Below are 57,671 nucleotides of genomic sequence, written 5' to 3'. Positions count from 1 at the left end.
CGCCGGGGACGCGCGTCACGGCCAAGGCGTTCGGGCGCGACCGCCGCATGCCCATCACCAACGCGTACCGGGGCTGAGATGCGGGACATCGTGCTCGAATGGCTCGACCCTGCCGACCCACGGATGGCCGAGGTGCACGCACTGCGCCATGAGGTGCTGTTCGCCCCGTTCGGGATCCCGCGTGACGACCGCTGGGACGACGAGGGGGCGGATCGTCTGCATATCGCGGCGTTCCGTGACGGCAAGCTCGTGGGGTACGCGAACATGCTGTTGAAACCCGACGGCACCGGCCATGTTCGGCAGGTGAGCGTGCTGCCCGAGCTCCAGGGGGGCGGCGTCGGGAGCGCGCTGATGACCGGCATCGAGGACGAGGCGCGGCGCCGCGGGATCGCCCTGCTCACACTCAACGCCCGCACGACCGCGGAGGGTTTCTACACGCGTATCGGATGGCGCACGGTGAGCGACGTCTTTCCCTTCGGCCGCACGGGCGTTCCGCACGTGCGGATGGAGAAGCGCATCGGGTGATAGCATCGAGCGCGTTCGTGGCATAACCTATGTGCGGGCGGTGTGCACCGGCACGCCGGATGCGTGCGCCCGCGATCACGTATTCACCCGACCACGAGGAGGACCATATGCCGAGCATCACGCGTGACCAGGTCAGAGTCCCGGTGGACGTGCCCGCCGAGGCGCGCGAGACCTACATCGACAACTACCTGGCGGCTACCCGGGGCACGGGGCGCCTCATGCTGTTCGCCTGCGACCAGAAGGTCGAGCACCTGAACGACGACTTCTACGGTGACGGCATCGCTCCTGAAGACGCGGAGCCCGAGCACCTCTTCCGCATCGGCGACCAGGGCATCTGCGGCGTGCTCGCCGGTCAGCGCGGGCTCATCGCGCAGTATGCCGCCGACTACCCGGACATCAACTACCTCGTGAAGATGAACTCCAAGACGCACCTGGTGAAGACCTCGGCCAAGGATCCCGCCAAGCACCAGGACGACCCGTACAGCCCGCAGCTCTACGACATCCAGACCGTCCTCGACCTGCGAGACAACGGCGTGAATGCGGTGGGTGTGGGTTACACGATCTACCTCGGCAGCGAGTACGAGGCGAACATGATGCAGGAGGCGGGGCAGCTGATCGCCGACGCGCACTCCATGGGGCTGCTCGTCGTGCTGTGGATCTACCCCCGCGGGAAGGCCGTCATCGATGAGAAGGACGCGCACCTGATCGCCGGCGCAGCAGGCGTCGCCGTCAGCCTGGGCGCGGACTTCGTCAAGGTCAACCCGCCCAAGGGCGACGATGAGAAGTCGTCGGCCGAGAAGCTCAAAGAAGCCGCCGCGGCTGCCGGGCGTACCGGCCTTGTGTGCGCGGGCGGATCGACCGTTGACGCCAAGACGTTCCTCACCCAGCTGTGGGAGCAGATCCACGTTGGCGGCGCCAGCGGCAACGCCACTGGCCGCAACATCCACCAGCGCCCGCTCGACGAGGCGGTGCGGCTCACCAAAGCCATCAGCGCTATCACCCTCGGCGATTGGCCGGTGGACGACGCGCTCGCGGTGTTCGAAGGCGAGAAGGAGTTCACCGTCTAGCGCAAAGGTGCCTGCGATCGAGAGCGCGGCATCGCCCCGGTGGCGGTGCCGCGTTATCATTACCACTTGTACGTCGCCGAGGGTCGTGGAGCGATATGCCGATCAACGACTGGTTCAAACAGCGCGAGGGGCGCCGCTACACGGTATCCACCGGTAGCGGAACGGAGAGTCTGCCCGATGGCGTGTGGCGGACCTGCCCCGAGTGCAAACGCACGCTCTATCAGGGAGAGGTCGAGCGCAGCCTGTCGGTCTGTCCCCACTGTGATCACCACTTCGAGTTGATCGCCCGGGACAGGATCGACGCGTTAGTCGATCCGGGGAGCTTCGCGGAGATCGATGCGGGCCTGGTCTCGAGCGACCCCCTGCGTTTCTCGGCCGGCAAGCCGTATGCCTCCAGCCTGGAGCGCGCATGCCAGACCACCGGGATGGACGATGCGGCGCTCACGGGGACGGCCACGATCGACGGTCATCCGGTTGTGGTGGGCGCGCTCGACTTCAGGTTCATCGGAGCGTCCATGGGATCCGTGGTGGGCGAGCGTATCGCCCGTGCCTTCGAGCGCGCGAGAACGGAACAGCGCGGTGTCGTCATGATCGTGGCGTCGGGCGGCGCCCGCATGCAGGAGGGGATGCTGTCGCTCATGCAGATGGCGCAGACGGCCGCCGCCGCCGAACGGTTGTCGCGAGCGGGGCTGCCCTACGTCTCGATGCTTGTGAACCCCACCTACGGTGGCGTCACCGCGAGCTTCGCAGTACTGGCCGACGTCATATTCGCCGAGCCGGGCGCGATGATCGGCTTCGCGGGTCCCCGGCTGGTGGAGCAGACCATACGCCGGTCGCTCCCCAAGGGGTTCCAGACCGCCGCCTCGCTCCAGTCGCACGGGATGATCGACGAGGTCGTGCCTCGCGGGGAGTCGCGTTCCCGAGTGGCCACGGTGCTCGGTTATCTGATGCCCGCCGATCGCGTCGTCCCTGCCGGAGCAGACGATACGCCGGCGCTCCTTCCCGAAGGCGGTGAGGCGTGATGGCGCGCTTCGTGATGGAGTTCGAGCGCCCGCTCGCCGACCTGGAAGAGAAGCTCGCGGCGCTCGCGAACCTCGATATCGCATCGACTCCCGAGCTCGCCGCTGAGATCGCGGACCTGGAGCGCGAGGTCGAGCGGCTCCGGGCCACGCTGTACTCCACGCTGAGCCCGTGGGAGAAGGTACAGGTGAGCCGGCACCCCGACCGGCCCAAGACCGCCGACTACGTGGCATACCTCTTCGACGATGTCGTGGAGCTCAGGGGCGACCGCCGGTACGCAGACGACCAGGCGATGTACACGGCGCTTGCCACCCTCGGTGGCCGTCGCGTGGTGGTCATCGGGCACAACAAGGGGCACACGACCAAGGAGAACGTCGCACGCAACTTCGGCAGCCCGCATCCGGAAGGGTTCCGCAAGGCCGAGCGTGCGATGCGGCTGGCTGACCGTTTCGGTCTGCCCATCGTGACGTTCCTGGATACTGCAGGCGCGTCACCCGGGCTCGAGGACGAGGAGCGGGGCCAGGCGTGGGCGATCGCGGACTGTCTCGCCACGCTGTCGGCCGTGCGGGTGCCTGTGGTGGTCGTGGGTATCGGCGAGGGGGGCAGCGGAGGCGCTCTCGCGATCGGTTTCGGCGATCGTCTGATCATGCTGGAGCACGCATACTACTCCGTCATCAGCCCCGAGATGTGTGCGCTGATCCTGCACAAGGACGCGGCGCGGGCGCCCGAATCGGCGGCCGCGTTGGCGCTCACTGCCGAGGACCTGCTGAGGATGGGTATCGCCGATGAGGTGGTTCCCGAGCCGCTTGGCGGCGCACACCGGGAGCCGGAGATCGTGGCCGGTGAGGTGGGCGTCCGGATCGCCACCGCGCTCGATGCGTTGAGCGAGGAGGACCCCGACGGGCTGCTGGAACGCCGTTACGAGCGGCTCCGCGCCATCGGGGAGTACAACGAGACCGACTGAACGGCCGAAGAAGTCTGGACCGATGGGGGCGTGATCGTGTGAACGGTGAGACCGGCATCAAACGGGTAGGGATGCTCTTCAGCGGAGGTCCTGCTCCGGCCGCCAACGCCGTGATCTCCGCAGCCGCGCTGTCGTTCCTCAACAGCGGCATCGAGGTGCTCGGCTTCTATGACGGGTACGAGAACCTGGAGAACTACTCGGAGGACCGGCCACTCGTGGAGGGGCAGCACTTCATCCGTCTGAGCCGCAACGACGTCTCGGGCATCCGCAACCGCAAGGACATCATCCTGCGCACCTCGCGAGCCAACCCCGGCAAGCCCGTGGGCCAGAAGAACGACCTGGCCGACCACCGGCGCAACCAGAAGCTGCGCAACGTCTACGCTGCGCTTGAGGCATATGACGTGGACGCGCTCGTGTCGATAGGCGGGGACGACACCCTCAAGACGGCCAACTACCTCAAGGAACTGCAGAACGTGGTCGGCGGGCTGCGGCCCATCCGCATCGTTCACCTCCCCAAGACCATCGACAACGACTACTACGGCATCGACTGGACCTTCGGGTTCTTCTCGGCCGCGCACTTCGCCGCCGCTGAGATCCGCAACCTGGGCGCCGACGCCCGTTCCACGCAGGTCTGGTACGTGCTCGAGATCATGGGCCGCAAGGCGGGGTGGCTCACGTACGCCTCCGGTATCGCCGGCGAAGCGACACGGATGATGTCGGTGGAGGACTTCACCGGCACCTTCGACGCCAAGCTGCAGGCCGAGGAGCTTGTTGACCTCATGCTGAAGCGCGAGGCGGACGGCAGGCGGTACGGCATCATCTGCATAGCCGAGGGTCTCGCTTCGCACCTTCCGGACGACCAGCGCCCGCAGATGACCGACGAGCACGGCAATCTCAAGCTCGGCGAGGCGCAGGTGGGCCGGGTGCTCGCCTCGGCCATGGAAGAGGCCTACGAGCGGCGCACCGGCATCAGGATCAAGGTGCGGAGCAAGCAGATCGGCTACGAGGCGCGCTGTGCCGAGCCAAGCGCGTTCGACGTCCTGCTTGGCACGCAGCTGGGCGTGGGCGCGTATCGCGCGCTCGTGGAGAAGGGCCTCAATGGCGTGATGGTCAGCGTGGAGGACCAGCTCTCGCTGAAGTACGTGCCGTTCGGGCTGCTGATCGATGCGGAGACGATGAAGACCAAGGTACGCTTCATCGACACCGACAGCGACTTCTACAGGCTTGCTCGTGCGCTGGAGTACCAGGGCATGCTGGCCGACCGGCCGGACGGGGAGTGATGGCGTGATCGATCGCGAGACGATCCGGCTCTTCCGCGACATCGGACGGGATGTGTTCGTAGCGGGGCTCACGTCGAGCCACGGGGGTAACATGAGCGTTCGCGATGGCGGGCGCATCGTGATCACCCGGCGCGGGTCGATGCTCGGGCGGCTCGGCGATGACGACCTGGTCGAAGTGGGTATGGAGCCCGGTCCCGCCGATGAGCGGTGCAGCCGCGAGCTGGTGGTCCACCGGGCGATCTACGCCGCCACCGATGCCAGCGCGATCGTGCATGCGCATCCCGTGCACACGATCGCACGCAGCTTCGCCTCCGACGCCATCACGCCCGCCGACTCGGAGGGCCTCTATGTGCTCGGCGACGTGCCGGTGGTGTCTTCGGAAGTGACCATCGCGTCTCCAGAGGCGGCGACCGTGCTTGCCGAGGCGCTCCGCGAGGCTCCGGTGGCCGTGCTGCGTACCCACGGGCCGTTCGCGCGCGGCGCATCCCTTGAGGAGGCGTTCATGTACGTGAGCGCACTCGAGGCGAGCGCACAGATCCTCGACCTGCTCGGACGATAGGGCGGTAAGCGACATCGCCTCAGGTGGCGTCAGGCGGGGCCGGGCGTCACTCCCACATGGATCGCATGCTCGCGCGGATCTCCGCGGTGGTCACCGCAACGGCGCCTTCATCTACCGGAGCCTCCGCATGCGGTGACGCCTGTCGCTCAGCGAAGAGGGGGCGAAGCCGGTCGGGGATGAACCGCGTGCGTTGGGCGTAGCCGTAGGCGTCGGAGCGTCCGCGACCGGCCCGGTAGTAGCGGAGCGGGTGCGTCACGTAGAGGGCGTCGCGGGCCCTCGTGCAGGCCACGTAGAACAGGCGACGTTCCTCCTCGATCTCCTCCACCGATCCTGTCGCCATGTCCGACGGGATGTTGCCGTCTGCGGCATGGATCACGTAGACCACATCGAACTCGAGCCCCTTGGCCGAATGCATCGTGGAAAGCACGAGGTAGTCCTCGTCGAGCAGGGGCGGTCCGGCGAAATCACCCGTCCACTGCGGGGCGTCGAGCACCGACTCGGTGAGGAACCGTGACCGGTCGGAGAAGCGTGAGCCCAGCATCTCGAGTTGCTCAAGGTCGGCGAGCCGCGCGGGTGCGGCGTCGTAGCGCTGCTCGCAGAGCGGAGCGTAGAACGCGCGGCATGCGTGGATCTGCGACGCGACATCGCCGGGGGAGGCGCTCAGGAGGGTGCGCATCAGGGAGACGAAGTCCGGCCACAGCGGGCGCGTGGCCTCCGGCACGTTCCTGCCCACCCACGCTTCGCAATCACCGTCGGCCTGTGAGAACTCCCCGGCGAGGAGCGATGCGGTGCGCGGGCCTATGCCGGGCAGCAGGCCCAGTACCCGCAGGGCCGCCACAGAGTCGTGGGGATTCTCGGCCAGGCGGAGGAACGCCACAAGATCCTTCACATGCGCCATCTCGACGAACTTGAGTCCGCCGTACTTCACGAACGGCACGTTGCGCTCCTGGAGCTCCATCTCGAGGTCCATCGAGTGATGCGCCGCACGGAAGAGCACCGCCTGGCGTTTGAGGTCCGTTCCCTCCTCGCGATGGCCGAGGATGCGGTCGATCACATACGACGTCTGCTCTCTCTCGTCGCGACAGGTCACGAGCGCGGGACGGGCGCCGCCCTGTCGTTCGGTCCACAGCGACTTGTCGTAGCGCTCGGTCGCCTCGGCGATGATGGCGTTCGTCGCATCCAGCACCGGTGCCGAACTGCGGTAGTTGCGCTCCAGTGTGAGCACGGTGGTCGCCGGGAACCGGGCGGGGAAGTCGAGGATGTTGCGCACCGTTGCCGCCCTGAACCCGTAGATGGCCTGCGCGTCGTCACCCACGACGGTGAGCCCCTGGCCGCCGGGCCGGAGCGACTCGACGATGTCGGCCTGTACGGCGTTGGTGTCCTGGTACTCGTCCACCAGCACCGCGTCGAAACGGTCGCGGATGAGCCGGCCGAGTGCGTCGTCTGCAAGCATGCCCCGCCAGAACACCAGGAGATCGTCGTAGTCCAACACGCGCGACGCTTCCTTGCGGTCGACGTATCCCGCGAAGAGACGCTTGAGGTCATCGGCCTCGCTCTTGCACCACGGGAAACGCGTCTCGAGCACGTGGCCGAGCGGCTCCGCGGCGTTCACGCAGCGGGAGTAGATGTCGAGGCACGTCCCCTTCTGGGGGAACCGCCGCGTTCTCGAGCCGAGGTCGAGTTCCGTGCGCACCGCGTGCATGAGGTCTTCCGAGTCGGACCGGTCGAGGATGGTGAATCCCGGGGGAAGCCCGACGGATTCCCCATACATGCGCAGCAGCCGAGCCGCGACCGAGTGGAACGTCCCTCCCCAGACCGTGCTGCCGGCACGGGTGTCGGGCAGCTCCCCGGCGTTGGACGCCCGGCGCAGCAACGCCTCGGTGCGCCGGATCATCTCGTCGGCGGCACGTCGTGTGAACGTGAGGAGCAGGATGCGCCCCGGTGGTGTGCCCCTGGCTATGAGGTATGCCACGCGGTGGGCGAGTGTGGCGGTCTTACCGGTGCCGGCCCCGGCCACGATGAGCAGGGGGCCGTCGGCGTGCGTGACCGCGGCGCGCTGTGCGTCGTTGAGGTCACGCAGCAGGCTCTCGATCAGGGCGGGCGTGTCTGTCTTCGCATCTGATGCGGCCATGCGGCCTCCTGGGACGGGAGCCTTCAGGAGCCGATGCTAGCATCTATCGGACAGGAAAGCGAACACGTGTTCGATTGTGCCGGTGTCCCGTCTAGCGGACCCCGTGGGCGTCGGCGTATTCGCGCACCTCGCGACTCCGGGCGAGTCGCGTCGGCTCGTCGAGGAAGGAGGCTCTGAACGAGGCCTCGGCAAGATCGGCAAGGTCCTTCAGGGAGAGGCCGAGCGCCTCAGCCGCGGCAACGTAGTTCTCCACCAGGTATCCGCCGAAGTACGCCGGATCGTCGGAGTTCACGGTCACCAGGAGGCCTGCGTCCATCATCCGCCTGAGGGGGTGTTCGGCCATCGCCGGCACCACTTTGAGCCGCACGTTGGAGAGAGGGCAGACGGTGAGCGGCACGCGATCCATCGCGAGGCGCGCTGTCAGCATCTGGTCTTCGAGGCAGCGTACGCCGTGGTCGATCCGCTCGGCGCCGAGGACATCCAGCGCACCGAGGATGTACTCAGGCGGACCCTCCTCGCCGGCGTGGGCGACGACCCGGTAGCCCGCATCACGTGCGGCGTGGAAGACCTCCTCGAAGTCCTCGGGCGGGTGCCCGAGTTCTGCCGAGTCGAGGCCTACGCCGACGATACGCCGACCGTAGCGCCTGGCGTGCTCGAGCGTCTGGGCCGCGCTCGCGGGTGAGAGGTCGCGCAGGAACGACATGATGAGCCGCGAGGTGATGCCGAACCGCTCCGTGCCGTCCTCGAGGGCCCTCATGATGCCGGTGACCACGGTCCCGAAGTGCACGCCGCGCTCCGTGTGCGTCTGGGGGTCGAAGAACGGCTCCACGTGACGGATGTTCTCCTCGGCCGCCCTCACGAGGTACGCCCATGTGAGGTCGTAGAAGTCCTGTTCGCTCACGAGTACCGAGCAGCCCGCGTAGTAGAGGTCGAGGAACGACTGCAGGTCGCTGAACTCGTAGGCCAGGCGGGCTTTCTCAACGCTCTCGTACGGGAGAGCGACATGGTTCCGCTCGGCAAGGTCGAACATCAGCTCCGGTTCGAGCGTGCCCTCGAGGTGGAGGTGGAGCTCCGCCTTGGGGAGTCCGAGGACGAACGATCGGAGGTCTGTGGTCATCGGGTTCCTCCTTCGCAGCGAATCGCCTGTGGTGCCCGGGGTGGGAGTCGAACCCACACGCCCTTTCGGACAGAGGTTTTTGAGACCTCCGCGTCTGCCATTCCGCCACCCGGGCATGGGGGCGTGAGAACCGCTGCTGTGATAGTACCCGTGACCCTCTCAGAGGAGAAAGCCGGTAGACGACAGGGTACCCATGTTTCCCGCCACCGACCAGAGGTTGAGCATGATGAACACGGCAACGAGAAGGAGCAGTGCGGCGCTGACACCGAGCCGAAGCCCGACCTTCTGCAGCGCCTCGGGCGTATGTCCGCGGCCGAGGCTCCACGTGCCGCCGGAGATCGATCGCATGGCCTGCGCCTCACGCAGCGCAAGGATCGAGAGGATGATGGCCGCCGCGGCGCATATCAGCGTGAAGGCTATCCAGATGACGTTGAAGGAGCGGGCGAGGCCGGTGTCCTTGGCAATGAACGAACCGAGGAACATGCTGCCCACGATGTAGATGAGCGGCAGGAGCGTCGCCACCTGCGTGTAATCCAGCAGCCGTTGCCCGTGACCGATCACGTCGCCGATCGCGGCGGACACAGGTGCGGCGTCCTCGGCGGTGTGCGGGGCGCGCGAGATGCCGTTGGAGACCCGGAGGGCGCTCGCGGCGGACACGATGCTGCCAACGAGGTAGATGACCGCGAACGCCATGTAGGCGTAGATGTACGTCACTGAATCGGTGAACGACATGTGTCCCCTCCCGGCGGGTGGACCCCCCAACAACGCGCACTGCGCCCCGAACGCATGGCGCGGATCCCGCTGGGACAATGATAACCGTGATGTATGCCGCCGACCAGGAGCGACGACGCGTGTGCGGTGGCATCCCGCGTATAATCCTCGCATGGATACGCTGGCGCAGATGGTCGAGGAGTTGTCGGAGGACGCGCGCGTCCACGTGCGGAACGTGGCCGAGAACCTGCAGCTGGCCGCCGACCTGGGGTACGGGGATGTCGCGCTGCTCGTGCCGGGATCCGACGGCGCGCTCGTGGTGATCGCCGACGCACGGCCGATGACCGCGGGTTCGGCGATCCCAACGACACGCGTCGGCCGGGTGATCGATCGCGACGACGAGCCCGAGGCGTACGACACCCTCACGACCGGCGCCCCTTCATGCGACGTCAAGAGACGCACACGGCGGGGAATCGCGTTCTCGTCCACCGCCTATCCCGTGGGCGGTGACGGGCGTCCGTACGCCATCCTGGTCCGGCACCTCGGCCAGGCGGTCTCGGAGGCACCGGGCAAGATGGAAGTGGCGTTCATGCGCCTTGCGCAGCTGCTGCTCGAGCGATTGCAGCGCGGTCCGATCCGCGACATCGACACCGAGGAGCCGTACGCTACCACGCGCCTCGCCGGTGACGGCGTTCTCGAGATCGACGCCACGGGCGCGGTGGTGTACGCCAGCCCCAACGCCGTGAACACGATGCGCCTCGCCGGCATGGAGAGCCAGCTGGTGGGTGGTCCCGCCTCGGCGCTCCCGGGAGGGGCTCTTGCCGTGGCGCCGGTGATCGGCACCGACGGTGCGCGGGAGAAGACCGTCAACGTGCAGGGGCGTTCGTTGCGGTACCGAACGGTGGCACTGGCCGATCGGATGCTCGTGCTCGTCGAGGACGTCACCGATGCGGTGCGCCGGGAGCAGGAGTTGCACGTCAAGGAGATGGCGATCCGCGAGGTGCATCACCGGGTGAAGAACAACCTCCAGACGATCGCATCGCTGCTGCGCATCCAGGCCCGGCGGTCATCGAGCGACGAGGCGGCTCGCGCCCTCGAGGAAGCAGTGGAGCGGGTATCATCGATGGCGGTGGTTCACGAGATGCTGGCGTCGTCAACCGACGAGTCGGTGGACCTCGCGGCCGCGGTGTCCACGGTGGTGGACATGGTGCGTCGCGGCCTCACGGGTGCAGACAGCGGTATCAGGATCGCCGTGGATGGCGCCACGGGTCTCGTTCCGGCGCAGGTGGCCACGTCGCTCGCTCTGGTAGCGGCGGAGCTCGTGCACAACGCGATCGAGCACGGTGTGGGTCCGGCGGGCGGCGGGGACGTGACCGTCTTCCTCGCGCGCGACAGCCGGAGCGTCTCACTCACGGTGCGGGACAGCGGCGGCGCGCTTCCCGATACGTTCCAGGTGGAATCGTCAGCACACCTGGGGCTGGCGATCGTGAAGACAGTGGCGGAAGACGACCTTCGCGGTACGCTGTCGTTCCGGTCGGGCGCCGAGACGGTGATCTCGGTGACCGTTCCGATCGACGAGACCGACTGAGGAGATACGATGCGGGTGCTCATCGCAGAGGACGAAGCGCTTATCCGGATGGACCTTCGCGAGATGCTCGCCGAGGAGGGCCACGAGGTGGTCGCCGAGGCACGGGACGGTGCGGAGGCCATCGAGCGGGTACGCGAGCTCAAGCCGGACGTTGTGTTCCTCGACGTGAAGATGCCGCGCGTTGACGGGCTGGAGGCCGCGCGCGTGATCGGCGAGGAGAAGCTCGCGCCGGTGGTGATGGTCACGGCGTTCTCCCAGCAGTCGTACGTGGAAGAGGCCACCGCGGCGGGCGCGATGGCATATGTGGTGAAGCCGTTCACCCGTGCCGACATCGTGCCGGCCATGACGGTCGCCGTCTCCAGGTTCGCCGAAGCGCGTGCGCTCGAGGGCGAGGTCGACGACCTGGCCGAGCGGCTTGAGATGCGCAAGGCGCTCGACCGGGCCAAAGGCGTGCTCATGCAGAAGGGCATGAGCGAGCCCGAGGCGTTCCGCCGTCTGCAGAAGCTTGCGATGGACCGGCGCATGACGCTGAAGCAGGTGGCCGAGGCGATCGTGCTGGCATCCGACGCCGAGGGATGATGTAGGCGGGAGCGGACGCGGAGGGTGCTTCGCTCTGTCCTCGGCGCGCTCCGCGCGCCTGCGAAAGGAACGCTGCGCACCCTCCGCGTCCGCTCCCTCCCGCCCGTTCCGCGCGCCTGCGAAAGGAACGCTGCGCACCTTCCGTTTCCGCTCCCGCTGCTCCTCAAGGTTCATGTCGGGGATGCCGATACCTAGGGGTGTATCCACGCCATGACGACCGCAGACCGGCAAAGGAAGTGACCCTACATGGCGACGAACGAAGACTTCGGGCTTTGGCGCCCAACCCCCACCATGCTTGACGATGTGGACGGTGCTCGCGCACGCGATCTGCTCGCCGACTGCTTCTATCACGCGCAGCAGCAGACGTTCACCCGGATGAAGCAGAAGATGGGAACCACGTGGGACGATCAGTCCGTACGCAAGAGCGTGAACGGCGCGATCCGCACGGCGCTTTCGCAAGTCGGCGGCAGCTGGGACGCACCCAAGCGAGAGGACCTCATGGCCGCCGCGCAGGTGTTGGCGCGGCGCGCTCGGTCGTGGGGTACGCCCGATGACATCATCGTGACGCATCAGGCGGAGTACGGCCGGGTGTTGGAGCGTCTGAACGACTGACGTTTCGTTTCGGGCGGGTTTCCAGGACGCTCTCGCTCTGCTACACTACCTGCACCGGCTCAACGGCGAGCCGCCATAGCATGATGAGCAAAGACGCTCACACGGACCCAAGCGGTCCGAGTGGGCGTTTTTTGTTGTCCGGTGAGATGAGAAGGTGGGACGGATGAGGGAGTTCGCGGTCTTCTGGGGGTGCACGATCCCGGCGAGGTTCCCGTTCATCGAGAAGGCGACCCGTGTGGTCTTTGACGACCTCGGCGCCATGGTGCACGAACTCGCGGGCCACACGTGTTGCCCCGAGGGTACGCTCGTGAAGGCGAACGACGAGGACGCCTTCTATACCGCCGCGGCCCGGAACCTGGCCATCGTCGAGAAGGCCGGTCTTGGCGTGGTGACGCCCTGCAACGGCTGCTACTCGACTTTCAAGGAGGCCGCGAGCCACCTCCGCGCCGAGTGGCGTGACCGCGACGCAATCAACGAGCGCCTTGCCTCGGAAGACCTCCGCTACACGGGCGATCTCGAGATCGCGCACTTCGCCGAGTGGCTCGCGGACACGGTGGGTGCAGGCGCGTTGAGCACGCGCGTGACACGGCCGCTGTGGGGCATGCGGGTCGCCGTACATTACGGCTGTCATCTGTTGCGTCCCCAGCCGGCCGTCCGGTGGGACGACCCGCTGCACCCTACGAAGGTGGAGGAGCTCGTCTCCGCTCTGGGCGCGCAGGTGGTGGACTACACCACCAAGATGCAGTGCTGCGGAGGCGCGCTCGACAGGGTGGGCGAGCGGGAGGGGTCGCTCGCGTTCGCTCGCAGGAAGCTTGCCGATGTGCAGAACGAAGGCGCCGACGCGCTCGTGGTGGTCTGCCCGAGCTGCTTCCAGCAGTTCGACCTCAACCAGGCTGCGCTCCAGAGGGCCAACGAAGACGTGCACGTGCCGGTCTTCTACCTTTCGGAGTTGGTGGCACTCGCGATGGGCCATGAGCCCGAAGAGCTCGGCCTCGGCATGCACCGTGTGTCGGTCGACCCGTTCTTCGATCGCTGGAAGGCTCGGTCGGAGGAGAAGCGGCGGCTTGCCGAGCACTTCGATGTGGGCCTGCTGGCCAAGTGCGACGCCTGCCAGGCGTGCAAGGACGACTGTCCCGTCTGCAAGGTCGACCCCGCCTTCCAGCCGAACGAGATCATCGCGGACCTCCTGGCCGGCCGCCTCGATGGCGTCATCGCTGAGGGCCAGCTCTGGAAGTGCATCGAGTGCTACACGTGCCAGGAGATGTGCCACAGCCGCATCGGTATGGCCGGAGTGTTCAGGCAGCTCAAGGAGCTTGCCCTAGAGCGCGGCGCGGGCCCCGAGGCGGTGGGTGCGGCGTATGCGGAGTTCCTCAAGACCGGCGCGCTGGGCAAGCCCAGGGAGTCGGCACGCAAGAAGCTCGGACTTGACCCGCTGCCGGCAGGTGGCGGGGACGCGGTCGCCCGACTGCTCTCACCCACGGTGGGCGCAGCGGACGGCACGGAGAAGGAGTGAGGGTCATGGCGTACGATCTTGGTCGATACGACGGTTTCTCGCCCGACCGGTACAGGGAGGAATCCCCCTACAAGATCCACGGTGGCTGCGGCCTCATGGGCATCTGCGATGAGAGCGGAGCGCTCATGAGCGGCGAGGAGCCCATCAGGGCGATGGCCGTGCAGCGCGACCGTGGCAACGGGCTGGGCGGCGGGTTCGCCGGCTACGGGATCTATCCCGAGTTCCCCGACCACTTCTGTTTCCACATGATGTACCACGACCTTCGCGCGAAGGATGAGGCCGAGGGGCTGCTGAGGGAGAACTTCGCCATCGAGGTGGCCGAGCCGATGCCTACGCGACCGGTGAAGGGGATCACCGATGCCCCGCTGCTCTGGCGGTACTTCCTGCAGCCGTACCCTGAGGTGCTGGAGGAGCGGGAGATGACCGCCGAGGACTACGTCGTGGGCGTTGTGATGTCGATCAACGCACGCGTAGACGGTGCGTTCGTGGCTTCCTCGGGCAAGAACATGGGCGCGTTCAAGGGCGTGGGCTTCCCGGAGGAGATCGGGCGCTACTTCCGGCTGGAGGAGTACGAGGGCCACACGTGGGTAGGGCACAACCGGTTCCCCACCAACACCCCGGGCTGGTGGGGCGGGGCACATCCGTTCACCCTGCTGGACTGGTCGATCGTCCACAACGGTGAGATCTCCAGCTACGGCATCAACAGCCGCTACCTCGAGCAGTTCGGCTATACCTGCTCGCTCGGCACGGACACCGAGGTGGCAGCCTACCTCTTCGACCTGATGCTTCGCCGGCACAAGCTGCCGGTGGAGCTGGCGTGCAAGGCGCTCGCCGCGCCGCTGTGGTCGGATATCGATCGCATGCCCGACCGAGACGCTGCGGTCATGCGTTCGCTGCGGGCCGTCTACGGACCGGGGATGCTCAACGGTCCGTTCGCGATCGTGCTCGGTTTCAACGGGGGCATGGTGGCCCTCAACGACCGCATCAAGCTCCGGCCGCTCGTTGCGGCGCGGAGCGGCAGCCGTTTGATGGTCGCCTCGGAGGAGAGCGCGATCCACACGGTGCTGACGGCTCCCGACGAGGTGTGGGCGCCCAAAGCAGGCGAGCCGGTCATCGCCAGGGTCGAGGGGATGGAGCCGCCGTTCCACAGCCAGCTCCACGCTTCACCGGCCGAGATCTCATGCGCCGTCACGGCGGCCGATGCCTGTCACGAGCTCGAGGAAGTGGCGGTCTGAAGATGCAGCAGACGTTCGTGCAGCCCGAGTTCCGGGTCAAGATCGACTACGACAAGTGCCACAAGTGTGGGCGCTGCGTACAGCAGTGCGGCTGGGGCGTGTACGAGTTCAACGAGCGCCCGATCCCGCATGACGAGAAGTGCCGCGCATGCCATCGCTGCGTGACGTACTGCCCGGCGCACTGCATCACGATCGAGAAGAACACGCTCGCGTTCCGTGACAACGACAACTGGTCGGTGGATGCGCGCACGTCGGTGTGGCGGCAGGCGGAGACGGGCGGTGTGCTGCTCACGTCGATGGGCAACCCGAAGCCGTACGAGCGGATCTTCGACAAGCTCGTGCTCGATGCGTGCCAGGTGACCAACCCGTCCATCGACCCGCTCCGCGAGCCGATGGAGCTGCGCACGTACCTCGGGCGCAAACCCGACGCCGTGTCGGTGGTGCCCGACCCCGAAGGCGGGTTCATGCTCGCCGACGACGGAGGCGTGTCCCGTAACATCAGGCTCGACGTTCCCATCATCTTCGCCCCGATGAGTTACGGGTCGGTGTCGCTGAACGTGCACAAGTCGATAGCGATGGCCGCTCAGCGCCTCGGCACCATGATGAACACGGGCGAAGGGGGCATGCACGAGGACCTCTTCCCGTACCAGGACAACATCATCCTGCAGGTCGCCTCCGGACGCTTCGGTCTGGATCCCGACGTGCTCGATCGTGCCGCGGCCCTTGAGATCAAGATCGGCCAGGGGGCGAAGCCCGGCATCGGAGGACACCTCCCGGGTGAGAAGATCGACCGCGATGTGTCGGCCACGCGGATGGTGCCCCAGGGTTCAGACGCCATATCACCGGCTCCGCATCACGACATCTACTCGATCGAGGACCTGCGCCAGCTCATCTACGCGCTCAAGGAAGCCACGGGCTACAAGCCGGTGGGCGTGAAGATCGCCGCCGTGCATAACGTGGCCGCGATCGCGAGCGGCATCGTGCGGGCCGGGGCCGACTACATCTACCTCGACGGCTTCCGCGGCGGTACCGGTGCGGCCCCTCAGGTGATCCGGGACCACATCGGCATCCCGGTGGAGATCGCGCTGGCGGTGGTCGACCAGCGGCTGCGGGACGAAGGGATCCGCAACCAGGCGAGCATCATCGCCGCGGGTTCCATCCGATCCTCGGCCGATGCCGCCAAGGCGATCGCGCTGGGGGCGGATGCCGTGGCGATCGGCACCGCAACGCTGCTCGCGCTGGGCTGCCACCTCTGCCAGAGCTGCCACACGGGCAAGTGCTCGTGGGGCATCACCACGCAGAAGCCCGAGCTCACACGACGCATCGATCCCGACTGGGGCGCCGAGCGGCTCACGAACCTCGTGCACGCGTGGAGTCACGAGCTCCAGGAGATCCTCGGCGCGCTCGGCGTGAACGCCGTGGAAAGCCTGCGAGGCAGCCGCGAGCGTCTGCGCGCGATCGGTCTCGACGAGCAGACCTGCCGGGTCCTTGGCGTCAAGCCCGCCGGACTGTAGGAAAGGGGTGCCCGGAATGGTGAAAGCAGCAACGAGTGTCCCGCCTGCCGGCGTGATCGAAGGGTACAGGCAGGTCGCACCCCTGGTCGACCGTGACGGTGATGTAGCTGTCGTTGACAGCACGGGCGTGTACTTCCAGCAACTCAACGATGCCGTCAGGCGTCTGATCGACGCAGGCGTGCGCGACGTGCGGATCACCGGGGTGAACGGTCAGCGCTACATCGGCGCCGGGCTCCGGGCGCCGGGTGTGCGCATCAGCGTGGAAGGCACCGCCGGCAACGACCTGGCCATGTTCGCGAACGGCGTCTCTATCGAGGTCAACGGCAACGCCCAGGACGGGGTGGGCAACACCATGAGCGGCGGCACGGTCGTCGTGCGCGGCGACGCTGGCGATGTGCTCGGCTATGGCATGCGTGGCGGCAAGGTCTTCGTCCGCGGAGACGTGGGCTACCGCGTGGGCATCCACATGAAGGCGTACGAGAAGAACGTGCCGGTGCTCGTGTGCGGCGGCAAGGCGCGCGACTTCTTCGGTGAGTACATGGCGGGCGGCATGCTCGTGCTTCTCGGCATGAACGCCCGTGACGGATCGCAGCCGATCGCGGGCTCCTTCCTTGGCGCAGGCATGCACGGGGGCGTCATCTACGTGCGCGGGCGCGTGGAGCCATGGCAGTGCGGAGCCGAGGTGGGGGTCGTCGAGGTCGGCGAGGAGCACATGGCCGAACTGCGCCCGGTGATCCAGGAGTATGCCACGGCGATGGGGATGGACGCCGACGAGATCCTCTCGGCCCCGTTCGTGCGGATCAGCCCGATGAGCCACCGTCCGTACGCCAAGCTCTACGCATCGATGTGATCAGCCGGAAAGGCCGTACCGCTCGTGGAACTCCGAGGCCAGCATGTCGAAGCAGACGTGGTCGTGGAAGCGGCCGCGCATGAACGCGCACTCGCGCTCGCGGCCGGTCTCGGTGAACCCGATGGAGCGGTAGAGATGCACGGCGCGCTCGTTCTCGGTGTTCGCCCTGATGGCGATCGAGTGCAGGCCGAGGTTGTCGAATCCGAATCGCAGGAGCGTCACGAGGGCGTCCCGGCCATATCCCCGGTTCTGATGCGCAAGCGAGCCCACGAAGATGCCGACTTCGGCGCGCCGGTGGAGCAGGATCACGTCGTCGAGTCCGGTGATGCCAACGAGGCGGTCGTCTTCGGCGACGTGGATCTCGAACCGGTACGCGGTGCCCTGGGACCACTCGCGCTCGGTGAGATCGAAGAAAGCGGCCTCCTGCTCGCTCGAGTAGGGCAGCTGGCTGGAGAGGAGCCACTCGTTGACGGCTGGGTCGTTGAGCCAGCCGCGCACTGTCTCGATATGGGCCTTGTCGAACCGCGTGAGATAGGTGGTCGATCCTCTCAGCACCTGTCGTTCCTCCCCGGAATCCCTCGGCATCGTCCTGTAAGGATACCCGAGACGGACAGGTTTCTCGCCCCGTTATCCCACCGGAAACACGCACGAAACACAGCGATCCTACGCTGCTCGTGAACCATGACTCACTGAAAGGAATCCGAGATGGACAAGACGATGGACAAGGACTACGTGCTGAAGAGCGTTGAGGAGCGGGGGACCCGGTTCATCCGCTTCTGGTTCACCGACGTGCTCGGCTTCCTCAAGTCGTTCGCGGTGACCGACAGCGAGCTCGAGGGAGCGTTCGAAGAGGGTATGGGCTTCGATGGCTCATCGATCGACGGTTTCACCCGCATCGAGGAGTCGGACATGGTGGCCTACCCGGATCCCGGGACCTTCCAGCTCCTGCCCTGGCGCAGCAGCGAGGACCACATGGGTGGCACCGGCCGCATGTTCTGCGACGTTCTCAACCCTGACGGCACGCCGTTCGAGGGCGATCCGCGGTACGCGCTGAAGCGCGTGCTCAAGAAGGCCGCCGACATGGGGTACACGATGTACGTGGGCCCCGAGCTCGAGTTCTTCTACTTCGCCGACTCGTGCGGCACCGAGATGCTCGACCAGGGTGGCTACTTCGATCTCACGCCGCTCGACGTGGCGAGCAACCTGCGCCGCGAGACGGTTCTCAACCTCGAGAAGCTCGGCATCCCGGTGGAGTACTCGCACCACGAGGTGGCGCCGTCGCAGCACGAGATCGACCTCCGGTATGCCGACGCGCTCACCATGGCCGACAACGTGATGACCTACCGTCTCACCGTGAAAGAGGTCGCGTACGCGAGTGGCGTCTACGCCACCTTCATGCCCAAGCCGGTACAGGGTGTGAACGGCTCGGGCATGCACGTGCACCAGTCGCTGTTCAACGAGGAGGGCAACGCGTTCTTCGACGCGAACGATCCCGAGGGCTACAACCTGTCGCCGGTGGGCAAGAGCTACATCGCCGGCCTGCTCAAGTACGCCCCCGAGTTCTGCGCGGTCACGAACCAGTTCGTGAACTCCTACAAGCGCCTCGTGCCGGGTTATGAGGCCCCCGTGTACGTCACCTGGGCGCGCCGCAACCGCTCGGCCATGGTGCGCGTCCCGATGTACAAGCCCGGCAAGGAGGTCGCGACCCGCGTGGAGCTGCGCTCGCCCGACCCCTCGGCCAACCCCTACCTCGCGTTCGCGGTCATGCTCGGCGCCGGCCTCAAGGGTATCGAGGAAGGCCTGGAGCTCATGCCCGAGGCCACCAACAACATCTTCCACATGACCGAGGAGGAGTTGGCGGAATCAGGCATCCGCACGCTGCCCAAGGACCTTGGCGAAGCGATCGCGCTCTTCGAGGAGTCGGAGTTGATGAAGGAGGTCCTCGGCGAGCACATCCACAGCTTCTTCGTGGCCAACAAGAAGGCCGAGTGGGCCGAGTACGTGGCGTACGTGACCCCCTGGGAGCAGGGCAAGTACCTGTCGATCCTGTAGGCTTCGCCCGCATCGCGGGATACGCGGTACAGCACGACGGCAATGACGCCGGGCAGGAACACCCTGCCCGGCGTTACACTTCTGTAGAGGGAGAGGAGCGGCCGGGCATGCATGTGAAGCGTGTCGTCATAGCGGCGGACGACGTCCACACGCGGGCGTGGGTCGAGACGGGCGTGGGCGCGCTCGACGCGGCCATCTTCTATTGCCCGGTGGGCGATCTTGAGTCCCGTTTGCTGGCCGAGCCGTGCGATCTCGTGATCGCCGATGCCGGAGAGGCTCCCGACCGGATCATCGCGCTCGCCGAGAATGCGGCGGGGCGCGGCTCGGAACTCCGGTTGCTGTTGCTGGTGCCGGCCGATGTGCTTGAACGTCTGCGTCTGCCGGTGGCCGTGACCGCCGACTTCGTGGTGCGCGGTTCGTCGGCCGCCGAGGTTACCGCCCGGGTGCGTGCGCTCCTGTGGCCGGGCGAGGAGGTCGCGGCTCACGATATCGTCCGTATCGACGACCTTACCCTGAACCTCGCCACCTACCAGGCCTACCTCGGCGACACCGCCGTGGAGTTCACGTACCTGGAGTACTCGCTGTTCGCGTTCCTCGTGACCCATCCCAACCGTGTGTACAGCAGGGAGATCCTGCTCAGCAGGGTATGGGGGACCGATTACTTCGGCGGCGCACGTACTGTCGATGTGCACGTGAGGCGCGTGCGCTCCAAGCTCGGGCCCGAGGTCTCACGACGGCTCGAGACCGTCCGCAACGTGGGGTACCTCTGGCGCGGCTGACCGGGATCAGGCCGCCGGACGCTGTTTGCTCACGGTGCCGAGGAACCGGTAGTCGGCCTTCCTGAGCGGTTCGCACCGGCCCTCGATGCCGCGCTCGGCCATGAACGCGCACATCTGCTCCGGCGTCATGAACGTTGCGGGCTCTCCCACCAGCCGTTCGGCGAGCGCGATCAGGCGCATCGCGAGCGGCCGAGGGTCGAGGTCGAGCACCAGCACGAACCCGCCGTCGCGCACGACCCGTCTGAACTCCGCCACGGCAGCCGTCTGATCGCGGAAGTGGTGGAAGGCGTCGGTCACCACGATCGCATCGAAGGCGTCATCGGCGAGCGGCATCTCCTCGGCGGTCCCCTGAACGGCCGACACGCGCTCGGTGGCGTTCACGTAGGCGAGGATCTCGGCCGTGGGCTCGAGGACCGTCACGTTCGCCTGGAGCGCGTCGGCGAGGAGCGCTGCGAGTTGGCCCGAGCCGCCGCCCACGTCGAGGATGCGGCCACCCGGTTTCACGGCCGGCTCCAGCCACCCCGCGATCGCCTCGGCGTCTTCGGCGGTGAACCGGTCGCCGTACCGGCGGATGAAGGGAGCGGCCCAGTTGAAGAAGCCCATCGCGCTGCCACCTTCGCTTCCCGGAGCGGTGCGCGGCCGGTGGCGTCTCCGTCCTTCCGCGTCGCTTCCGCTGTCAGGCCCTCGGGTACAATCGTGAGCATGCCCGGCCTCGGCTGATGGCAGCGATTCTACTCCGAAAGGCGCCGCATGTCCGAACGCACGATAGCCGTGATCGACGGAAACAGCCTGCTGCACCGTGCCTTCCACGGTCTGCCGCCCACGATGACGGCGCCAGACGGGCGTCCCACCAACGCCGTCTTCGGCTTCATGACGATGCTGCTGAAGATGGTGGCCGATCTGGGGCCGGATGCGGTCGTGGTGGCGTTCGACCGCGGCAAGCCGGCGTTCCGCACCGAGGCGCTGGCCCAGTACAAGATCCAGCGTCCACCCACCGACCCCGATCTCAAGGCGCAGTTCCCGATGATCAAGGAGCTGCTCACGTCGCTCGCTATACCGATCGTCGAAGCGGAGGGGTGGGAGGGCGACGATGTCCTCGGCACGCTTGCGGCACGCGGTTCGGCCGAGGGGATGCGCGTCCTGCTCATCACGGGCGACAAGGACGCCCTGCAGCTCGTCGATGACAACGTCAGCGTGGTGAGCACCAAGAAGGGCATCACCGACATCGTCGTCTACGATCGCGACGCCGTGTTCGAGCGGTACGGGGTCATGCCCGAGCAGGTAGCGGACTTCCTCGGCCTCAAGGGCGATCCGTCGGACAATATCCCTGGTGTGCCGGGGGTGGGCGAGAAGACGGCCGCCAAGCTCCTGCAGGAGCACGGCACGCTCGAGGAGGTGCTCGAGCGGGCGCCCGACATCAAGGGCAAGCTTGGAGAGAACCTCCGTGGGAACGCGGACGCCGCACTGGCCAGCAGGGTGGTCGCCACCATTCGACGCGACGTTCCGGTCGACGTCGACCTGGACGCGGTGCGTTGGGGCCAGTGGGATGAGGCCGAGGCGCTCTCCGCGCTTACGGAGCTGGCGTTCACGTCGCTCATACCGAGGCTCCGGTCCGCGCGTTCGGCGGAGACCGACGACGATCGCCCGGCGCCTGACGCGAGCGCCGCATGGCGGCATCTGACAGGCGATGAGGCTGTCCGATGGGTCGGTGACCTGTGTACGGCGCCGTCCGAAGGCCATGCCGGCGTCGCTGCCGGACCGGCTGGCGAGGAGTGCCTGTTCGACGAGGGACGGGCGGTGGCGTTCGCGCATGACGGCACGGTGGCCGTGCTCGAAGGTGCGGCGGCCGCGAGCGCGCTGGAGAGCGTGCTCACATCGCGCAACGTGAGCGCGGGCGACACGAAGGCGCTCGTCGAGGGGGCCTGTCCTCCCGGCTCCGGGGCGGGGCCACGTGGCAGCATGGCCGAACTGGCGGACCCCCGGCGGCTGTTCGATTGCGGCATCGCCGCCTACCTCCTGGCGTCGAACCGTTCCGACTACGGCATCGCGTCGCTTGCCGCCGAGTACCTCGGCAGGAGCGTGGAGCCCGGTGACACAGCTGCGGAGGCGCAGGCATCGGCAGAACTCGCCGGAGTGCTGCGCGACAGGCTCGAGGGCTGGGGCGCCACGCTCTGCTTCACCGAGATCGAGATGCCGCTCGTTCCGGTGCTCGTGCGGATGGAGGAGACGGGCGTCGGGCTCGACCGCAGCGTGCTGGATGCGCTGTCCGCCGAAACGCATGCGGAGATCGAGACCCTGATCGCCGAGATCCACGACCTCGCAGGGTACGAGTTCACGATCGACTCGCCCAAGCAGCTCGCTGAGGTGCTGTTCGAGAAGCTGGGCCTGCCACCGCAGCGCAAGACCAAGACCGGCTACTCCACCGATGCGGGTGTGCTCGCTACCCTGGCGCCGCTCCACCCGATCGCCGAGAAGATCGTCGCATACCGCGAGCTCACGAAGCTCACGAGCACGTACATCGACGCTCTGCCACGGCTGCTTGGGGAGGACGGGCGGCTGCACACGACCTTCAACCAGACCGTCGCGGCCACCGGGCGGCTCTCCTCATCGGGTCCCAACCTGCAGAACATCCCGGTGCGCACGGACCTTGGCAGGCGGATCCGCGCTGCGTTCGTGCCCGCGCATGCAGGCGATCTCATGCTCAGCGCCGACTACTCACAGATCGAGTTGCGGATCCTTGCCCACCTGTCGGGTGACGCCGGCCTCATCGAGGCGTTCACCTCCGGCGCCGACTTCCATGCGGCGACCGCCGCTCGCGTCTTCGATGTCGAGCCCGGCGATGTCGATGCCGAGATGCGCCGCAAGGCGAAAGCGGTGAACTTCGGCATCGTCTACGGCATCTCGGCGCACGGCCTCGGAGACTCGCTCGGCATCGGGTATGCCGAGGCGCAGGCCACGATCGACCGGTACTTCGCGGCCTACCCGAGGGTGCGGGCGTACCTCGACGAGACCATAGCCGAGGCGCACAAGACCGGCTATGCGGAGACGATGTTCGGCCGTCGCCGCCCGATACCCGAACTCCGCAACCGCAACCACAACCTCAGGTCGTTCGGGGAGCGCACCGCGATGAACCACCCGATGCAGGGCACTGCGGCCGACCTGATGAAGCTCGCCATGATCGAGGTCGACCGGCGGCTGCGGACCGAAGGGTACGAGGCGCGCATGGTGCTGCAGGTCCACGACGAGCTCGTGTTCGAGGCGCCGGAGGGCGAGCGTGAAGCGCTCTCCTCGCTCGCGCGCGAAGCGATGGCCGGCGTGGCCGGGCTTGCGGTGCCCCTCGAGGTGGGGATCGGATACGGGCCCAACTGGGCGGAGGCGAAGTAGGGCGGATCACATGCCGTGGCCAGGGCTGATACAGCCACCGTGCGGATGGCGCAGGGGCAGTGCGCACGTTCGCATCTCTTTCCCGCAGGTGGTACAATCTCTCGGCTACGCGTGCGCGCGTGGTGAGTACAGTCCTATAGGCCCCCGAGAGCATGACTGACCGGAAAGCAGGCGACCGAGACGGCATGGGACCGGGGCCCCGGAAGCACGGAAGGGGCCACCCGACGTGGTAGAAGAGCAGAGCAGCTACATCGAGCACGACGATCGCGAGTACACCGATGAGGAGATGCATGCCCTCATCGACGAGACCATCACCGACTTCGACGACGGTGATCTGGTGACTGGTACCGTGGTCCAGGTCGAGCGGGACGAGGTCCTCCTCGACATCGGCTACAAATCCGAAGGCGTCATCCCGGCGCGCGAACTCTCCATCCGCAAGGATGCCAACCCGGCTGACATCGTGCAGCTCGGTGACGAGATCGAAGCGCTCGTTCTCCAGAAGGAGGACAAGGATGGTCGCCTCATCCTCTCCAAGAAGCGCGCCGCGTACGAGCGTGCGTGGAACGAGATCGAGAAGAAGTTCGAGGCTGGCGAGAACGTCGAGGGCGAAGTCATCGAGGTCGTCAAGGGCGGTCTCATCCTCGACATCGGCCTTCGCGGCTTCCTCCCGGCATCGCTGGTGGATCTTCGCCGCGTGAAGGACCTCCACATGTTCCTGGGCGACCGTCTCGAGGCGCGTGTCATCGAGATGGACCGCAACCGCAACAACGTCGTGCTCTCGCGCCGCGTCGTCCTCGAGGAGGACCGCAAGCAAGAGCGTCAGGAAGTGCTCAACAAGCTGGTCAAGGGCATGATCCTGCCGGGTACCGTCTCCTCGATCGTCGACTTCGGCGCGTTCGTCGACCTCGGCGGCATCGACGGTCTGGTGCACATCTCCGAGCTCAGCTGGAGCCACGTGAACCACCCCTCCGAGGTCGTCGCGGTGGGCGACAAGGTCGAGGTGCAGGTCCTCGACGTGGACATGGGCCGCGAGCGCATCTCCCTCGGCCTCAAGCAGACCCAGGACGACCCGTGGAAGCAGCTCGTCAAGGACTTCCAGGTGGGCGTCATCGTGGACGGCAAGGTCACCAAGATCGTCCCGTTCGGCGCGTTCGTTGAGATCGGCGAGAGCGTCGAGGGTCTTGTGCACATCTCCGAGATGGCCCGCGGTCACGTGGAGAAGCCGGAAGACGTCGTCCGCGTGGGCGATCAGATCAAGGTCAAGGTCATGGACGTCGACCTCGACCGTCGCCGGATCTCGCTCTCGATCCGCGCCGCCAACGAGGAGCTCGGCCTGCCCGACGCCATCCCGGCGCCGGTGGAGGATGAAGCCGCCGAGGAGATCGAAGCGGTGGAGTCCGAGGGTGTCGCCGACGAGGCAGCCCCCGAGCCGGTCGAAGAGGCCGTCGAGACCGTTGAGGCCGAGGAGACCGTCGAAGCTGAGGAGACCGCCGAGGCTGACGATGCCGACGCGGCGCCCGAGGCTGAGGAAGCGGTCGAGGACGAGACGGAGGTCGCCGAGGACGAGCCGGAAGCCGGAGCCGAGGACGAGGCGGAAGCCGGAGCCGAGGATTCCGACGACGGAGACGACGCCTAGCGTCCTCGGCTTCACGAAGCACCTTTCGGGGCTGGGCCTTCGCGAGAGCGCGGCCCGGCCCCGTACCATCTGGAGGTAACCATGTATGTGCTCGCTCTCACCGGCGGACTCGGCTCAGGTAAGTCGACGGCCGCCGAGGTCTTCGCCGACCGTGGCGCGGTGGTGATCGACCTCGACGACGTGGCCAGGACCCTGCTGGACGAGGCGTCCGCGGTGCGTGACCGTGTGATCGAGGAGTTCGGTCCGGACGTGCGCCGCGACGATGGCGCGGTGGATCGCGCTGCGCTCGCGCGGGTCGCCTTCGCTACGGAGGACGCCACCCGCAGGCTCAACGCCATCATGCACCCGGCGATCCTTGCCGCGGTCGCCGGCGCTCTCGACACGCTCGCCCTGCAGGGGGAGCCGCCGCAGGCGGTGGTGCTCGTGGTGCCGTTGCTTGTCGAGTCGCCGCTGTTTCTCGAGCCGGTGGATGCCGTGCTCGCCATCTCGGCCAACGAGGAGACGCGCATCGCCCGGGCGCTTGCTCGCGGCATGTCGCGGGAAGACGCTGAGAACCGGCTTGCGCGACAGGCGGGCGACGCGGAACGGCGTGAGATCGCCGACTACGTGATCGACAACGAGGGCACGCCCGAGGAGTTCCGTGCGATAGTGGCCGAGTTCTGGGATGCGGAGATCGCGCCGCGCGGAAGGTAGTGGGGCAGTGAGGGAGCTCAAGGTCGTCTCTGAGTTCGAGCCAGCCGGCGATCAACCGAAGGCGATCATCGGCCTGGCCGAGGGCGTCCGCGAGGGGCTGAGAGACCAGACGCTTCTCGGCGTGACCGGCTCGGGCAAGACGTTCACGATGGCCAAGCTGATCGAGGAGGTCCAGAAGCCGACCCTGGTGCTCGCGCCCAACAAGACGCTCGCCGCTCAGCTGGCGAGCGAGATCCGTGACGTGATGCCCGAGAACGCGGTCATGTACTTCGTGTCGTACTACGACTACTACCAGCCCGAGGCGTACGTTCCCACCACCGACACTTTCATCGAGAAGGACGCGAGCATCAACGCCGAGGTGGAGAAGCTGCGGCACGCCGCCACGGCCGCGCTGCTCTCGCGCAGGGATGTCGTGGTGGTGGCGAGCGTGAGCTGCATCTACGGCATCGGCTCGCCGGAGGACTACGCGGGGATGGCGGTGTTCCTCGCCGAGGGGGCGCCGTACGACCGCGACAAGCTCATCTACGACCTCATCGACATCCAGTACGACCGCAACGACTACGAGCTCTCCCGCGGCACCTTCCGCGTGCGCGGCGACGTGCTCGACGTCTTTCCGCCCTATGCCGAGGTGCCGATCCGGGTGGAGTTCTTCGGCGACGAGATCGAGTCGATCGCCGAGGTGGACCACGTGACCGGCGAGGTGGTGAACCGCTTCGGCGCAACGCCGGTGTGGCCGGCCACCCACTACGTCACGCCCAAGGACAAGCTCACCGACGCGGTGGCGTCGATCAAGGCGGAGCTGCACGAGCGGTTGGTGCGACTCAACGCCGAGGGCAAGCTGCTCGAGGCGCAGCGTCTGGAGATGCGCACCTCATACGACCTCGAGATGCTCGAGGAGATGGGGTACTGCAACGGGATCGAGAACTACTCGCGCCATCTCGACGGGCGCAAGCCCGGCGAGCCTCCGCACACGCTCATCGATTACTTCGGCGACGACTTCTTGTGCATCATCGACGAGAGCCACGTGACCGTGCCGCAGCTTCACGGGATGTACGAGGGCGATCGTTCGCGCAAGCTCACGCTCGTTGAGCACGGGTTCCGCCTGCCGAGCGCGCTCGACAACCGTCCGCTGAAGTTCGACGAGTTCAGGGCGCGGATACCGCAGACCGTGTTCGTCTCGGCCACGCCTGGCGACTATGAGACGCGCACCTCGCAGCGCGTGGTGGAGCAGATCATCCGACCCACGGGCCTGGTGGACCCCGCCATCGAGGTGCGGCCCACACACGGGCAGATCGACGATCTCATGGCCGAGGTGCGTGAGCGCGCCGAGCGCAACGAACGTACGCTCGTCACCACCCTCACCAAGAAGATGGCCGAGGACCTGGCGGATTACCTTTTCGAGCACGGCATCAAGGTACGGTACATGCACAGCGACATCGGCACGCTTGAGCGCGTGGAGATCCTCCGCGACCTGCGCGCGGGCGTGATCGATTGCCTGGTGGGCATCAACCTGCTCCGCGAGGGGCTCGACCTGCCCGAAGTCTCGCTCGTGGCGATCCTCGATGCCGACAAGGAAGGCTTCCTGCGCAACCACCGCTCGCTCATCCAGACGATCGGTCGAGCCGCGCGCAACGTGTCGGGCGAGGTGATCCTCTACGCGGACAAGGTCACGGACTCGATGCGTACGGCGATGGACGAGACGGAGCGCCGCCGCGCCATCCAGGTCGCGTTCAACGAGGAGCACGGGATCGAGCCGCAGACCATACGGAAGGCGATCCACGACATCGCGCAGTACGTGCGCGAGACGGAGGCCGGCCTCGAGCCGAGCGTGGACGTGGCGGCCGAGCTGGGTCAGCTCCCGCGCGACGAGGTGGCGCGCATCGTCGCGGCGATGGAGGAGGACATGCACGCCGCCGCCGAGGCGCTCGACTTCGAGACTGCGGCACGCTTGCGCGACCAGGTGGTCAAGCTCAAGACAGACGCCGAGTCGTCGACGGCCGATGAGGTGCTGTCGCGCCTGAAGCGGGGCGCTCGCCGGGGGTCGGCTCACGCCACGCGTCGGCGCAAGCGGTAGCTGCACGGCCGCTACGGCTCGTAGTAGGCGTCTCTCGGCTGCTCCTCGATGATGGTGATGTAGTCGCCGTCGACCGTGAACCAGTAGTAGCGGTCGAGCAGGCCGTCGGGGTCGCCTGCCATGTAGATCGCATCGTAGAACTCGCCGAAGCCGACCGTCTGTTTCGCCATACCCGGCCCGTAGAAGCCGATCGGAGGCGTGGTCGGGTACGTGTACATCCACACCTTGACGGAGCCCGGCTTCAGGCGGTGCGATGTGACCGCCGCGCCGTCGGGCTTCGCGTACCAGTAGTCGGCGTTGTAGAACTCGGCGTCCCCCTGGCTGGTGAGCCAGTCAAGCGCGGCGTCGTCGGTGAGGAAGACCGCCGTGTCGATGTCCACCCACAACTCCGTCCACGCCCCGCCGCTCTCATCGCGTATGCCTTCGATCCGGCCGAAGACGCGCGCGTCCTCCGCAGGGGGAGTTGCCGCAGGGGTCGACGGATCGGGCTCGGGTTCGGGCTCGGCGGCGGGCGGCGTCTCGGGCTCCACCGTCTCGGTCGCTGGCTCCTCGGTGGACGTGGTCTCGGCGGTCCCGGTGGTCTCGGCGGCGTCTGTTGCGGTATCAGTGGCCGCTTCAGGGCCGTCGCCAAGCCCCAGCCCGAGCGCGAAGGCTCCGGCGACGACCGCCAGGCCGAGCACCACGACTCCCGCGATCGTTAGAGCCCGCTGCGTGCGAGAGAACTCGCTCCACTTCATCGGAGCCTCCTACGGCAGGTACTGCTGCTCGATGGTCGTGATGGTCGCTTCCGAGACGGTGATCCAGTAGAAGCTCGACCTGAACGCGTCGGCGTTGGGGCCCGTGATGCGATCCACCCACTCGTCCAATGTGAGCGTGTGTCCAGCCGGATCCGAGGTCCCATCATCGTTGACGACCGTCACGACGCTGATGCCCTCCTGCACTGGGAACTCCCGGAGCGCGGGGTTGTCGTTGACGATGTAGTAGTCGTTGGGCGGGGGGGATTCGTCGCCGTGGGCGGTCGCCGCATCGGCCGCTTCGTCACCGGTGAGGAACTGGATGTAGTCCGCCTCAAGGCGCACCGTCGACCCGCTCGTGTCGACCGCGGTGATGATTGCCGGTACACGCTCGGCAGCAACGGGAACGTCAACGGGCTCCTCGTCCTCCTCGGCGGGCTCCTCCTCGGCAGGCGGTTCCACCGGCGCCGTGTCCGTCTCCGGTTCGGCGGGCGCCGCCGGTTCATCCGTCGCGGACTCCTCTTCCGAGGCTGCGATGCGGTCCTCCAGGTCTTGGACCTCTCCCGAGCGGGCGAACCACCCCGCCAGCGCTCCAACCGCCAGGGCGAGCACCACGGCCACTACCACCCAGAGCGTCGTCTTCGTGACGGGATCCTTCGTCGTCAAGCGGATCACCTTCTTCAGCGGGGCGATTGTCTAGTATGTCCCCACAACCACGTCGCTCACTCGGTCCCGGAGCGTTAGGATGGTATGCGTCCCATCGCAGGCACGGAGTGCCGCGGTGTGCCGAGGGCCGCAAGGAGGCTGCTGCATGGACGTCATCAGCACGAGTGGGCTCACGAAGTACTACGGCAAGGCGCGGGGTGTCGAGGACCTCACGATGGCCGTCCCGCAGGGCGCGGTCTATGGATTCCTTGGGCCCAACGGCGCGGGCAAGACCACGACCATCAGGTGCCTGCTCGGTATGCTCAAGCCTACGGCGGGATCATCGTCCGTGCTGGGTGAGCGGGTGACCCTCGACGGCGCGGCTCTCAGGCGTCGGATCGGATATGTGGCGGGCGAGGTACGTTTGTACGAGAAGGAGACCGGCCGCTGGCATCTCGATTACGTCGCCGGATTCCGCGGGACCAAAGGCCCGCTCACCGCCGAGTTGCTTGAGCGGTTCGATCTGGACCCGTCGAGGCGGGTCAAGGAGCTGTCGAAGGGCAACAAGCAGAAGCTCGCCCTGATCCTCGGCATGGCACACGATCCCGAGCTGCTCATACTCGACGAGCCCACGAGCGGTCTCGACCCGCTCAACCAGGAGGCGGTGTACTCGGTCATCGAGGAGCGGGTGGCCGCGGGACGCACGGTGTTCCTCTCGAGCCACGTGTTGTCCGAGGTGGAGCGGGTGTGCGACAAGGTCGGCATCATCCGCTCGGGTCGCCTGGTGGCCGAGGAGGGCGTGAAGTCGCTGCTTGGCAAGCGGCTGCGCGAGGTCGAGGTGACGTTCGCCGACCCCGTGGAGGCCTCGCTGCTGGGGGAGCTGCCGGGCGTGGACAGCGTGGTGGCCGTCTCCGACCAGAGCCTGGCGGCGCGCGTGCGTGGCGACGCGATCGACGGCGTGCTCAAGCGCATCGCAAGCCGGAAGGTCAGCGACATCCGTATCCAGCATGCAAGCCTGGAGGACGTGTTCCTGGAGTTCTACCGCAGTGATGATGCAACGCATGCGAACGAAGAGGGAGGGGAGGTCCGATGAGTTGGACGCTGTTGCGGGGCACGCTCCACCAGAACCGCGTGTCCATATTCTGGTTCTCGTTCGGCCTCGTCCTGTACTCCTGGATGATGACCTGGTTCTATCCCGAGATCGGCGGTAACGAGTACGCCGAGCTCGTGGAGACGATGCCGGCCGAGGTGCTGGCGATCTTCGGCGGCACGGAGGTGTCCTTCGCGTCGCTCGGGGGGTACTTCCAGACGGAGTATCTGGGACTCATGTGGATGGTGATCGTCGCGTCGGCGCTGATCATCTACTCCGCCAAGGCGTTCGCCGGTGAGATAGCCGAGGGCACGATGGAATTCGTGCTGTCGCAGCCTGTCTCGCGCGCACGGCTGGCCATTACCCGCATCGCAGTGATGGTGGGGTACTCGCTCGCGCTGGCCGCGGCGAGCTTCGTGCCCATCATGGTGTTCGGGCCCAAGTACGACATCGACCTGCCCTGGGACACGTTCTGGACGCTGTTCGCCTTCGGCCTGCTCTTCATGTTGGCCGTGGGTGGCTTCACGCTCATGTTGTCGGCGATCTTCAGAGGCGCCGGCAAACCCGGTGCCATCGCCGCCGGCGTGCTCGTGGTGTTGTGGATCGCCGACCTCGTATCGAACTTCTCGGAAGCCGCCGAGCTCTTCGACCCGATCAACATCGTGAGCTACTGGCAACCGGGCAAGATCATCAACGGCGACCCGGTGGACGCGGCGGCGTGGTGGCTGTACGGCGGCGTGGCGCTGGTATCCGCCGTGGCGGCAGTGGTCGTGTTCCGGCGCAGGGACGCTGCGTGAGGCGGTGGGCGTGCCGCACATGACGACACGCTCGTTCGACCTGACACGGCTGCTGCCGGGGCCGCGGTACTGCGCCGGGTGCGCCGGGCGGGTGTGCCGGGGGCTCGATGACGTGCCCGGCGTTCTCGAAACGCGCTGCGACCTCGAGGGCGGCACCCTCACCGTGACGTACGATCCTGAGTCCCTTGAGGAGAGGTCGCTCGAGGAGTTGGTGGAACGCCTGGCGCTGGACGAGGCAGGCGTCGTGGGGCACGCGGTCTACCGGCTCGAAGGGCTCGATTGACCTGACTGCGCGCGGACCGTGGCCGCGTCCGTACGGCAGATCCCCGGCGTCGTATCCGCCGACGTCAACTTCGCGAGCGGGCTGCTGCTCATGGAGTACGACCCCGAAGCGGATCCGCGCGGCGCCGCGGTTGCCGCGGTGGTCGGCGCCGGTCACGGTATCGAGGCGGTCGATTCCGAGGGCGGACCGCCGCTCCCGGCTGTCTCGTGGTGGGTGAAGAACCGGACCGAGATCCGCGTGGGCATCGCGTCGATCCTCCTCGTGCTCGGATGGCTTCTCGGGGGTCTAGCGTCGGAAGTACCCTCGGTGGGTGCGTTCGCGCTGGCGATCATCGTCGGTGGCTCACTGGTGTGGCGACGCGCGGTGACGTCGCTCATGGCGCGTACGCTCGACATGAACGTGCTCATGACGCTTGCGGTGAGTGGCGCCGCCGCGCTGGGCGAGTGGGGCGAAGGGGCCACCGTGATCGTCCTGTTTGCGTTGGGCGGCATGCTGGAGTCGCGGTCGGTCGCGCGCACCAGGCGCTCGATCGGGGAGCTCATGTCACTCGCGCCCGAGCGTGCGCGTCTGCGGATGGATGAGGGCGAGATCGAGGTCGCGCCTGCCGATGTGCCTGTGGGGGGCACGATCGTGGTGCGTCCTGGTGAGCGTGTACCGCTGGACGGAGTGGTGGCCGAGGGTGTGTCGGCCTTCGACGAGTCGCCCATCACGGGCGAGTCGCTGCCTGTGGACAAGCGTTCCGGCGACACCGTCTATGCGGGCACGCTCAACACCTCCGGCCTTGTGGCGATCGTGACCACGGCTCCGGCAGCCGAGACCACGATTGCTCGCATCGTCCACCTGGTCGAAGCGGCCCAGGCGAGCCGTGCGCCCGTGCAGCGGTTCGTGGACAGGTTCAGTCGCGTCTACACCCCGATCGTGATGGTCGCGGCGGCGGCGGTCGCCATCGGCGGGCCGTTCCTCGGGGGACTCAGCCCGGGGTGGGTGGGGATCGAGGGGTGGCGCGAATGGGTCTACCGCGCGCTCACGCTCTTGGTGATCTCGTGTCCGTGCGCGCTGGTGGTCTCCACGCCCGTGGCCATCGTCTCCGCGATCGCGCGGGCCACCAGGGACGGCGTGCTGGTGAAGGGGGGCGCCTTCCTCGAACGCGCCGCTCACGTCGGGGTGGTGGCGTTCGACAAGACGGGCACCCTTACCGAGGGGCGCCCGGTGGTGATCGAGACGATCGCGCTGGGCCACGAACCGGTCGAACGGGTGGCATCCCTGGCGGCCGCCGTGGAGGCGCACTCCAATCATCCGCTGGCGGCTGCCGTGACGGCCGCCGCGGCGCCTGCTTCGGAAGCGGTGAGCGGGGTCGTCGAGACGCCCGGGCAGGGCGTGTCCGCGCAGGTGGACGGCGTGCGTGTCTCGGTCGGCAGCGCCGCGTATGCCGGGGAGCTCGGCGTGATGTCGGGCGAGACGGATGCGGGGGCGCTGGCGCTGGAGGAGCGCGGTCTCACCGTGCTCGTCGTGGCGACCGGTGACGGCTCCGACATGCGTGCGATCGGCTTGCTGGGCGTTGCCGATGCGGTGCGCTCCGACGCATCGCGTGCGGTCACGGACCTTCGCCTGGGCGGGGTGGCGCACGTGGTCATGCTCACGGGTGACAACCCCGCCGCGGCAGCTCGCGTAGCGGAGATGACGGGCATCTCCGAGTACCGCGCACGTCTTCTTCCCGAAGGGAAGACCGATGCCGTGGGCGAGCTGCGCGAGGCGTACGGACCGGTCGCGGTGGTGGGCGACGGCATCAACGACGCCCCTGCCCTCGCGAGCGCCGACATCGGCATCGCGATGGGAGCCGCGGCGAGCCAGACCGCGCTGGAGACCGCCGACGTCGCGCTTCTGGGAGACGACCTGTCGGCCCTCCCGCGGTTCATCGGCCTCGGGCGCAGGACGATGCGCATCGTGAGGCAGAACATCGCCCTGTCGCTGGCCGTCAAGGCGGTGTTCCTCGCGCTCGCGATGACGGGTCACGCCACCCTGTGGATGGCGGTCTTCGCCGACACCGGCATCGCTCTCGTGGTGATCGCGAACGGCCTGCGTCTCCTGGGCGGAGCGGCAGCCGCCCGCGGCGAGTAGAGCAACCGGGCGATCCCGGAAGGCGGGTTGCATTACCTCGTAATGCGAGGTACTATTCATTACACAGTATCTAGGTCGACGGGGGGCGTGACATGACGGACGACGTGATGCGGTTCTTCGCAACGTGGCTCTTCACGCATGAGGCCGCGGATGAGGAGATCAAGGCCGCGATCCGGCGGGGCATTGCCGAAGGGCCCGAGGGCATGACGGGTGGACGGGATGCGTTCGTGGACGGCCTCGCGGCGATGGTCGAGGAGGAGAAAGAGAAGCTCAAGCTCGACCTCGAGGCGCGCGCCCGTGGTGAGCAGGTCTCGGAGGAGAAGGAATCCGATCCCGCACTGGACGAGATCCGCTTCGAGGTCGCCGAGCTGCGCGGCCGACTCGACACCATGGAGTCGCTGCTGGAGACCATCCTCCGCAAGCTCGGCGAGTAGGGGTGCGCCATGCCATCCCGTAACGCCGTCATCGTGGGGGTCACGCTCGGCCAGCTGGTACGGCAGCTGCCCTCTGCGCGCTTCGGCCTGGCGCCGGGCCGCGTGAGGCGCGCGGCCTGGGCCCGCGCGTTGCGTCTGTCGTTCGAGCGCCTCGGCCCGGCGTTCGTGAAACTCGGCCAACTCATCTCCGTGAGGCCCGACGAGTTCTCGGCGGAGCTGGTCGCCGAGATGCAGAGCATGCAGGACGCTGTTCCACCCATACCCGCGAGTGCCATCCGCTCGGTCATCCGCAGTGAGTTCGCGGCGGAGCCCGAGGAGTTGTTCGCGTCCTTCGATGACACGCCGCTCGCCGCCGCTTCGATCGCTCAGGTACATCGGGCGACACTCGCCGCACCCTGCCGACCTGTGTGGGGCGACGTGCTTCCGGCGGGCGCCGAGGTCGTGGTGAAGGTCGTGCGCCCGGGGGCGGCCGAGTCCATCAGGGGCGACGTGGCCATAGTGCGCCGGCTGGCTACCCGCCTCGCGGGAACCCGGTTCGCGCGCCGATTCGACCCTGTGGCGCTCGTTGACGAGTTCGCCGAGACGGTGGACCGGGAGCTCGACTTGCGTAAGGAAGGCCGGTTCGCTGACCGATTCGTTTTCGACTTTCGCGACGACGACAAGGTGGTGGCGCCGCGGATCGTGTGGTCGAGGACCACCGCGAAGGTGCTCACCATGGAGTACATCACCGGATGGCGATTGAGTGACCTTGAGACCGCGCGTGCGGCGGGCGTTGACTGCAAAGGTCTTGCGATCCACGGGGCGACGGCGTTCATGCGGCAGGTCTTCGTCTACGGCCGCTATCACGCCGACCTGCATCCCGCGAACATCTTCGTCACCCCCGAGAACACCATCGCGTATCTGGATTTCGGCATCGTCGGCTACCTCACTCCCGAGGAGCGGATGAACATCACGCAGGTGATGGCTGCCCTCGTCTACCGTGACCCGGACAGGGCGCTCAGGTACTCGGAGAAGCTCGGCGTGCATGTGCCACCCGAGCACGTCGAGCCTGTGCGCAAAGGGCTGGGCGAGCTGCTGGATGGCGATGTGCGACCAGACGGCACCCGCGATTTCGCCCACTTCGGGCTTGGGTTCCTCAGGCTGCTGGGGGCGCACGACATCGCGATCCCCGGAGGATACGGCCTGCTCATCAAGTCGCTCGCAACAGTGGAGGGTGTGGCACGCGCCCTCTATCCGGAGATCGACATCGTGTCCACGGCGCAGCCGTTCACCACGCGCATCCTCGGTCGGGCGATGGGCGATCCCGTGCGCGTGCGGGAGCGCATGCCGGCCGCGGTGAGGGCGGCGCTGCGTGTGCTTACCGAGTAGGGGCCGGAGCCGTCGGCGGTGAACTGGTGTCCGGCATGGAGGGGGCAGGGGGAGATGACGATGACTCGATCGGCACAGCTCGGCTGGGGACGTGGAATCCTGTGGGGGCTGGGGGCGGTCATTGCGGGCGGCGTGGTGCCATACGTCCTGCTCATGACGTCGTTGGGCATGGCCATGGCGGTGATCGTCGTGCTGCGCCTGGGCGAGTACGCAGGTGTTGCCGCGTATATGCTCGCTCTTATCGGCGGGCTGGGCGTGTATGCGGGCGTCATACATGCGACGATCAAGATGATCGGTCGCCGCAGGCCTGTTCCATGGTGCGTCTGGCCGGGACTGGCGGTGTCTCCGGTCGTATGGTTGGGATTCGCGACCGTAGGTGACCCTGCCGGGGTCTACGAGCCGGGGATCGCCCTGCCTGCCCTGATCGGACTTACGATCGCCTTCGTGACACTAGGCGAACACCGGTGGACCGCGGTGGCGTGATGACTCGCACGATGCGCACCATCATCGTGGCGCTGGCCGTACCGGTTGTGCTGATAGTGATCGCCGCCGCGTTCCAGTACGTGCTGTACGCGCTGCCGTTCTTCGCGGTCTACTTCCTTCGCATCGAAGACGAGGGCGTGATGGGGGCGGTAGCGTGGTCGGTCTGGGGCGGCGGGCTGGCGACGCTCGGCGTCATCGCGTACGGTCTCGTGCGCCGGGTGGCGCGGTTCGAGCGGAACCGCGCGGGCGTCTGGACCGGTTCGGTCGCGTACCTCGGCGTGGTCATGGCACTCGCGCTCCTCGGACCGTCGATGGACTCGCCGACCGGAGTCCTCGCGTCGACCCAGGTGTTCACCGCCGTCCCGGTACTGCTGGGCATCGCGGTGGCATGGGTCAGGCGGTCGTCGGCCGTGCGCGCTACTCGCTCCGGGGCTCCTCGAGTCCCTCGTCGAGGGAGCCGCTCCGGTACCCGTCGAGATCCTGCGTGACGAACTCGAAGCCCGCCGCGCGCACACCCGCCGCAAGCTGCTCGCGCAGCGCGAAGGCACGCTCCATCTCCGAGGGGTCGACCTCGATCCGGGCGATGTCGCCGTGCGAGCGTACGCGTACCTGCTTGAGCCCCAGTCTCCGTGCGGCAGCCTCCGCGACCGCGACACGGTCGAGGTCCTCCTCGGTGATAGGTGTGCCGTAGGGGAACCGTGTGGCGAGGCACGCGCCTGAGGGCTTGTCCCACGTGGGGAGGCCGAGCTGCTCGGAAAGCGCCCTGATCTCGTCCTTGTGCAGGCCCACATCCAGGAGCGGGCTCACCACACCGAACTCGCTGATCGCGCGCAGCCCGGGGCGGTGTTGTCCCGGGTCGTCGGCGTTGGTCCCGTCGAGCACCCATGAGATGCCTCGCGTGGTGGCGATGGTCCGGAACAGGGAGAACATCTCGGCCTTGCAGTAGTAGCAGCGATCGGGGGGATTCGACTGGAAGCGAGGGTCGGTGAGCTCGTACGTCTCGACCTCGTACGTGTTCAGGCCGAGCGAACGCGCCGTGGCCCGCGCCTCGTCGATCTCGGAGGCGGGATGCACGTCGGAGACGGCGATCACCGCGAGGCACTTCTCGCCGAGCACCACGTGTCCCGTGAAGGCGAGCAAGGTGGAGTCTACGCCGCCAGAGTATGCGACCAGCGCGCTGCCGAGGTTGGCCAGGCGGTTGCGCAGGTCGTCGTACTTTCGGGTGAGTGTGCTCACAAGGTTCCTTACAGCGGGTATGCGTATCGTACACGACAAGAGGGGGGCAGAAGGGGAATACGAATACAAGGCGACCGGGAGGAGCATGGTATGGCCGACGAACTGCATGAGAGCATCGAGCATCACGCGGCGGAGGATCGCAGGTTCCCACCGCCGCAGTCGTTCCTGGAGCGCGCGGTGGTATCGGGGAGTGCCGCGTACGAGGAGTCGTACCGACGCTCGCTCGAAGATCCGGACGGCTTCTGGGGTGATGCTGCCCGGAGCGAGCTCTCGTGGATGACACCGTTTTCCACCGTCCGCTCTGGCGGGTTCGACGAGCTCGACTACCAGTGGTACGCGGACGGCGCCCTGAACGTCTCGGCCAACTGCCTCGACCGGCATCTCGATACCTGGCGCCGCAACAAGGCGGCGCTCATCTGGGAGGGCGACGACGGCAGCACCGCTACGTTCACCTACCAGCAGTTGCATCACATCGTGAGCAAGTTCGCCAACGTGCTCAAGAAGAAGGGCATCGAGCGCGGCGACCGGGTGGCCATCTACCTCCCGATGATCCCCGAGCTGGCGATGGCGATGCTCGCCTGCACGCGCATCGGCGCCATCCACTCGGTCGTGTTCGGCGGCTTCTCTGCGAGTGCGCTCCGCGAGCGCATACAGGACTGCGGCGCCAAGCTGCTCATCACCGCCGACGAGGGCATCCGTGGCGGTCGCAAGGTGGCGCTCAAGGCCGCTGCCGACGAAGCGTTGTTCGAGTGTCCGAGCGTGGACGCCTGCATCGTGGTCAAGCGTGGGGCGGGCGACGTGGACATGGAGCCCGGTCGCGACACGTGGTGGCACCAGGAGATCACCGCACCGGAGGTGCGCCGGCCGTGCCCGCCCGAACCGATGGGAGCAGAGGACCCGCTCTTCATCCTCTACACGTCCGGCTCCACGGGCAAACCCAAGGGCATCCTCCACACCACTGCCGGCTACCTGCTGTACACGCTCATGTCGTTCAAGACGGTCATGGACTACCGCGACGAGGACGTGTACTGGTGCACCGCCGATATCGGGTGGATCACCGGTCACAGCTACATCGTGTACGGGCCGCTTGCGGCAGGGGCCACCACTCTCATGTTCGAGGGCGTGCCCACATATCCCGATCCGGGGCGCTTCTGGGGTGTGGTGGAGAAGTACCGCGTGAACACGTTCTACACGGCGCCGACGGTCATCCGTGCACTGATGCGGCACGGCGCGGGGTGGCCGCAGCGGTACGACCTGTCGTCGCTGAGGCTCCTAGGCACCGTCGGAGAACCGATCAATCCCGAGGTGTGGGAGTGGTATCACGACACGATCGGGCGGAGCGAGCTGCCGATCGTGGACACATACTGGCAGACCGAGACGGGCGGGTTCCTGATCACGCCGTTCCCCGGCGCGACCGAGCTCAAGCCGGGCTCGGCCTCGTGGCCGTTCTACGGCGTCGTGCCCGAGGTGGTGCGCGAGGACGGAAGCCGCGCCGATCCGGGTGAAGGCGGCTATCTCACCGTGAAGGAACCCTGGCCCGGCATGCTGCGCGGCACGTGGAACGACCCTGAGAAGGCTCGGCTGCGGGAGGTCTACTTCAGCCGGTTCCCCGGCCGTTACTTCACCGGCGACGGCGCGCGGGTCGACACCGACGGCGACTACTGGCTGCTTGGCCGGGTGGACGACGTCATCAATGTGAGCGGACACCGTCTGGGCACCGCGGAGATCGAGAGCGCCCTCGTGAGCCACGACAGCGTGAGCGAGGCGGCCGTGGTTGGCTTCCCGCATCCCGTGAAGGGCGAAGGCATCCACGCCTACGTGGTGCTGCGCGACGGCCACTTCCCCTCGGAGGACCTTGCCCGCATCCTCAAGGGACACGTGCGCAAGATCATCGGTCCGATCGCTCAACCCGACGAAGTGCAGTTCGCCCACGACCTGCCCAAGACGCGCTCGGGCAAGATCATGCGCCGCATCCTGCGCAAGATCGCGGCAGGGGAGCGCGAGATGGACGCCTTCGGAGACCTTTCCACGCTCGCGGACCCCAAGGTGGTGAAGGAGCTTCTGGCGGGCATGTGAGCGCGCGATCGTATGGCGGGTGTACCGCCCGCCATACGAGAAGTATCAAACATTGTGACTTGCAGTTACAAACATTCGGCCCCTACAGTGTTGGCTCGGCGGCACTCATCCAGCCGCCCGGAAAACATGGGAAGGGGTCGACTGATGGCATATCCAGTACTTGAGGGCAAGGTCGCGATCGTCACCGGCGCGGGTCAGGGCATGGGCGAAGTGACCGCGCGGCTGTTCGCGGCGTCGGGCGCCAAGGTCGTCGTGGCCGACTTCAACCGGGAGACCGGCTCGAAGGTGGCCGAGGAGATCGTCGCCGACGGTGGTGACGCGACGTTCGTGTATGTGGACATCTCCAAGTCCGCCGAGGTCGAGGCGATGGTCGCGAAGACCGTGGAGACCTATGGCAGGCTCGACGTGGCGGTGAACAACGCGGCCCTCACGCCCGACCAGGGCCTGATATCGGACTTCGACGAGGACTACTACGACCGGCTGATGTCGATCGACCTCAAGGGCACCGCACTGTGCCTCAAGTACGAGCTCCGGCAGCTGATCGCCCAGGGCGACGGCGGGTCGATCGTCAACATCTCGTCGGTGAGCGGCTTCCGGCCGCAGATGACCACGTTCGCGTACACGGCCGCCAAGGCCGGTGTGGTGGGCATGACCAAGACCGCGGCCATGGAGAACGGTCCGCATGACATCAGGGTGAACGCGGTGGCGCCGGGCGCCATCGACACCCCGATGCTGCGGAACGCCCTCACGCAGTTCGGTCTCGACCCCGAGCGCTATGCGCTGCAGATGAGCAACCTGGGCCGCTTCGCCCAGCCGTCGGAAGTGGCCGAGGCGAGCCTCTGGCTGTGTTCCGACGCGTCCTCCTACGTCACCGGCACCACGCTTCACGTTGACGGCGGCTTCGTGGACGCCCCGCCGCTGGTGTAGGGGCCGGCGACGTGCAAGGCAACGGCGGGGTCCCGGCATGGACCCCGCCGTTCAGCGCCCGGACCCGTTGTCGGCGGCGGCCGCGAGGAGGGGCACCAGCACGGTCTCGAGCACGTCGCGTTGCGGCGGGGATCCCATCGCGTCGGTGAGATCGAACACGTCGTCGGCAACGCCCGAGCGCGTGGTGACCACGGCGCGCCGTATGTCGAGCCCGGCGCATTGGATCGCCGAAGCAAGGTCGTGGAGCAGTCCGATGCGGTCGTGAGTGCGGACGTGCACGCTGGAGGAGAACGGGCCGCACGGGCCGAGCGTCACCTTGCACGGTGTGGCATCGGGTACCGGGCGAGGGCGGTAGTGTCTGCGCCGTCCCTCAAGCAGCGACTCGAGACCGGCCCGGCCGCTCAGCGCGTCGGAGAGGTGACGCTCAAGGGCATGCCAGGTGCTCGCGTCCACAGGGGCTCCAGTGGAAGGCGCTACCACGAACATGTCGAGCCCCACGCCACGGTGGGACGTGAAGGCCTCGGCGGCAAGCGTGTCGAGGCCCGAGACCGCCACCGCACCGGCGATCGCCGCAAAGAGCCCCGGTCTGTCGCGGGTGGCGATGTCGAGCAGCCATGTGTCGGGGGCATCACCTGCGCGTACGTCCAGCGCGACCTCCCCGAACACTCCCGGGCCGGACAGGCTCTGGACAAGGCGTCCGTCGCGCAGCACGTGCCCGGGAGTACGCCTGGCGAGGTACCGGAGCGGCGCGGTCTCGATGAATGACAGCACGGCGCGCGAGGCGCCTTCCGCGAGTGCGAGACGCGCCGCCTCGTCGCGGCACGCGTGTGCCATCGAGACGATGCCGGTGCCGTCGATCTCCGGCGAGAGGGCGGCCTCGGTCTTGCGGGCCAGCTCGACCACGAGCGAACGGCGCCATGGCGTCCAGACATCGGGGCCGGTGGCGGTCATGTCAGCCGCGGTCAGCAGGAAGAGCGGCTCCACGAGATCCCGCCTGCCGATCCGCGCCGCCACCTCCAGTACGACGTCCTCGTCGGTCAGGTCGCGACTCGTGGCGACCTCGCCGAGGAGCAGGTGCTCTCGCACGAGCGTCTCCACGATGCGGCATGGATCCGGGGCAAGCCCAAGGCGCCCGGCAGCGGATCCGGCCTCCGCCGCACCGCGCTCCGCGTGGTCCGGTCCCGGCTCGCGCTTGCCGATGTCGTGCGTGAGCGCGGCCACCACAAGCGCCTCGAACGCGTCACCCGGAAGCGCGTCTCCAGCATGCGCCTGGTCGCCGTTGAAGAGCGACACGAGCGTGTGCAGGCTGTGGGCCCCCACCGTGTAGCGGTGCGAGAGGCCCGGGCGGCGCAGCGTCATCAGCGCCGAGAAGCCCGGTACGGCATGGTCGAGCCCGCCGGCGTAGACGGCACGCTCCACGCTCGGGAGGACGCGCGCGCCTTCTCGCGCGGCGCTTACGAGGTCGGCGAGGCCAAGCGGTGCGGGCGGGTCCTCGGCAGTGCTTCGCTTCGTGCGACGGACCGCGTCGCGCGTTGCCAAAAGGATGTGCTGCACCGCCGCCAGCGCGCGCTGCACGGCCTCCGCGTCGATACCGGCCGCCTCCGCGTCGGCCACACCCATGAGGTTTCGTGCCGTGGGCCGATGCAGGTGCAGACGCCAGCGGGCTGCCGTGATCGTGTCCTGGGCCTCCTCGAGCGCGGTGTCGACAGGAACGTTCGTGAGCGGCACGCCGGCTTCGAGCGCCGCGCGCCAGACGAGTTCGTCGATGTCCCGCTGTCCGCCGGCTCCCTCCTTGAGGTCGGGCGCCAGCAGATACGGCGAACCGGTACGGGCGCGCGCTCCGATCTCGTCCAGGAGACGGCGCCGGTCCCGGCGGAGCCGCTTGAACGCGTCGGCCACCACGCGGTGCGCCAGCCGCTCATCGCCCCCGATGAACCGGGCCGTGAGGAATGCGGTCGCCACGGTGAGGTCGGCGCTCACCGCGCGTACCTGTCCGGCGCGCGTGCGTACCTGGTGACCCACATCGACCCCGGTGTCCCAGAGCGGGTAGAGCAGCGTCCGTACGAGCGGCTCCAGGTCACGGGCGTTGCCCTCGGACACGATCAGTAGATCGATGTCCGACCCGGGCAGCAGGCGGCGGGCCCCGTATCCTCCGAGCGCGAAGACTGCGAACGGCGGGCGGGCGTGCGACGGGGCCGCCCCGGCCAGTGCCAGGACGGCCTCATCCGTGAGGTCGGAGAGTTCGCGTGCCGCGGCCGAGCCGGGCACCGCCGTTGCCATGAGGGCCGCCCGGCGGGCGGTGTACCACTGGAGTGGACCGCCCGCCGGCATCCCTGTCGCCCGTGGTGTTGCGCACATCGTCTCAGAGCGCGTCCGGGCCACGCTCACCGGTACGGATGCGGACCGCGCCCTCGCAGTCGTAGGTGAAGACCTTGCCGTCGCCGATCTTGCCACTGCGCGCAGCGTTGATGATGGCGTCCTCCACCTTCGCGGCGAGTTCGTCGTCCACCACGACCTCGACCTTGACCTTAGGTACGAAGTCCACGGTGTACTCGGCCCCGCGGTAGATCTCGGTGTGTCCCTTCTGGCGCCCGAACCCCTTCACTTCGTACGCGGTGAGACCCACCACGCCAAGTTCGTGCAGCGCCTCCTTCACGTCGTCCAGGCGATGCGGCTTGATGACCGCTTCGATCTTCTTCATCGGTGCCACTCCTCTCGCGTGATGCTCACGCAACGGTCTCGGTCTGGACGAAGTCGGGGTACGCCCGGTTGCCATGCTCGCCGATATCCAGGCCCTCGAGCTCCTCTTCCTCACTCACGCGTACGCCCATGGTGGCCTTGATCGCCAGCCACGCCGCCAGCGAGAGGGCGAAGACGAACGCTCCTACCGCTACTATCCCCAGCGCCTGGCTGCCGAGCAGGTCGAGTCCGCCGCCGAAGAACAGGCCGTTGCCGGTGGTGCCCGGGGCGATGGCGTCCTGCGCGAACAAGCCCACGGCCAGTGTGCCGAAGATGCCACCCATACCGTGCACGGCCAGCGCGCCCACGGGATCGTCGAGGTGCAGCTTGTCCAGCAGGAGCACACCGAACACGATGATCGCGCCGGCGATCGCGCCGATCAGGAGCGAGCTGCCCACGCTCACGAACGCGCAACCCGCCGTGATGCCTACCAGGCCGCCAAGCGCGCCGTTGATCGTCATGCCAAGGTCCGGTTTGCCGAGGACCACCCACGCCACCGCCGTGGCGGTGAGCGCGCCCGCTGCGGCTGCCATGCTCGTGGTCACCAGGATGTGCGAGATCGAACCGGGATCGGCCGCCATGGTCGAGCCGGGATTGAAGCCGAACCAGCCGAGCCACAGGATGAACGCGCCGGTCATCGCGGAGGTCATGTTGTGACCGGGGATGGGCCGCACGCTTCCGTCCTTGGCGTACTTGCCGATGCGCGGACCGAGAACGAGCACACCCGCGAGCGCAGCCCAGGCGCCTGTGGAGTGCACCACGGTGGAGCCGGCGAAGTCCCAGAACCCGAGTTCGGCAAGCCAGCCGCCGCCCCAGATCCAGTGACCCACCACGGGGTACACGAACGCCACCAGGAGCGCGGAGAAGACGATGAACGACCCGTACTTGATGCGCTCGGCCACGGCTCCGGAGACGATCGTAGCCGCCGTGGCGGCAAAGGCCAGCTGGAAGAAGAACTTGGCCATGAGCGGCACGCCGGTCCAACTGATGGCCGAGTACACGCCGGTGTAGGCGTCGCCCACTGCGGGGCTGTTGTCTGCGCCGCCGAGCATGAAGAGCCCTTTGAGGCCCAGCAGCCCGTTGCCGTCGCCGAACATCAACCCCCAGCCTATGACGTAGAACGCGATCGACGCGATCGCGAACACCACGAAGTTCTTGGAGATGATGTTCACGGTGTTCTTCGCCCGCGCGAATCCCGACTCCACGAGTCCGAACCCAAGGTTCATGAAGAACACCAGCATCCCTGCGAGGAGTACCCACAGGGTGTCCAGTGTCACCTGCACGTCCATGCGCTTCCTTCCTTCCGGTCGCCTCACGATCGCCCCGCGTACCTGGCACGGGTATGTCATGCATCCACGGTGGACGCGGTGTGTTTCAGCGGTGTGACGCCACCGTGAAGGTCCTGCGACAAGGGCGTGTCTCCACGCAGGACGCCGGACCCCGGCACGCGGTGCGAAAGCAGCGCGCGACGGAACGGGTGCGGTGCCGAGGCGAGTCGCTGCGGACCGGGTGCGGGGCTGGTGAGGGCGGGGTAGAATAGGGGTTTGCAGAGAAACCCCTCGCATCTTGCATACCGAAAGGCCGACCCGCATGTCTCTCGACCACATCTCCATCCGAGGCGCCCGCGAGCACAACCTCAAGGGTTTCGACCTCGAGATCCCCCGTGACCAGCTCGTGGTGATAACGGGCCTTTCGGGCTCGGGCAAGAGCTCGCTCGCGTTCGACACCATCTACGCCGAGGGGCAGCGGCGGTACGTGGAGTCGCTCTCGGCCTATGCGCGGCAGTTCCTCGGCCAGATGGACAAACCCGACGTGGACCACATCGAAGGTCTCTCCCCCGCGGTGGCGATCGACCAGAAGACCACGAGCAAGAACCCGCGGTCGACCGTGGGCACCGTCACCGAGATCTACGACTACCTCCGGCTGCTCTTCGCGCGGGTGGGCGTTCCGCACTGCCCGATATGCGGCCGCCGCATCGAGCGGCAGACGCCGGAGCAGATCGTGGACGCGATCCTCGAGATGGCCGAGGGCGCCAGGTTCCAGGTGCTCGCGCCGGTGGTGAAGGGGCGCAAGGGCGAGTACGGCAAGCTGTTCAGCGAGCTCAAGGCCGAGGGATTCACCCGCGTGCGGGTGGATGGCGAGGTCCGTATGCTCGACGAGGAGATCGTCCTCGACAAGAAGTACAAGCACACGATCGACGTGGTCCTCGACCGGCTCGTGATGAAGGACGGCATCCGGACGCGTCTCGCCGAGAGCGTGGAGATGGCGCTCCGGCTAGCGGGCGGCACCGTGATGATCGACGTGGTGGACGGCGAGGAGCACGAGTTCTCGCAGGCGCTGGCATGTCCGGAGCACGGGTTCTCGATGGACGAGCTTGCGCCGCGCGACTTCTCCTTCAACTCGCCCTATGGCGCCTGCCCCGAGTGCCTCGGCATCGGCAGCAGGCTTGAGGCCGACCCCGACCTTGTGGTCCCTGACCGCTCGCTCTCCATCGCCGAGGGCGCGATCAAGCCCTACTCGGGCAACCTCAACTACTACCCGCAGTTGGTGGAGGCCGCCGCCAAACACCTGGGTGTGAGCATCGACGCGCCCTGGAGCGACCTGCCCGAGGAGGCGCGGCACAAGCTGCTGCACGGGTTCGGTGACGAGAAGATCCGGCTCGACTACGTGACCCGGGACGGCCGCGAGACGTACTGGTTCACGAAGTACGAGGGCGCGCTCGCCAGCGTGATGCGCCGCCACGAGGAGACCGAGAGCGACGCCAGCAAGGAGAAGCTTGAGGAGTACATGGCCGTGATCCCGTGCGCCTCGTGCGGCGGCGCGCGTCTCAAGCCCGAGATCCTCGCGGTGGCGTTCGGCGGCAAGAGCATCAACGAGGTGACGATGCTCTCGGCGAAGGACTCGCTCGAGTTCTTCGAGGGCGTCGAGCTCTCCGAGCGCGATGAGGCGATCGGCCGCCGCATCATCAAGGAGATCGTGGAGCGGCTGCGCTTCCTCGTCGAGGTGGGGCTCGACTACCTCACCCTCGAGCGCGCTACGGCCACGCTCTCGGGCGGGGAGGCGCAGCGCATCAGGCTCGCCACGCAGATCGGCAGCGGTCTCGTGGGCGTGCTCTACATACTCGACGAGCCCTCCATCGGCCTGCATCAGCGCGACAACGCCCGGTTGATCGCGGCGCTCGAGCGACTGCGCGACCTCGGCAACACCGTGATCGTGGTGGAACACGACGAGGAGACCATCCGCTCGGCGGACTTCGTTGTGGACATGGGGCCGGGCGCCGGCGAGCACGGCGGGGAGCTCGTGTGCGTGGGCGAGCCGGAGAAGATGCTGCACTGCGCCGAATCGCTGACGGGGCGGTACATGTCGGGCGAACTGAGCATCCCCGTACCCGCCGAGCGCCGGGAGGCCGAGCGCGGTCACATCACGGTGGAGGGCGCGCGCCAGAACAACCTGCAGTCGGTGGACGTGGCGATCCCTCTCGGCTCGCTCACCGTGGTCACCGGCGTCTCGGGTTCCGGCAAGAGCTCGCTCGTGACCGACACGCTGGCGCCGGCGCTCTCGAACCACATCTACCGGACGCGCCACCGCACCGGGAAGCACGACCGCATCCAGGGGCTCTCCGACGTGGACAAGGTGATCGTGATCGACCAGAGCCCGATCGGCAGGACGCCGAGGAGCAATCCCGCCACCTACACGGGCGTGTGGGACGACATCCGGGCGCTGCTGGCGTCCACCAACGAGTCGAAGGCCCGCGGTTACGCGCCCGGGCGGTTCAGCTTCAACGTGCGTGGCGGCCGCTGCGAGGCGTGCAAAGGCGACGGGCAGATCAAGATCGAGATGCACTTCCTGCCCGACGTCTACGTGCCGTGCGAGGTGTGCAAGGGCGCCCGATACAACCGGGAGACGCTGCAGGTCACATACAAGGGCAAGAACGTGGCCGACATCCTCGACATGTCGGTCGAGGAAGCGGTCTCGTTCTTCGAGAACATCCCCAAGATCCGTCGCAAGTTCCAGACGCTTTACGATGTAGGCCTCGGCTACGTGCGGCTCGGCCAGCCCGCCACCACCCTCTCCGGCGGCGAGGCGCAGCGCGTGAAGCTCGCGAGCGAGCTGCAGCGCGTATCGACCGGCAAGACGTTCTACATCCTCGACGAGCCCACCACGGGCCTCCACTTCGACGACGTGCGCCAGCTTCTGAACGTGCTGCAGCGCCTGGTGGACGCCGGCAACACGGTCCTAGTGATCGAGCACAACCTCGACGTGATCAAGAGCGCCGACTGGATCGTGGACCTCGGCCCCGAGGGGGGCGATCGCGGCGGACATGTGGTGGTGGCCGGCACGCCGGAGGACGTGGTGGCATGTGACGGATCGCATACTGGCCGGTTCCTGAAGCCGGTGCTGGAGGGGCACGGCGCGAGCGTTACGGCGGGTGCGTGACGGAGCGGCTGTCGGCTTCGGATAGAGAATCACGGTGTGGCTGACGGACGGCACGAATCCGCAGACGAACGCAAGATACACCGCGCAGTGTGACCACCGTCACTTATCGTGACTACCCGGTACACGTAGGATGACCGGTAGGGTATCGGACGCCCACACTCCTTGTTGCAGCCGCGTCCGCCGGTTCCGTTGCGACAAGGGGGATTCTCATGCGTCGTATCGTCCGATCGTCAAGGGCGGGTAGGCGAGCGCTTCGATCGCTCCCGCTGGTGCTTCTGGCGGCAGCGCTCGTTCTGCCATCCACGGTGTACGGCTTCACCGAGCCGGTGCCGCTGGAGATCGAGAAGATCACAAAGGGCGCCGAGGATATGCCTCCCGCAGCGGACGGCTACTCCCAGGAAGCGGCGATGACGCCTGACGGGCGCTACATCGCGTTCGCTTCCGACGCATGGAATCTGGTGGAGGGTGACACCAATCGGACGACCGATGTGTTCGTGTTGGACACGACCACAGGGGTCACCGAGCGTGTGAGCCTTTCCAGCGATGGGCTTGAGGGATCGGATTCGAGCTATGAGCCGTCGATCAGCGACGATGGACGGTACGTCGCGTTCCGCTCGTACTCTGACGACCTCGTGACCGGTGACGTCAACTACACGTCGGACGTGTTCGTGCACGATCGCGACACCGGCGTGACCGAGCTGGTGAGCGTCAGCAGCGCTGGGGTGCAGGCCAACGGCTACTGCTACACCCCGGCGATCAGCGGCGACGGGCGCCATGTGGCGTTCGTATCGACTTCACAGGGTCTTGCGCCCGGAGATGACGCCCTGTGGTATGAGAAGGTCTACGCGCATGATCGCGAGACCGGGGACACGGTCCTGGTGAGTGTCAACCCCTCCGGGTTCGGCAGCAACAGCAGTTCCCATGAGCCCTCCATGAGCTACGATGGCCGCTTCGTGGCGTTCCGTTCCTATGCGAGCGACCTGGTCCCCATGGACACCAACGGACAGTCCGATGTGTTCGTGCGCGACATGGTGGCGGGTGTCACACAGCGCGTGAGCATCTTCTCTGGCGGCGTCGAGGCGAACTCCTACTCCTGGTACCCGGATATCAGCTCCGACGGCCGGTGGGTGGCGTTCACTTCCCAGGCGAGCAACCTGGTGGCATCAGACACCAACTATGGCGCCGACATCTTCGTGCACGACCGCATGAGCGGTGCCACCGAGCTGGTGAGCGTTTCGAGCGCCGGGCTCCAGGGGATAGGGACATCCTACTATCCCAGCATCAGCAATGATGGCCGCTTCGTCTCGTTCGGGTCGTACGCAGCGTTCGTTGGCGACGACACGAACGGTACCGAGGACATCTACCTTCGGGACAGGCAGCTCGGGACCACCGTGAGGGTGAGCGTTGCCGAGGATGGGGGAGACCCCGACTACTGGTCGAACGAGGCCCGCGTGTCCGACGATGGTGACAGGGTGGCGTTCATGTCGGTCGCCTCGAACCTGGTCGCCGACGATTGGGCCGGACACCCTGACGTCTTCTACCGTGACATCAGCGCGGGCACCACGACGCTGGTGAGTGTGGGTGGCGTCATCACCGAGCCCATGGATGACTCGCGGTTCTCGCGGATCAGCGCCGACGGCCGCTATGTCGTGTTCCAGACGTGGGCGCCCAACCTGGTGCTTGGTGACGACAATGACGAGACCGATGTCTTCGTCCACGACCGTGAGACTGGCGAACTCGAGATGGTGAGCGTCTCCAGCGACGGCGTCCAGGGCGATGGATGCTCCAGCCATCCGTCGATCAGCGCTGATGGCAGGTACGTCGCCTTCCAGTCGCGCGCCAGCAATCTGGTGGAGGACGACACGAACGGATATGCCGACGTGTTCGTCCACGACCGGGAGACCGGTGTCACGGAGCGCGTGAGCATGAGCACCGATGGCGTGCAGACGGGCGACTGTTCCTCGTGGCCGTACATCAGCGCCGACGGCAACGCGGTGGTCTTCCGCTCGGAGTGGGATATCGCTTCGGAGGACACCAACGGGTACGTGGACATCTACGTGCACTACCGTGACACGGGTGTCACCGAGCTCGTGACCGTCAACACCGCGGGCGTAGCCGGGGATGATAGCGCCCACTGGCCGTCGCCTAACCAGGACGGCACGATCATCGCGTTCCGTTCCGAGGCGTCGGACCTCGTGGAGGACGATACCAATGGCAACGCGGACATCTTCGTGCGTGACATGACCGCAGGTGTCACCGAGCGCGTGAGCGTGAGCACGCTCGGCACGGAGGCGGACGACTGCTCGCGGTGGCCGTCGATAACCGCTGACGGTCGTTACGTCGCATTCCAGTCGGGCGCGCGCAACCTGCTCGACGACGCGCCGGAGGAGTGGAACGACGGGGACATCTTCGTCCGCGATCGCGAAGAGGGCACCACGATCCGCATCACGAACGCCGATCCCGATGCGGCCCCGATCGATGTGAAACTCATCATCGAGGATCCGGAAGCATCGAACGAGGCCAACGGCTGCTCGGCCAATCCTGCCATCAGTGCCGATGGCGCGTATGTCGTGTATTCCTCGGAGGCGTCCAACCTTGTTGCTGACGACGCCAACGGCACGACGGACGTCTTCGCGTACGAGATGGCGACCGGTGAGACCGCCCGGGTGGCTGCCGTGTACGGCTCGGAGGGCTCGGGCCCGCTGAAGGTGGCCGCCCGTCGCGAGCCGGCCAAGCCCTCTATCAGCGCCGACGGGACGTACGTGGCCTTCTGCTCCAACGCAGGCGATCTCATACGTGGCGTGACGGTCAACAGCTGGGTCGACCAGGTCTACGTCGCCAAGGTGACCGAGCGGAACTCGGCGCCGCAGATCGAGCCGATCGGCAACCGTATCATCGCCGAAGGCAAGAAGTTCGCATTCACGGCCTCGGCCATCGACACGGAGTCGCAGGTCGTGACGTTCACGCTCGACCCCTCGGCGCCCGAGGGCGCCGCGATCACGCCTGACGGCGAGTTCGCGTGGACGCCCACCGAGGCTCAGGGTCCGCGTACCTACGAACTCACGGTCACCGCGAGCGACGGCGTTCTCACGAGCAGCGAGTCGTTCATCCTGCGCGTGGTGGAGGTCAACGTACCGCCGGTGCTCGCTCCCATCGGGGCGAAGTCGGTGGACGAGGGCTCCGAGCTCACCTTCACGGCGACCGCTACGGACAGCGACCTGCCGGCGCAGATGGTGACGTTCAGTCTGGGCGACGACGTCCCCGAGGGCGCTACGATCACACCGGGTGGCGTGTTCAGCTGGACGCCAACGGAGGAACAGGGTCCGGCGGTCCATGCGGTCACGGTGATCGCATCCGACGGCGTGGCCACCGACAGCGAGGTCGTGTTCGTGAACGTGGGCGCCGTTGACGTGATGGTCACCCCCGTCCAGGGCGATGACCGTGTGGGTACGGCGATCGAGGTCTCCAGGCAGGCGTTCCCCGACGGCGCCGTGTACGCGCTGGTCGCCACGGCGTTCGACTGGCCGGACGCGATCTGCGGCAGCGGGCTTGCGGGTGCGCTCGACGCACCGATCCTGCTCACCGCCCCGGACCAGCTCCCGGATGCCGTGAAGGCCGAGATCGAACGCCTCGGCGCGACCGATATCATCGTCCTCGGCGGTACGAGCGTCGTATCCGATGCGGTACGTGGCCAGCTGGCAGCGCTGCCCGGCGTGGAGTCGGTGGAGCGCATCGCGGGCGGCAATCGTTACGAGACCGCCGACGCCGTGGTGGCGCGCACGCTGAGCGAGTTGGGCGCGGCGTGGGATGGCACCGCGCTGGTGAGCACAGGCGCCGCGTTCCCGGACGCGCTCGGCGCTTCACCGCTCGCGGCAGGCAAGGGCTGGCCGCTCTACCTGGTGCAGCCGGATGCAGCAACGCATGCGGCTCGTGCGGCGGCGCTCGAGGCTGACGGCGTGACCAACGCGGTCATCCTCGGCGGGACCGGCGTGGTGCCGGCATCCTTCGAGTCGGCTCTGGCGGACGTGATCGGCGCAAACGCTGTGGACCGGATCGCCGGCGGCAACCGCTACGAGACAGCGGCCCTGGTGGCCGAGTACGGCGTGTCGCAGGCGGGCCTCGGCTGGGATGGCGTGGCTTTCGCCACCGGCGAGAACTTCCCCGATGCGCTTGCAGGCGGCGTGCTGCAGGGCAGGGCAGGCAGCGTCATGCTGCTCACGCCCTCCGACACGCTCGCACCGAGTGCCCGCGCAGCGCTGATCGCGCACGGCAGCTCCATCAGCGAGGTCCGCTTCTTCGGCGGGACCTCCGCGGTGAGCACGAGCGTACGGCTCGAGGTGGCGAACCTGCTGGCCGAGTAGCGCAAGAGAGGACATAGCTGCATAACGCGGGCCCCCGGCTGGATACCACCGGCCGGGGGCCTGTTCGCGCGGTGGGGCATCACACGGGGGCGTGCGAACGCTATCCTGTGGAGCATGGACACAACCCCGGACATCCAGGCACAGCTCGGCCACGTGCCCGACGCACCCGGCGTCTACCTGTGGAAGCAGGCCGGCGAGGTCCTCTACGTGGGCAAGGCGAAGTCGCTCCGCAAGCGGATGAGGCAGTACACGGGCGGGCACGACGACCGGGCGATGGTGCCGCGGATGATGGCGCGCGTGGACTCGTTCGACTACGTGACCACCACCACCGAGGCCGAGTCGATGATCCTCGAGGCCAACCTCATCAAGGAGCTCCGGCCGCCGTACAACGTGGACTTCAAGGACGACAAGAGCTTCCCGTTCATCGCGCTCACGCTCTCGGACCCGTTCCCCGCGATCAAGTACACGCGCGAGAAGCACAAGCCGGGAACGCGCTACTTCGGCCCGTACACCGACGCCCGGGCGGCGCGCGAGACGATGGAGGTCGTGCGGCGTGTCTACCCCGTGTGCCGCGCAACCTGCGTGGAGTGGAAGCGCCTGACCGCGCGCAGTGGTGAGCCCACCGGCACCGCGTGCTTCGACTACCACGTGGGCAAGGGCCCCGGGCCGTGCGTGGGCGCGATCACGCAGGCCGAGTATCGCGAGCGGATCGACAAGATCGCCGCGTTCCTCGAGGGGCGGCAGCGGGAGGTGGCCGACGAGCTCGAACGGGCGATGCGCGTGGCGGCCGCCGATCTCGACTACGAGCGAGCGGCGCGGCTCCGCAACTCGCTCGACGCCGTGCGCGCCTCGCTCGAGCGGCAGCGCGTGGTCTCGGATCGTCCTCTCGACCTCGACGTCATCGGCCTCGAGCGCGAGGAGACGATCACCGGCGCAACCGTGCTCCTGGTGCGGGAAGGCCGGATCGTGGGCGCCAACGAGTTCACGCTCGACAAAGGACTCGACGCGGGGGAGGCGGAGTTGATCGAGGGCTTCCTCCTCCGCTACTACGGCACCGCGTCGTACGTACCGCGCGAGGTGGTGGTGCCTGCGCTGCCCGAGGAGCCGCAGGCGGCCGAGGCATGGCTGCGCGGCCTGCGCGGCACCAACGTACGGTTGCTCGTGCCCCAGCGGGGCGACAAGCGGTCGCTCCTGGATCTCGCGTCCACGAACGCGCGCCACTCGCTCACACGCTACAAGCACCGCACCCGCTACGACGAGGAGCGGCTCAACCGTGCGTTGCTGGAGCTCGAGAGCGCGCTCGCGCTCCCGGCGCCGCCGCTGCGCATCGAGTGCTACGACATCTCCACGCTCCACGGGCGTCACTCGGTGGGCTCGATGGTGGTCTTCACCGGCGGACGTGCCGACAAGGCGGCGTACCGGCGCTTCAAGGTGCGGTTGCCTGCCGAGGAAGCCAACGACGTCGCCATGATGGCCGAGGTGTTGCGGCGCAGGTTCGCACGCGAAGGTGCGGGGGACACGCGGTTCGCCCGGCAACGGCCCGACCTGCTTCTCATCGACGGCGGCAAGCCGCAACTCAACGCCGTGCGGGCGGTGCTCGACGAGCTCGGCATGAGCCACGTGCCGTTGGCTTCACTCGCCAAGCGCGAGGAGGAGCTGTGGCGGCCCGGCTGGGACGAGCCGGTGGTGCTGCCGAGCGGCTCACCGTCGCTCTATCTCGTGAAGCGGGTGCGTGACGAGGCGCACCGCTTCGCGGTCGAATACCACCGCGAGCTGCGTGGCAAGGCGATGACCGCGTCCGTGCTCGACGAGATCCCCGGCGTGGGTCCCAAGCGCAAGAAGGCGCTCCTCAAGCACTTCGGCGGCATCCGCAAGCTGCGCGCCGCGACTGCCGAGGAGATCGCGGCCGTGCCCGGCGTGACGCGCGATGTGGCCGAGGCGGTTGCCGAGGCGCTCCAGGGGGAGTAGGGGGCGGGCGGCTGGTTGACCACCCCGCACCGACACTCACGTCTTCCAGGGGAACACGAGCCAGACGGTGAACAGCAGCAGGCTTGCCACCAGCACCAGGTTGTCGTTGTCACGTTGGAGACTCAGAGGTCGAACAGTATCCTCAGGGTACGGTCGGGCTCGGGTGAGGGCACGGGGCTTATGCAGACTGCAAGAAGCGGAAGTCGATCCGCAATTCGCGGTGGCGGGGTGGCTGAGTTGGTGGTATCCCTGACTACGTAAGTCTTGTTGGCGCAGACGTACAGTCTGCTGAATAGCGGGTTAGCCAGGGTCTGGCGACCGAACGCACGACTCCTGTCAGATGATTGCGGTATCTTGAATCGATGGGAGAACCACCGGCCACCTGTCCAGACGGGGGATTCAATGGATCGACAGGAATGGTTGAAGCCTCTGCTCACTGACGCATCGGCTCTCAAGCGCGAGGCGGCCAAGAGGCGCAAGCCGTTCAAGGAGGTCTCAGTTGCCAAGAGCGACGCGGCAGAGTACATCGACCAGGGATGGGTGGTCGTTCGAGAGCTGAAGCGCAAGACCGTACTGCGGCGCGAATGGCCGCACGAAGAGCGACTCGAGAATCGAACTTGGTTGCTCTTCTACCTACTCGGATATCCCGAGGTGAGCTCCGGCAGGAACTTCAAGATTAGGATCGAGCGCAAAGGTGCCGATCCGCTCTGGAAGCAGATTGACGTGTTCGCGAAGGACGATGAGACCGTCATCGTCGCTGAATGCAAGTCCTGCGACCAGGTCACACGCAGGAGCCTACAGAAGGACATCGAGGAGTTCTCTAGCCTCAGGGGTCCAATCGCGGACGCCATCAGGAAGCACTATGGACGGGACCCCAAGCTCAGGATCATATGGCTCTTCGTGACGAGCAACATAGTGTGGTCCAAGCCAGACAGAGAACGTGCTGCAGGTGCGCGAATCAACATCGTCACGGAACGCGAGCTGCGCTATTACCTGCAAATCGCCGATCACCTGAAGTCCGCCGCGAGGTATCAGTTCCTCGCGGAGTTCCTAAAGGACCAGCGGATCCCAGCTATGGATGGTGTACGCGTTCCAGCTGTCAGGGGGAAGTTGGGGGGGCGTACGTTCTATTCATTTGTGTCGACGCCTCGGCAGATGCTCAAGATTGCATTCGTCAATCACAGGTCTCTCAATGACCCCGAAGGCGCTCCGACCTACCAGCGGCTTGTGAGCCGCACGCGCCTCAGGCAGATATCGAAGTTCCTCCAAGAGGGGGGTTACTTCCCCACAAACATCCTCGTGAACTTCCGGCAGAGGTGCCGCTTTGAACAGATGGCTAGTGACGACGAAACGGGCGTGGCGTTCGGCCACCTGTACCTACCCAGCAAGTACCGCTCTGCGTGGGTTATCGATGGGCAGCATCGGCTCTACGGCTATGCACCGCTGTCTGACCGCGAGCTGGCACAGAACATAATGGTGGTCGCCTTTGAGAACCTGGACCAGACCCAAGAGGCGAACCTCTTCGTGACTATCAATCACGAGCAGAAGTCTGTTCCCAGGACCCTGCTGGATGATCTGGAAGGCGAGCTTAAGTGGGGATCTGATCGCCCAGCTGAGCGGATCGGCGCGATCAGTGCACGGCTGATTGGTCTAATGAACGGTGACATCGGTGAGGCACTGTACGGCCGGGTGACGCAACAGGGCATCCCCGCAACAGAGAAGACCTGTCTGACAGTCCCAGAGCTCAAGACCGGACTCCGGCGCTCTGGACTGGTCGGGTCGTCGATCCTGAAGGGCAAGGAGTACTCTCCCGGGCCCTTGAGCGACACTGCTGACTCCGACACGCTTGACCGTGCCCGACAGGTCCTGAATGGATACCTCGACCAAATCGCCGCCTCGAACCGTGGCCTATGGGAGATGGGGCGCCAAGGCCTTCTCTGCACCAACACCGCGATGCAGGCACACTTCCAGCTGTTGGCATCTGTTATCGCCCACATGGAGAAGGCGACGGGTCTAGCGGCGCGCGAACTCGAGCCCCTGGAGCTACTGGCTGAGATCGAGGACTACATAGACCCGATCACGAGCTGGCTCCAAGGGGCATCCCAAGCGGACATGGTAGCGAACTTCAAGGTCCCGTTTGGATCGGGTGGGCCTCCTGAGTACTACTACCGCCTATGTCACATGATCCAACAGTCCTACCCAGATTTCGAGCCCGATGGGCTAGCTAAGTGGGTCGAGTCGCGCTCCGAGGAACGTATCGCTGAGGCAGACCGTCAGATCAAGGAACTGAATATCCTGGTCCAGAAGTTCATCTTCGACAGGTTCAAGGAAGTTTACGGACCCGAGGGCTCCGCCTACTGGGATCAAGGGGTCACGGACAAGGAGATTCGCGCGCGAGCGTACAAGAAGTCGCTCGATGATGAGGGCGATGACCGCCTTCCACTCGAGCACTACTTGGACTTCATCGAGTACAAGAAGATCATCGAGACGCGCAATCATTGGCCCCTGTTCAAGGGCGTGTTCGACATACCAGAGCCGGGGCAAAAGGGGCTCTCGAAGAACCTCAAGTGGATGGAGCGAATCAACGAGCTTCGACGCATTCCAGCTCACCCGACCGATCAGCGAAGCTACAAGGTCGAGGACTTCGACTACCTCGACTATATGTACGGCGAGCTAACGGCACGAATTGCCGCATTTGAGAATGGTGACGGCGACAACGTCGTGTCATTGTCGTGAAACCGTTTCTTAACTGGGCCGGGGGCAAGCGATGGCTGGTTGCCAATCACGCCGATTTGCTTCGAGTGTCACACGATAGACTCGTGGAGCCCTTTGTTGGTAGCGGTGCGGTCTTCTTTCACCTTGAACCATCTGCGGCGCTGCTGTCGGACGCCAATCCGCGATTGATTGAAGCGTATACCGCGGTTCGGGATGAACCGGAGCGAGTCCTCGACCTACTCAAGGTTCACCGGCGCAAGCACAGCACTGAGTACTATTACCACGTCAGAGATCAGCGCTTCCGTACGCCTGCCACCCGTGCTGCGCAGCTGATCTACCTCAATCGAACGTGCTTCAATGGCCTGTATCGAGTGAATCTCCAGGGACGCTTCAACGTACCCAAAGGATCCAAGGATGCCGTCATCCTCCCCGGTGACGATTTCGTGGCGTGGAGTCAGGCCCTGTCTGGTTCGGAACTGAGGGCATGCGATTTCCAGCAGACGATTGATGATGCCGTTGAGGGCGATTTTCTTTACGTAGATCCGCCCTATACGGTGAAGCACAACATGGACAACTTCGTGAAGTACAACGAGCACATCTTCTCGTGGTCGGATCAGGTGCGACTGAGGGACGCGTTGGTTGCTGCATCTCGTCGCGGCGTTGCAGTTGTTGTCTCGAACGCAGATCATCCGTCGATTCGGGAACTCTATGGCGATGGAAGCTGGCAGTTGCATCCGGTGTCCAGACACAGCCGACTGGCAGCCTCATCTGATCATCGCAAGCGGACAACCGAACTCCTGATTCTGAATGGGGCTGTGGCCACTCAAGGGCAACCGCACGCTCAGTATGATGAGGTCGATGTCGGCGCAACACGCAGACCTGGCTAACCCGGAGATCGAGCGGACTCACCTCGTTCGTCGCTCATCTCCAAGAGCGTTAGACGGCCTCGAGCTAGGAGACCAAGCATGAAGGCCCGGTACTCGTATCTGCTGCTGTTCCTAGTACCGAGCGCGATGATCGCATTTCTTGTGATGGCCTTCACCGTTGGCGCCGGAGCAGGCGCGTTGTGGATATTCGTGTACGGTGATAGCCCGTGGCCAGAATCCTCAAGGACACTGTTGGCGGTGTTCGGAGCCGTCGTCTTCATCGCCACACTGGCCATGCTGCTCGTCGCCAGTTTCCGCTATGGCAAGCGACGCGAGGGTTTCAAGGGGCTCTCCAAAGGGCACGCTATCACGGCAGTTGGCATCTCCGTCCTCATCCCACTCCTGATCCTTCTTCGTCTGTGGAGTGGATGGCATCTGGGCTAGACGCCGAGCGGGGTAATCACCGAGCTGCTTCTGGTGAGTTCGTCCGATGGGACTACGTCACGGTGAG

General features: G+C 66.7%; 46 protein-coding genes, 1 tRNA gene and 1 pseudogene (1 of these 48 running past the window's edge). 36 read left to right on the top strand and 12 right to left on the bottom strand.

Annotation, left to right across the window (positions count from 1 at the left end):
* The 7 genes from MSB02_RS07920 to MSB02_RS07890 all read left to right on the top strand — a co-directional run.
* Positions 1 to 77, top strand: partial view of an NAD+ synthase gene (locus MSB02_RS07920; protein ID WP_267194696.1) — the final stretch only. 1,513 nt of this gene lie to the left of the window's left edge; 77 of the gene's 1,590 nt are visible here — the last part of the coding sequence; its start codon lies beyond the left edge, outside the window; its stop codon occupies positions 75 to 77.
* Position 78: 1 nt separating this feature from the next.
* Entirely contained in the window at positions 79 to 525 is a 447-nt protein-coding gene (locus MSB02_RS07915; RefSeq protein WP_267194695.1) for a GNAT family N-acetyltransferase, read from the top strand.
* Between the two features lie 107 nt (positions 526 to 632).
* Positions 633 to 1,592 (top strand): beta/alpha barrel domain-containing protein, encoded by a 960-nt coding sequence (locus tag MSB02_RS07910; RefSeq protein ID WP_267194694.1) that lies wholly within the window; start codon positions 633 to 635, stop codon positions 1,590 to 1,592.
* Positions 1,593 to 1,687: 95 nt separating this feature from the next.
* Positions 1,688 to 2,614 carry an acetyl-CoA carboxylase, carboxyltransferase subunit beta gene (gene accD / locus MSB02_RS07905; protein ID WP_267194693.1) on the top strand — a complete coding sequence of 309 codons (927 nt, stop codon included), beginning with the start codon at positions 1,688 to 1,690 and terminating at the stop codon, positions 2,612 to 2,614.
* Positions 2,614 to 3,576, top strand: a complete 963-nt coding sequence (locus tag MSB02_RS07900; protein WP_267194692.1) for an acetyl-CoA carboxylase carboxyltransferase subunit alpha — start codon at positions 2,614 to 2,616, stop codon at positions 3,574 to 3,576. The genes accD and MSB02_RS07900 overlap by 1 nt, the downstream gene beginning before the upstream one ends.
* A 38-nt stretch (positions 3,577 to 3,614) precedes the next feature.
* Positions 3,615 to 4,856 (top strand): 6-phosphofructokinase, encoded by a 1,242-nt coding sequence (locus MSB02_RS07895; protein ID WP_267194691.1) that lies wholly within the window; start codon positions 3,615 to 3,617, stop codon positions 4,854 to 4,856.
* A 4-nt stretch (positions 4,857 to 4,860) separates the two neighbouring features.
* Positions 4,861 to 5,415: a class II aldolase/adducin family protein gene (locus MSB02_RS07890; RefSeq protein ID WP_267194690.1), complete on the top strand. Its 555-nt coding sequence runs from the start codon at positions 4,861 to 4,863 to the stop codon at positions 5,413 to 5,415.
* Between the two features lie 46 nt (positions 5,416 to 5,461).
* Here MSB02_RS07890 and MSB02_RS07885 read toward each other — a convergent pair whose 3' ends face one another.
* The 4 genes from MSB02_RS07885 to MSB02_RS07870 form a co-directional block, all read right to left on the bottom strand.
* Positions 5,462 to 7,546 (bottom strand): ATP-dependent helicase, encoded by a 2,085-nt coding sequence (locus tag MSB02_RS07885; protein WP_267194689.1) that lies wholly within the window; start codon positions 7,544 to 7,546, stop codon positions 5,462 to 5,464.
* 91 nt (positions 7,547 to 7,637) lie between these two features.
* Positions 7,638 to 8,663, bottom strand: a complete 1,026-nt coding sequence (locus MSB02_RS07880; protein ID WP_267194688.1) for an adenosine deaminase — start codon at positions 8,661 to 8,663, stop codon at positions 7,638 to 7,640.
* A gap of 29 nt (positions 8,664 to 8,692) precedes the next feature.
* Positions 8,693 to 8,778 (bottom strand) — tRNA-Leu (locus MSB02_RS07875).
* Between the two features lie 44 nt (positions 8,779 to 8,822).
* The gene (locus tag MSB02_RS07870) at positions 8,823 to 9,395 is read right to left on the bottom strand and encodes a hypothetical protein (protein ID WP_267194687.1); all 573 of its coding nucleotides are present in this window, start codon (positions 9,393 to 9,395) and stop codon (positions 8,823 to 8,825) included.
* Between the two features lie 151 nt (positions 9,396 to 9,546).
* Between MSB02_RS07870 and MSB02_RS07865 the strand changes: the two genes are divergently transcribed.
* The 7 genes and pseudogenes from MSB02_RS07865 (at position 9,547) to MSB02_RS07835 (ending at position 17,265) form a co-directional block, all read left to right on the top strand.
* On the top strand, positions 9,547 to 10,962 hold the full coding sequence (locus MSB02_RS07865; protein ID WP_267194686.1) for a sensor histidine kinase: 1,416 nt from the start codon (positions 9,547 to 9,549) through the stop codon (positions 10,960 to 10,962).
* Between the two features lie 6 nt (positions 10,963 to 10,968).
* Positions 10,969 to 11,541, top strand: a pseudogene (locus MSB02_RS07860) (ANTAR domain-containing response regulator); the annotation flags it as partial.
* Between the two features lie 246 nt (positions 11,542 to 11,787).
* Positions 11,788 to 12,153: a hypothetical protein gene (locus MSB02_RS07855; RefSeq protein ID WP_267194685.1), complete on the top strand. Its 366-nt coding sequence runs from the start codon at positions 11,788 to 11,790 to the stop codon at positions 12,151 to 12,153.
* Between the two features lie 163 nt (positions 12,154 to 12,316).
* Positions 12,317 to 13,666 carry a heterodisulfide reductase-related iron-sulfur binding cluster gene (locus MSB02_RS07850; RefSeq protein ID WP_267194684.1) on the top strand — a complete coding sequence of 450 codons (1,350 nt, stop codon included), beginning with the start codon at positions 12,317 to 12,319 and terminating at the stop codon, positions 13,664 to 13,666.
* Between the two features lie 5 nt (positions 13,667 to 13,671).
* Positions 13,672 to 14,901 carry a class II glutamine amidotransferase gene (locus tag MSB02_RS07845; RefSeq protein ID WP_267194683.1) on the top strand — a complete coding sequence of 410 codons (1,230 nt, stop codon included), beginning with the start codon at positions 13,672 to 13,674 and terminating at the stop codon, positions 14,899 to 14,901.
* Positions 14,902 to 14,903: 2 nt separating this feature from the next.
* A complete protein-coding gene (locus tag MSB02_RS07840) occupies positions 14,904 to 16,415 on the top strand; it encodes a glutamate synthase-related protein (RefSeq protein WP_267194682.1) in 1,512 nt (503 codons plus the stop codon).
* Between the two features lie 16 nt (positions 16,416 to 16,431).
* Positions 16,432 to 17,265: a GltB/FmdC/FwdC-like GXGXG domain-containing protein gene (locus MSB02_RS07835; RefSeq protein ID WP_267194681.1), complete on the top strand. Its 834-nt coding sequence runs from the start codon at positions 16,432 to 16,434 to the stop codon at positions 17,263 to 17,265.
* Here the strand turns inward: MSB02_RS07835 and MSB02_RS07830 are convergent, their stop codons facing one another.
* The gene (locus MSB02_RS07830; protein ID WP_267194680.1) at positions 17,266 to 17,820 is read right to left on the bottom strand and encodes a GNAT family N-acetyltransferase; all 555 of its coding nucleotides are present in this window, start codon (positions 17,818 to 17,820) and stop codon (positions 17,266 to 17,268) included. It abuts the gene before it with no gap.
* A 150-nt stretch (positions 17,821 to 17,970) separates the two neighbouring features.
* Here MSB02_RS07830 and MSB02_RS07825 point away from each other — a divergent pair, with 150 nt between their 5' ends.
* Together MSB02_RS07825 and MSB02_RS07820 are read left to right on the top strand one after the other, a co-directional pair.
* Positions 17,971 to 19,317 (top strand): glutamine synthetase family protein, encoded by a 1,347-nt coding sequence (locus MSB02_RS07825; RefSeq protein WP_267194679.1) that lies wholly within the window; start codon positions 17,971 to 17,973, stop codon positions 19,315 to 19,317.
* 107 nt (positions 19,318 to 19,424) lie between these two features.
* Entirely contained in the window at positions 19,425 to 20,096 is a 672-nt protein-coding gene (locus tag MSB02_RS07820) for a winged helix-turn-helix domain-containing protein (RefSeq protein WP_267194678.1), read from the top strand.
* A 6-nt stretch (positions 20,097 to 20,102) separates the two neighbouring features.
* On the opposite strand, the gene MSB02_RS07815 is transcribed toward MSB02_RS07820, so the two are convergent.
* Positions 20,103 to 20,699, bottom strand: a complete 597-nt coding sequence (locus tag MSB02_RS07815) for a class I SAM-dependent methyltransferase (RefSeq protein ID WP_267194677.1) — start codon at positions 20,697 to 20,699, stop codon at positions 20,103 to 20,105.
* Between the two features lie 147 nt (positions 20,700 to 20,846).
* On the opposite strand from MSB02_RS07815, the gene polA reads away from it, so the two are divergent.
* The 4 genes from polA (at position 20,847) to uvrB (ending at position 27,883) form a co-directional block, all read left to right on the top strand.
* Positions 20,847 to 23,480, top strand: coding sequence for a DNA polymerase I (gene polA / locus MSB02_RS07810; protein ID WP_267194676.1), 2,634 nt, complete (start codon positions 20,847 to 20,849; stop codon positions 23,478 to 23,480).
* Between the two features lie 286 nt (positions 23,481 to 23,766).
* On the top strand, positions 23,767 to 25,116 hold the full coding sequence (gene rpsA / locus MSB02_RS07805; protein ID WP_267195004.1) for a 30S ribosomal protein S1: 1,350 nt from the start codon (positions 23,767 to 23,769) through the stop codon (positions 25,114 to 25,116).
* An 81-nt stretch (positions 25,117 to 25,197) separates the two neighbouring features.
* On the top strand, positions 25,198 to 25,809 hold the full coding sequence (gene coaE, locus MSB02_RS07800) for a dephospho-CoA kinase (RefSeq protein ID WP_267194675.1): 612 nt from the start codon (positions 25,198 to 25,200) through the stop codon (positions 25,807 to 25,809).
* Complete coding sequence (uvrB, locus tag MSB02_RS07795; protein WP_407653156.1) at positions 25,781 to 27,883, top strand: excinuclease ABC subunit UvrB; 2,103 nt, start codon at positions 25,781 to 25,783, stop codon at positions 27,881 to 27,883. The genes coaE and uvrB overlap by 29 nt, the downstream gene beginning before the upstream one ends.
* Before the next feature lie 11 nt (positions 27,884 to 27,894).
* Here uvrB and MSB02_RS07790 read toward each other — a convergent pair whose 3' ends face one another.
* Together MSB02_RS07790 and MSB02_RS07785 are read right to left on the bottom strand one after the other, a co-directional pair.
* Positions 27,895 to 28,620: a hypothetical protein gene (locus MSB02_RS07790; RefSeq protein WP_267194673.1), complete on the bottom strand. Its 726-nt coding sequence runs from the start codon at positions 28,618 to 28,620 to the stop codon at positions 27,895 to 27,897.
* A 9-nt stretch (positions 28,621 to 28,629) separates the two neighbouring features.
* Positions 28,630 to 29,283 carry a hypothetical protein gene (locus MSB02_RS07785; RefSeq protein ID WP_267194672.1) on the bottom strand — a complete coding sequence of 218 codons (654 nt, stop codon included), beginning with the start codon at positions 29,281 to 29,283 and terminating at the stop codon, positions 28,630 to 28,632.
* A 145-nt stretch (positions 29,284 to 29,428) separates the two neighbouring features.
* Between MSB02_RS07785 and MSB02_RS07780 the strand changes: the two genes are divergently transcribed.
* From MSB02_RS07780 to MSB02_RS07745, 8 genes are all read left to right on the top strand, one after another.
* Entirely contained in the window at positions 29,429 to 30,355 is a 927-nt protein-coding gene (locus MSB02_RS07780) for an ABC transporter ATP-binding protein (RefSeq protein ID WP_267194671.1), read from the top strand.
* Positions 30,352 to 31,149 carry an ABC transporter permease subunit gene (locus MSB02_RS07775; protein ID WP_267194670.1) on the top strand — a complete coding sequence of 266 codons (798 nt, stop codon included), beginning with the start codon at positions 30,352 to 30,354 and terminating at the stop codon, positions 31,147 to 31,149. The genes MSB02_RS07780 and MSB02_RS07775 overlap by 4 nt, the downstream gene beginning before the upstream one ends.
* Before the next feature lie 19 nt (positions 31,150 to 31,168).
* Complete coding sequence (locus tag MSB02_RS07770; protein WP_267194669.1) at positions 31,169 to 31,432, top strand: heavy-metal-associated domain-containing protein; 264 nt, start codon at positions 31,169 to 31,171, stop codon at positions 31,430 to 31,432.
* Between the two features lie 18 nt (positions 31,433 to 31,450).
* The gene (locus MSB02_RS07765; protein ID WP_267194668.1) at positions 31,451 to 33,550 is read left to right on the top strand and encodes a heavy metal translocating P-type ATPase; all 2,100 of its coding nucleotides are present in this window, start codon (positions 31,451 to 31,453) and stop codon (positions 33,548 to 33,550) included.
* 92 nt (positions 33,551 to 33,642) lie between these two features.
* Entirely contained in the window at positions 33,643 to 33,984 is a 342-nt protein-coding gene (locus MSB02_RS07760) for a hypothetical protein (RefSeq protein ID WP_267194667.1), read from the top strand.
* A gap of 9 nt (positions 33,985 to 33,993) precedes the next feature.
* Positions 33,994 to 35,352 carry an ABC1 kinase family protein gene (locus MSB02_RS07755; RefSeq protein ID WP_267194666.1) on the top strand — a complete coding sequence of 453 codons (1,359 nt, stop codon included), beginning with the start codon at positions 33,994 to 33,996 and terminating at the stop codon, positions 35,350 to 35,352.
* A 60-nt stretch (positions 35,353 to 35,412) separates the two neighbouring features.
* The gene (locus MSB02_RS07750) at positions 35,413 to 35,835 is read left to right on the top strand and encodes a hypothetical protein (protein WP_267194665.1); all 423 of its coding nucleotides are present in this window, start codon (positions 35,413 to 35,415) and stop codon (positions 35,833 to 35,835) included.
* A complete protein-coding gene (locus tag MSB02_RS07745) occupies positions 35,835 to 36,323 on the top strand; it encodes a hypothetical protein (RefSeq protein ID WP_267194664.1) in 489 nt (162 codons plus the stop codon). Before MSB02_RS07750 ends, MSB02_RS07745 begins: the two co-directional genes overlap by 1 nt.
* Here MSB02_RS07745 and larE read toward each other — a convergent pair.
* Complete coding sequence (larE, locus tag MSB02_RS07740) at positions 36,253 to 37,071, bottom strand: ATP-dependent sacrificial sulfur transferase LarE (RefSeq protein ID WP_267194663.1); 819 nt, start codon at positions 37,069 to 37,071, stop codon at positions 36,253 to 36,255. The two genes, MSB02_RS07745 and larE, sit on opposite strands and share 71 nt — an antisense overlap.
* A gap of 90 nt (positions 37,072 to 37,161) precedes the next feature.
* Between larE and acs the strand changes: the two genes are divergently transcribed.
* The gene (gene acs, locus MSB02_RS07735; RefSeq protein WP_267194662.1) at positions 37,162 to 39,147 is read left to right on the top strand and encodes an acetate--CoA ligase; all 1,986 of its coding nucleotides are present in this window, start codon (positions 37,162 to 37,164) and stop codon (positions 39,145 to 39,147) included.
* A gap of 144 nt (positions 39,148 to 39,291) precedes the next feature.
* Positions 39,292 to 40,074: an SDR family NAD(P)-dependent oxidoreductase gene (locus MSB02_RS07730; RefSeq protein ID WP_267194661.1), complete on the top strand. Its 783-nt coding sequence runs from the start codon at positions 39,292 to 39,294 to the stop codon at positions 40,072 to 40,074.
* A 51-nt stretch (positions 40,075 to 40,125) separates the two neighbouring features.
* Here the strand turns inward: MSB02_RS07730 and MSB02_RS07725 are convergent, their stop codons facing one another.
* The 3 genes from MSB02_RS07725 to MSB02_RS07715 all read right to left on the bottom strand — a co-directional run bounded on the left by MSB02_RS07725 (position 40,126) and on the right by MSB02_RS07715 (position 44,102).
* A complete protein-coding gene (locus tag MSB02_RS07725) occupies positions 40,126 to 42,354 on the bottom strand; it encodes a [protein-PII] uridylyltransferase family protein (protein WP_267194660.1) in 2,229 nt (742 codons plus the stop codon).
* A gap of 82 nt (positions 42,355 to 42,436) precedes the next feature.
* The gene (locus MSB02_RS07720) at positions 42,437 to 42,775 is read right to left on the bottom strand and encodes a P-II family nitrogen regulator (protein WP_267194659.1); all 339 of its coding nucleotides are present in this window, start codon (positions 42,773 to 42,775) and stop codon (positions 42,437 to 42,439) included.
* Positions 42,776 to 42,800: 25 nt separating this feature from the next.
* Positions 42,801 to 44,102 (bottom strand): ammonium transporter, encoded by a 1,302-nt coding sequence (locus tag MSB02_RS07715; protein ID WP_267194658.1) that lies wholly within the window; start codon positions 44,100 to 44,102, stop codon positions 42,801 to 42,803.
* Positions 44,103 to 44,403: 301 nt separating this feature from the next.
* On the opposite strand from MSB02_RS07715, the gene uvrA reads away from it, so the two are divergent.
* The 6 genes from uvrA to MSB02_RS07685 all read left to right on the top strand — a co-directional run bounded on the left by uvrA (position 44,404) and on the right by MSB02_RS07685 (position 57,604).
* Positions 44,404 to 47,250, top strand: a complete 2,847-nt coding sequence (gene uvrA, locus MSB02_RS07710) for an excinuclease ABC subunit UvrA (protein ID WP_267194657.1) — start codon at positions 44,404 to 44,406, stop codon at positions 47,248 to 47,250.
* Between the two features lie 209 nt (positions 47,251 to 47,459).
* Positions 47,460 to 51,611, top strand: coding sequence for a cell wall-binding repeat-containing protein (locus tag MSB02_RS07705; RefSeq protein WP_267194656.1), 4,152 nt, complete (start codon positions 47,460 to 47,462; stop codon positions 51,609 to 51,611).
* A 114-nt stretch (positions 51,612 to 51,725) separates the two neighbouring features.
* Complete coding sequence (uvrC, locus tag MSB02_RS07700) at positions 51,726 to 53,579, top strand: excinuclease ABC subunit UvrC (RefSeq protein WP_267194655.1); 1,854 nt, start codon at positions 51,726 to 51,728, stop codon at positions 53,577 to 53,579.
* A 402-nt stretch (positions 53,580 to 53,981) separates the two neighbouring features.
* The gene (locus tag MSB02_RS07695) at positions 53,982 to 56,315 is read left to right on the top strand and encodes a DGQHR domain-containing protein (RefSeq protein WP_267194654.1); all 2,334 of its coding nucleotides are present in this window, start codon (positions 53,982 to 53,984) and stop codon (positions 56,313 to 56,315) included.
* Positions 56,312 to 57,181, top strand: coding sequence for a DNA adenine methylase (locus MSB02_RS07690; RefSeq protein ID WP_267194653.1), 870 nt, complete (start codon positions 56,312 to 56,314; stop codon positions 57,179 to 57,181). Before MSB02_RS07695 ends, MSB02_RS07690 begins: the two co-directional genes overlap by 4 nt.
* Positions 57,182 to 57,259: 78 nt before the next feature.
* The gene (locus MSB02_RS07685; RefSeq protein ID WP_267194652.1) at positions 57,260 to 57,604 is read left to right on the top strand and encodes a hypothetical protein; all 345 of its coding nucleotides are present in this window, start codon (positions 57,260 to 57,262) and stop codon (positions 57,602 to 57,604) included.
* Positions 57,605 to 57,671: the final 67 nt, after the last annotated feature.

The sequence above is a fragment of the Anaerosoma tenue genome (genome assembly GCF_023161965.1).
Lineage (GTDB): Bacteria > Actinomycetota > Coriobacteriia > Anaerosomatales > Anaerosomataceae > Anaerosoma > Anaerosoma tenue.
The sequence above is the reverse complement of the archived record's forward strand: the minus strand, read 5'-3'. Positions and strand labels throughout refer to the sequence as shown.

Excerpts from the sequence above, each read along its gene's own strand:
- MSB02_RS07915 (WP_267194695.1), top strand. The coding sequence starts at position 79 with ATGCGGGACATCGTGCTCGAATGGCTCGACCCTGCCGACCCACGGATG.
- MSB02_RS07910 (WP_267194694.1), top strand. The coding sequence starts at position 633 with ATGCCGAGCATCACGCGTGACCAGGTCAGAGTCCCGGTGGACGTGCCC.
- accD (WP_267194693.1), top strand. The coding sequence starts at position 1,688 with ATGCCGATCAACGACTGGTTCAAACAGCGCGAGGGGCGCCGCTACACG.
- MSB02_RS07900 (WP_267194692.1), top strand. The coding sequence starts at position 2,614 with ATGGCGCGCTTCGTGATGGAGTTCGAGCGCCCGCTCGCCGACCTGGAA.
- MSB02_RS07885 (WP_267194689.1), bottom strand. The coding sequence starts at position 7,546 with ATGGCCGCATCAGATGCGAAGACAGACACGCCCGCCCTGATCGAGAGC.
- MSB02_RS07880 (WP_267194688.1), bottom strand. The coding sequence starts at position 8,663 with ATGACCACAGACCTCCGATCGTTCGTCCTCGGACTCCCCAAGGCGGAG.
- MSB02_RS07870 (WP_267194687.1), bottom strand. The coding sequence starts at position 9,395 with ATGTCGTTCACCGATTCAGTGACGTACATCTACGCCTACATGGCGTTC.
- MSB02_RS07865 (WP_267194686.1), top strand. The coding sequence starts at position 9,547 with ATGGATACGCTGGCGCAGATGGTCGAGGAGTTGTCGGAGGACGCGCGC.
- MSB02_RS07855 (WP_267194685.1), top strand. The coding sequence starts at position 11,788 with ATGGCGACGAACGAAGACTTCGGGCTTTGGCGCCCAACCCCCACCATG.
- MSB02_RS07850 (WP_267194684.1), top strand. The coding sequence starts at position 12,317 with ATGAGGGAGTTCGCGGTCTTCTGGGGGTGCACGATCCCGGCGAGGTTC.
- MSB02_RS07845 (WP_267194683.1), top strand. The coding sequence starts at position 13,672 with ATGGCGTACGATCTTGGTCGATACGACGGTTTCTCGCCCGACCGGTAC.
- MSB02_RS07840 (WP_267194682.1), top strand. The coding sequence starts at position 14,904 with ATGCAGCAGACGTTCGTGCAGCCCGAGTTCCGGGTCAAGATCGACTAC.
- MSB02_RS07835 (WP_267194681.1), top strand. The coding sequence starts at position 16,432 with ATGGTGAAAGCAGCAACGAGTGTCCCGCCTGCCGGCGTGATCGAAGGG.
- MSB02_RS07825 (WP_267194679.1), top strand. The coding sequence starts at position 17,971 with ATGGACAAGACGATGGACAAGGACTACGTGCTGAAGAGCGTTGAGGAG.
- MSB02_RS07820 (WP_267194678.1), top strand. The coding sequence starts at position 19,425 with ATGCATGTGAAGCGTGTCGTCATAGCGGCGGACGACGTCCACACGCGG.
- MSB02_RS07815 (WP_267194677.1), bottom strand. The coding sequence starts at position 20,699 with ATGGGCTTCTTCAACTGGGCCGCTCCCTTCATCCGCCGGTACGGCGAC.
- polA (WP_267194676.1), top strand. The coding sequence starts at position 20,847 with ATGTCCGAACGCACGATAGCCGTGATCGACGGAAACAGCCTGCTGCAC.
- rpsA (WP_267195004.1), top strand. The coding sequence starts at position 23,767 with ATGCATGCCCTCATCGACGAGACCATCACCGACTTCGACGACGGTGAT.
- coaE (WP_267194675.1), top strand. The coding sequence starts at position 25,198 with ATGTATGTGCTCGCTCTCACCGGCGGACTCGGCTCAGGTAAGTCGACG.
- uvrB (WP_407653156.1), top strand. The coding sequence starts at position 25,781 with ATGCGGAGATCGCGCCGCGCGGAAGGTAGTGGGGCAGTGAGGGAGCTC.
- MSB02_RS07790 (WP_267194673.1), bottom strand. The coding sequence starts at position 28,620 with ATGAAGTGGAGCGAGTTCTCTCGCACGCAGCGGGCTCTAACGATCGCG.
- MSB02_RS07780 (WP_267194671.1), top strand. The coding sequence starts at position 29,429 with ATGGACGTCATCAGCACGAGTGGGCTCACGAAGTACTACGGCAAGGCG.
- MSB02_RS07775 (WP_267194670.1), top strand. The coding sequence starts at position 30,352 with ATGAGTTGGACGCTGTTGCGGGGCACGCTCCACCAGAACCGCGTGTCC.
- MSB02_RS07770 (WP_267194669.1), top strand. The coding sequence starts at position 31,169 with ATGACGACACGCTCGTTCGACCTGACACGGCTGCTGCCGGGGCCGCGG.
- MSB02_RS07760 (WP_267194667.1), top strand. The coding sequence starts at position 33,643 with ATGACGGACGACGTGATGCGGTTCTTCGCAACGTGGCTCTTCACGCAT.
- MSB02_RS07755 (WP_267194666.1), top strand. The coding sequence starts at position 33,994 with ATGCCATCCCGTAACGCCGTCATCGTGGGGGTCACGCTCGGCCAGCTG.
- MSB02_RS07750 (WP_267194665.1), top strand. The coding sequence starts at position 35,413 with ATGACTCGATCGGCACAGCTCGGCTGGGGACGTGGAATCCTGTGGGGG.
- MSB02_RS07745 (WP_267194664.1), top strand. The coding sequence starts at position 35,835 with ATGACTCGCACGATGCGCACCATCATCGTGGCGCTGGCCGTACCGGTT.
- acs (WP_267194662.1), top strand. The coding sequence starts at position 37,162 with ATGGCCGACGAACTGCATGAGAGCATCGAGCATCACGCGGCGGAGGAT.
- MSB02_RS07730 (WP_267194661.1), top strand. The coding sequence starts at position 39,292 with ATGGCATATCCAGTACTTGAGGGCAAGGTCGCGATCGTCACCGGCGCG.
- MSB02_RS07725 (WP_267194660.1), bottom strand. The coding sequence starts at position 42,354 with ATGGCAACGGCGGTGCCCGGCTCGGCCGCGGCACGCGAACTCTCCGAC.
- MSB02_RS07720 (WP_267194659.1), bottom strand. The coding sequence starts at position 42,775 with ATGAAGAAGATCGAAGCGGTCATCAAGCCGCATCGCCTGGACGACGTG.
- MSB02_RS07715 (WP_267194658.1), bottom strand. The coding sequence starts at position 44,102 with ATGGACGTGCAGGTGACACTGGACACCCTGTGGGTACTCCTCGCAGGG.
- uvrA (WP_267194657.1), top strand. The coding sequence starts at position 44,404 with ATGTCTCTCGACCACATCTCCATCCGAGGCGCCCGCGAGCACAACCTC.
- MSB02_RS07705 (WP_267194656.1), top strand. The coding sequence starts at position 47,460 with ATGCGTCGTATCGTCCGATCGTCAAGGGCGGGTAGGCGAGCGCTTCGA.
- uvrC (WP_267194655.1), top strand. The coding sequence starts at position 51,726 with ATGGACACAACCCCGGACATCCAGGCACAGCTCGGCCACGTGCCCGAC.
- MSB02_RS07695 (WP_267194654.1), top strand. The coding sequence starts at position 53,982 with ATGGATCGACAGGAATGGTTGAAGCCTCTGCTCACTGACGCATCGGCT.
- MSB02_RS07685 (WP_267194652.1), top strand. The coding sequence starts at position 57,260 with ATGAAGGCCCGGTACTCGTATCTGCTGCTGTTCCTAGTACCGAGCGCG.